This is a genomic window from Streptomyces sp. TP-A0356 (genome assembly GCF_001417775.1).
Taxonomy (GTDB): Bacteria; Actinomycetota; Actinomycetes; order Streptomycetales; family Streptomycetaceae; genus Streptomyces.
In genome coordinates this window covers 57,672-112,373 of sequence record NZ_BBZJ01000022.1, presented here as the reverse complement: position 1 = coordinate 112,373, position 54,702 = coordinate 57,672, and the positions used below count along the sequence as shown (strand labels likewise).

At 70.5% G+C, this 54,702-nt stretch carries 59 protein-coding genes, 3 pseudogenes and 1 riboswitch (2 of these 63 running past the window's edge); of the genes and pseudogenes, 30 read left to right on the top strand and 32 right to left on the bottom strand.

From position 1 onward, the window contains the following. From dprA to ASC56_RS23415, 3 genes are all read left to right on the top strand, one after another. Positions 1–496, top strand: the 3' portion of a protein-coding gene (gene dprA, locus ASC56_RS23425) for a DNA-processing protein DprA (protein WP_055493485.1). 665 nt of this gene lie to the left of the window's left edge; only the last 496 of its 1,161 coding nucleotides appear in the window; its start codon lies off the left edge, out of view; its stop codon occupies positions 494–496. A 271-nt stretch (positions 497–767) separates the two neighbouring features. After that, positions 768–1,610: an RNA polymerase sigma factor WhiG gene (whiG, locus tag ASC56_RS23420; protein ID WP_055493484.1), complete on the top strand. Its 843-nt coding sequence runs from the start codon at positions 768–770 to the stop codon at positions 1,608–1,610. A gap of 752 nt (positions 1,611–2,362) precedes the next feature. Further along, positions 2,363–2,920, top strand: coding sequence for a TetR/AcrR family transcriptional regulator (locus tag ASC56_RS23415; protein WP_055493483.1), 558 nt, complete (start codon positions 2,363–2,365; stop codon positions 2,918–2,920). A gap of 63 nt (positions 2,921–2,983) precedes the next feature. Here ASC56_RS23415 and ASC56_RS23410 read toward each other — a convergent pair whose 3' ends face one another. After that, positions 2,984–3,589: a M23 family metallopeptidase gene (locus ASC56_RS23410; protein WP_055493482.1), complete on the bottom strand. Its 606-nt coding sequence runs from the start codon at positions 3,587–3,589 to the stop codon at positions 2,984–2,986. A 272-nt stretch (positions 3,590–3,861) separates the two neighbouring features. Between ASC56_RS23410 and rpsB the strand changes: the two genes are divergently transcribed. From rpsB to ASC56_RS23385, 5 genes are all read left to right on the top strand, one after another. Next, positions 3,862–4,779 carry a 30S ribosomal protein S2 gene (gene rpsB / locus ASC56_RS23405; RefSeq protein WP_055493481.1) on the top strand — a complete coding sequence of 306 codons (918 nt, stop codon included), beginning with the start codon at positions 3,862–3,864 and terminating at the stop codon, positions 4,777–4,779. A gap of 169 nt (positions 4,780–4,948) precedes the next feature. After that, entirely contained in the window at positions 4,949–5,785 is an 837-nt protein-coding gene (tsf, locus tag ASC56_RS23400) for a translation elongation factor Ts (protein ID WP_055493480.1), read from the top strand. 185 nt (positions 5,786–5,970) lie between these two features. Continuing rightward, positions 5,971–6,729, top strand: coding sequence for a UMP kinase (gene pyrH, locus ASC56_RS23395; RefSeq protein ID WP_055493479.1), 759 nt, complete (start codon positions 5,971–5,973; stop codon positions 6,727–6,729). 167 nt (positions 6,730–6,896) lie between these two features. Next, complete coding sequence (frr, locus tag ASC56_RS23390; protein ID WP_014675285.1) at positions 6,897–7,454, top strand: ribosome recycling factor; 558 nt, start codon at positions 6,897–6,899, stop codon at positions 7,452–7,454. Further along, positions 7,454–8,578: a phosphatidate cytidylyltransferase gene (locus ASC56_RS23385; protein WP_055493478.1), complete on the top strand. Its 1,125-nt coding sequence runs from the start codon at positions 7,454–7,456 to the stop codon at positions 8,576–8,578. Before frr ends, ASC56_RS23385 begins: the two co-directional genes overlap by 1 nt. Before the next feature lie 381 nt (positions 8,579–8,959). On the opposite strand, the pseudogene ASC56_RS23380 reads toward ASC56_RS23385, so the two are convergent. The 12 genes and pseudogenes from ASC56_RS23380 to ASC56_RS23330 all read right to left on the bottom strand — a co-directional run bounded on the left by ASC56_RS23380 (position 8,960) and on the right by ASC56_RS23330 (position 16,373). Further along, positions 8,960–10,221 (bottom strand): annotated as a pseudogene (locus tag ASC56_RS23380) (tyrosine-type recombinase/integrase). Then, entirely contained in the window at positions 10,221–10,421 is a 201-nt protein-coding gene (locus ASC56_RS23375) for an AlpA family transcriptional regulator (protein ID WP_055493641.1), read from the bottom strand. Before ASC56_RS23375 ends, ASC56_RS23380 begins: the two are co-directional and overlap by 1 nt. A 2-nt stretch (positions 10,422–10,423) precedes the next feature. Further along, complete coding sequence (repSA, locus tag ASC56_RS23370) at positions 10,424–11,800, bottom strand: replication initiator protein RepSA (protein ID WP_055493477.1); 1,377 nt, start codon at positions 11,798–11,800, stop codon at positions 10,424–10,426. After that, positions 11,793–11,987 (bottom strand): hypothetical protein, encoded by a 195-nt coding sequence (locus tag ASC56_RS23365; RefSeq protein ID WP_055493476.1) that lies wholly within the window; start codon positions 11,985–11,987, stop codon positions 11,793–11,795. Before ASC56_RS23365 ends, repSA begins: the two co-directional genes overlap by 8 nt. A gap of 88 nt (positions 11,988–12,075) precedes the next feature. Then, positions 12,076–12,396 (bottom strand): hypothetical protein, encoded by a 321-nt coding sequence (locus tag ASC56_RS23360; RefSeq protein WP_055493475.1) that lies wholly within the window; start codon positions 12,394–12,396, stop codon positions 12,076–12,078. 25 nt (positions 12,397–12,421) lie between these two features. Then, complete coding sequence (locus ASC56_RS39895) at positions 12,422–12,577, bottom strand: hypothetical protein (RefSeq protein WP_107309331.1); 156 nt, start codon at positions 12,575–12,577, stop codon at positions 12,422–12,424. A 15-nt stretch (positions 12,578–12,592) separates the two neighbouring features. Further along, entirely contained in the window at positions 12,593–12,784 is a 192-nt protein-coding gene (locus ASC56_RS23355; protein ID WP_055493474.1) for a mobile element transfer protein, read from the bottom strand. Positions 12,785–12,786: 2 nt separating this feature from the next. Then, positions 12,787–12,978, bottom strand: a complete 192-nt coding sequence (locus ASC56_RS23350; RefSeq protein WP_055493473.1) for a hypothetical protein — start codon at positions 12,976–12,978, stop codon at positions 12,787–12,789. 17 nt (positions 12,979–12,995) lie between these two features. Continuing rightward, positions 12,996–13,649, bottom strand: coding sequence for a DUF2637 domain-containing protein (locus ASC56_RS23345; RefSeq protein ID WP_055493472.1), 654 nt, complete (start codon positions 13,647–13,649; stop codon positions 12,996–12,998). Between the two features lie 89 nt (positions 13,650–13,738). Beyond that, positions 13,739–15,094, bottom strand: a complete 1,356-nt coding sequence (locus ASC56_RS23340; RefSeq protein ID WP_055493471.1) for an FtsK/SpoIIIE domain-containing protein — start codon at positions 15,092–15,094, stop codon at positions 13,739–13,741. A gap of 3 nt (positions 15,095–15,097) precedes the next feature. Continuing rightward, positions 15,098–15,454: a hypothetical protein gene (locus ASC56_RS23335; protein WP_055493470.1), complete on the bottom strand. Its 357-nt coding sequence runs from the start codon at positions 15,452–15,454 to the stop codon at positions 15,098–15,100. A gap of 139 nt (positions 15,455–15,593) precedes the next feature. Beyond that, entirely contained in the window at positions 15,594–16,373 is a 780-nt protein-coding gene (locus tag ASC56_RS23330; protein ID WP_055493469.1) for a GntR family transcriptional regulator, read from the bottom strand. Between the two features lie 18 nt (positions 16,374–16,391). Between ASC56_RS23330 and ASC56_RS23325 the strand changes: the two genes are divergently transcribed. Beyond that, positions 16,392–16,859 carry an NUDIX hydrolase gene (locus ASC56_RS23325; protein ID WP_055493468.1) on the top strand — a complete coding sequence of 156 codons (468 nt, stop codon included), beginning with the start codon at positions 16,392–16,394 and terminating at the stop codon, positions 16,857–16,859. A 907-nt stretch (positions 16,860–17,766) separates the two neighbouring features. Continuing rightward, positions 17,767–18,072 (top strand): hypothetical protein, encoded by a 306-nt coding sequence (locus ASC56_RS23320; RefSeq protein ID WP_055493467.1) that lies wholly within the window; start codon positions 17,767–17,769, stop codon positions 18,070–18,072. Between the two features lie 30 nt (positions 18,073–18,102). Here the strand turns inward: ASC56_RS23320 and ASC56_RS40695 are convergent, their stop codons facing one another. From ASC56_RS40695 to ASC56_RS41270, 3 genes are all read right to left on the bottom strand, one after another. Then, positions 18,103–18,465 (bottom strand): hypothetical protein, encoded by a 363-nt coding sequence (locus ASC56_RS40695; protein WP_159039689.1) that lies wholly within the window; start codon positions 18,463–18,465, stop codon positions 18,103–18,105. A gap of 672 nt (positions 18,466–19,137) precedes the next feature. Then, the gene (locus ASC56_RS40690; protein ID WP_159039688.1) at positions 19,138–19,302 is read right to left on the bottom strand and encodes a hypothetical protein; all 165 of its coding nucleotides are present in this window, start codon (positions 19,300–19,302) and stop codon (positions 19,138–19,140) included. Between the two features lie 619 nt (positions 19,303–19,921). Then, the gene (locus tag ASC56_RS41270) at positions 19,922–20,095 is read right to left on the bottom strand and encodes a hypothetical protein (protein ID WP_199836054.1); all 174 of its coding nucleotides are present in this window, start codon (positions 20,093–20,095) and stop codon (positions 19,922–19,924) included. A 274-nt stretch (positions 20,096–20,369) separates the two neighbouring features. Here ASC56_RS41270 and rlmN point away from each other — a divergent pair, with 274 nt between their 5' ends. From rlmN to ASC56_RS23295, 4 genes are all read left to right on the top strand, one after another. After that, entirely contained in the window at positions 20,370–21,476 is a 1,107-nt protein-coding gene (gene rlmN, locus ASC56_RS23310; protein WP_055493465.1) for a 23S rRNA (adenine(2503)-C(2))-methyltransferase RlmN, read from the top strand. Positions 21,477–21,534: 58 nt separating this feature from the next. Next, a riboswitch (TPP riboswitch) is annotated at positions 21,535–21,640 on the top strand. 127 nt (positions 21,641–21,767) lie between these two features. Further along, the gene (locus ASC56_RS23305) at positions 21,768–22,805 is read left to right on the top strand and encodes a thiamine ABC transporter substrate binding subunit (RefSeq protein ID WP_371330266.1); all 1,038 of its coding nucleotides are present in this window, start codon (positions 21,768–21,770) and stop codon (positions 22,803–22,805) included. 38 nt (positions 22,806–22,843) lie between these two features. Further along, positions 22,844–24,445: an iron ABC transporter permease gene (locus ASC56_RS23300; protein ID WP_055493463.1), complete on the top strand. Its 1,602-nt coding sequence runs from the start codon at positions 22,844–22,846 to the stop codon at positions 24,443–24,445. 2 nt (positions 24,446–24,447) lie between these two features. Then, a complete protein-coding gene (locus ASC56_RS23295; protein ID WP_055493462.1) occupies positions 24,448–25,479 on the top strand; it encodes an ABC transporter ATP-binding protein in 1,032 nt (343 codons plus the stop codon). A gap of 72 nt (positions 25,480–25,551) precedes the next feature. On the opposite strand, the gene ASC56_RS23290 is transcribed toward ASC56_RS23295, so the two are convergent. The 6 genes from ASC56_RS23290 to ASC56_RS23265 form a co-directional block, all read right to left on the bottom strand. Then, a complete protein-coding gene (locus ASC56_RS23290) occupies positions 25,552–26,238 on the bottom strand; it encodes an LAETG motif-containing sortase-dependent surface protein (RefSeq protein ID WP_055493461.1) in 687 nt (228 codons plus the stop codon). Between the two features lie 237 nt (positions 26,239–26,475). Further along, complete coding sequence (locus tag ASC56_RS23285) at positions 26,476–26,883, bottom strand: VOC family protein (protein WP_055493460.1); 408 nt, start codon at positions 26,881–26,883, stop codon at positions 26,476–26,478. Between the two features lie 101 nt (positions 26,884–26,984). Further along, complete coding sequence (locus tag ASC56_RS23280; protein WP_055493459.1) at positions 26,985–28,232, bottom strand: hypothetical protein; 1,248 nt, start codon at positions 28,230–28,232, stop codon at positions 26,985–26,987. Then, positions 28,214–29,026 carry an ABC transporter ATP-binding protein gene (locus tag ASC56_RS23275; RefSeq protein ID WP_055493640.1) on the bottom strand — a complete coding sequence of 271 codons (813 nt, stop codon included), beginning with the start codon at positions 29,024–29,026 and terminating at the stop codon, positions 28,214–28,216. Before ASC56_RS23275 ends, ASC56_RS23280 begins: the two co-directional genes overlap by 19 nt. Positions 29,027–29,256: 230 nt before the next feature. After that, positions 29,257–30,639, bottom strand: coding sequence for an aspartate aminotransferase family protein (locus ASC56_RS23270; protein ID WP_371330245.1), 1,383 nt, complete (start codon positions 30,637–30,639; stop codon positions 29,257–29,259). Further along, on the bottom strand, positions 30,624–31,139 hold the full coding sequence (locus ASC56_RS23265) for an Lrp/AsnC family transcriptional regulator (RefSeq protein ID WP_055493457.1): 516 nt from the start codon (positions 31,137–31,139) through the stop codon (positions 30,624–30,626). The genes ASC56_RS23270 and ASC56_RS23265 overlap by 16 nt, the downstream gene beginning before the upstream one ends. A gap of 165 nt (positions 31,140–31,304) precedes the next feature. Between ASC56_RS23265 and ASC56_RS23260 the strand changes: the two genes are divergently transcribed. Together ASC56_RS23260 and ASC56_RS23255 are read left to right on the top strand one after the other, a co-directional pair. Further along, positions 31,305–32,744, top strand: a complete 1,440-nt coding sequence (locus ASC56_RS23260; RefSeq protein WP_055493456.1) for a gamma-aminobutyraldehyde dehydrogenase — start codon at positions 31,305–31,307, stop codon at positions 32,742–32,744. A gap of 194 nt (positions 32,745–32,938) precedes the next feature. Then, positions 32,939–34,123 (top strand): spermidine/putrescine ABC transporter substrate-binding protein, encoded by a 1,185-nt coding sequence (locus ASC56_RS23255; RefSeq protein ID WP_055493455.1) that lies wholly within the window; start codon positions 32,939–32,941, stop codon positions 34,121–34,123. A gap of 95 nt (positions 34,124–34,218) precedes the next feature. Here ASC56_RS23255 and ASC56_RS23250 read toward each other — a convergent pair whose 3' ends face one another. The 5 genes from ASC56_RS23250 to ASC56_RS23230 all read right to left on the bottom strand — a co-directional run bounded on the left by ASC56_RS23250 (position 34,219) and on the right by ASC56_RS23230 (position 38,972). Next, on the bottom strand, positions 34,219–35,502 hold the full coding sequence (locus ASC56_RS23250) for an FAD-dependent oxidoreductase (protein ID WP_055493454.1): 1,284 nt from the start codon (positions 35,500–35,502) through the stop codon (positions 34,219–34,221). Positions 35,503–35,823: 321 nt separating this feature from the next. Beyond that, the gene (locus tag ASC56_RS23245) at positions 35,824–36,651 is read right to left on the bottom strand and encodes a ZIP family metal transporter (RefSeq protein ID WP_055493453.1); all 828 of its coding nucleotides are present in this window, start codon (positions 36,649–36,651) and stop codon (positions 35,824–35,826) included. Between the two features lie 274 nt (positions 36,652–36,925). After that, positions 36,926–37,579: a DUF305 domain-containing protein gene (locus ASC56_RS23240; RefSeq protein ID WP_055493452.1), complete on the bottom strand. Its 654-nt coding sequence runs from the start codon at positions 37,577–37,579 to the stop codon at positions 36,926–36,928. 78 nt (positions 37,580–37,657) lie between these two features. Then, positions 37,658–38,050 carry a DUF6153 family protein gene (locus ASC56_RS23235; RefSeq protein WP_199836053.1) on the bottom strand — a complete coding sequence of 131 codons (393 nt, stop codon included), beginning with the start codon at positions 38,048–38,050 and terminating at the stop codon, positions 37,658–37,660. 532 nt (positions 38,051–38,582) lie between these two features. Further along, positions 38,583–38,972 (bottom strand): BlaI/MecI/CopY family transcriptional regulator, encoded by a 390-nt coding sequence (locus tag ASC56_RS23230; RefSeq protein ID WP_055493451.1) that lies wholly within the window; start codon positions 38,970–38,972, stop codon positions 38,583–38,585. 358 nt (positions 38,973–39,330) lie between these two features. Here ASC56_RS23230 and ASC56_RS23225 point away from each other — a divergent pair, with 358 nt between their 5' ends. The 5 genes from ASC56_RS23225 to ASC56_RS38320 all read left to right on the top strand — a co-directional run bounded on the left by ASC56_RS23225 (position 39,331) and on the right by ASC56_RS38320 (position 42,736). Beyond that, the gene (locus ASC56_RS23225; protein ID WP_055493450.1) at positions 39,331–40,275 is read left to right on the top strand and encodes an undecaprenyl-diphosphate phosphatase; all 945 of its coding nucleotides are present in this window, start codon (positions 39,331–39,333) and stop codon (positions 40,273–40,275) included. A 388-nt stretch (positions 40,276–40,663) separates the two neighbouring features. Beyond that, the gene (locus tag ASC56_RS23220) at positions 40,664–41,053 is read left to right on the top strand and encodes a hypothetical protein (RefSeq protein WP_055493449.1); all 390 of its coding nucleotides are present in this window, start codon (positions 40,664–40,666) and stop codon (positions 41,051–41,053) included. After that, complete coding sequence (locus ASC56_RS23215) at positions 41,050–41,664, top strand: class F sortase (protein WP_055493448.1); 615 nt, start codon at positions 41,050–41,052, stop codon at positions 41,662–41,664. Before ASC56_RS23220 ends, ASC56_RS23215 begins: the two co-directional genes overlap by 4 nt. A gap of 87 nt (positions 41,665–41,751) precedes the next feature. Further along, on the top strand, positions 41,752–42,243 hold the full coding sequence (locus tag ASC56_RS23210) for an RNA polymerase sigma factor (RefSeq protein ID WP_055493447.1): 492 nt from the start codon (positions 41,752–41,754) through the stop codon (positions 42,241–42,243). After that, positions 42,227–42,736: a hypothetical protein gene (locus ASC56_RS38320; protein WP_079102669.1), complete on the top strand. Its 510-nt coding sequence runs from the start codon at positions 42,227–42,229 to the stop codon at positions 42,734–42,736. Before ASC56_RS23210 ends, ASC56_RS38320 begins: the two co-directional genes overlap by 17 nt. A gap of 13 nt (positions 42,737–42,749) precedes the next feature. On the opposite strand, the gene ASC56_RS23200 is transcribed toward ASC56_RS38320, so the two are convergent. Together ASC56_RS23200 and ASC56_RS41265 are read right to left on the bottom strand one after the other, a co-directional pair. Beyond that, a complete protein-coding gene (locus tag ASC56_RS23200) occupies positions 42,750–43,508 on the bottom strand; it encodes a PP2C family serine/threonine-protein phosphatase (RefSeq protein WP_055493445.1) in 759 nt (252 codons plus the stop codon). A 296-nt stretch (positions 43,509–43,804) separates the two neighbouring features. Next, positions 43,805–43,969 carry a hypothetical protein gene (locus tag ASC56_RS41265; RefSeq protein WP_199836052.1) on the bottom strand — a complete coding sequence of 55 codons (165 nt, stop codon included), beginning with the start codon at positions 43,967–43,969 and terminating at the stop codon, positions 43,805–43,807. A 327-nt stretch (positions 43,970–44,296) separates the two neighbouring features. Between ASC56_RS41265 and ASC56_RS23195 the strand changes: the two genes are divergently transcribed. The 6 genes and pseudogenes from ASC56_RS23195 to ASC56_RS23170 form a co-directional block, all read left to right on the top strand. After that, positions 44,297–45,922, top strand: a complete 1,626-nt coding sequence (locus tag ASC56_RS23195; RefSeq protein WP_063784997.1) for an ATP-binding protein — start codon at positions 44,297–44,299, stop codon at positions 45,920–45,922. A gap of 82 nt (positions 45,923–46,004) precedes the next feature. Beyond that, positions 46,005–46,400: a roadblock/LC7 domain-containing protein gene (locus ASC56_RS23190; protein WP_079102668.1), complete on the top strand. Its 396-nt coding sequence runs from the start codon at positions 46,005–46,007 to the stop codon at positions 46,398–46,400. A 3-nt stretch (positions 46,401–46,403) separates the two neighbouring features. Beyond that, on the top strand, positions 46,404–46,796 hold the full coding sequence (locus tag ASC56_RS23185) for a DUF742 domain-containing protein (protein ID WP_055493444.1): 393 nt from the start codon (positions 46,404–46,406) through the stop codon (positions 46,794–46,796). Further along, on the top strand, positions 46,774–47,445 hold the full coding sequence (locus ASC56_RS23180) for an ATP/GTP-binding protein (protein ID WP_079102667.1): 672 nt from the start codon (positions 46,774–46,776) through the stop codon (positions 47,443–47,445). The genes ASC56_RS23185 and ASC56_RS23180 overlap by 23 nt, the downstream gene beginning before the upstream one ends. Then, positions 47,369–47,971, top strand: a complete 603-nt coding sequence (locus tag ASC56_RS23175; protein ID WP_055493443.1) for a GAF domain-containing protein — start codon at positions 47,369–47,371, stop codon at positions 47,969–47,971. Before ASC56_RS23180 ends, ASC56_RS23175 begins: the two co-directional genes overlap by 77 nt. Before the next feature lie 231 nt (positions 47,972–48,202). Further along, positions 48,203–48,871 (top strand): annotated as a pseudogene (locus ASC56_RS23170) (RNA polymerase sigma factor); the annotation flags it as partial. A gap of 97 nt (positions 48,872–48,968) precedes the next feature. On the opposite strand, the gene ASC56_RS23165 reads toward ASC56_RS23170, so the two are convergent. Both ASC56_RS23165 and ASC56_RS23160 read right to left on the bottom strand, forming a co-directional pair. Then, positions 48,969–49,652: a glycerophosphodiester phosphodiesterase gene (locus ASC56_RS23165; RefSeq protein ID WP_055493637.1), complete on the bottom strand. Its 684-nt coding sequence runs from the start codon at positions 49,650–49,652 to the stop codon at positions 48,969–48,971. Between the two features lie 20 nt (positions 49,653–49,672). Beyond that, a pseudogene (locus ASC56_RS23160) lies at positions 49,673–50,765 on the bottom strand (adenosine deaminase). 242 nt (positions 50,766–51,007) lie between these two features. Here ASC56_RS23160 and ASC56_RS23155 point away from each other — a divergent pair. After that, positions 51,008–51,763, top strand: a complete 756-nt coding sequence (locus ASC56_RS23155) for a DUF4190 domain-containing protein (protein ID WP_055493441.1) — start codon at positions 51,008–51,010, stop codon at positions 51,761–51,763. A 181-nt stretch (positions 51,764–51,944) separates the two neighbouring features. Here ASC56_RS23155 and ASC56_RS23150 read toward each other — a convergent pair whose 3' ends face one another. After that, positions 51,945–52,508, bottom strand: coding sequence for an NADAR family protein (locus ASC56_RS23150; RefSeq protein WP_199836051.1), 564 nt, complete (start codon positions 52,506–52,508; stop codon positions 51,945–51,947). Positions 52,509–52,718: 210 nt separating this feature from the next. Between ASC56_RS23150 and ASC56_RS23145 the strand changes: the two genes are divergently transcribed. Next, a complete protein-coding gene (locus ASC56_RS23145; protein WP_055493439.1) occupies positions 52,719–54,272 on the top strand; it encodes a gamma-aminobutyraldehyde dehydrogenase in 1,554 nt (517 codons plus the stop codon). A 55-nt stretch (positions 54,273–54,327) separates the two neighbouring features. Next, positions 54,328–54,702 carry the 5' portion of a spermidine/putrescine ABC transporter substrate-binding protein gene (locus ASC56_RS23140; RefSeq protein WP_055493438.1) on the top strand. 873 nt of this gene lie beyond the right edge of the window, so the window shows 375 of its 1,248 coding nt (coding positions 1–375); it begins with the start codon at positions 54,328–54,330; its stop codon lies beyond the right edge, outside the window.

The window sequence follows — 54,702 nt, the reverse complement described above, 5'->3', positions numbered from 1 at the left end:
CGTGCGGAACAGGGTCATCGCGGCGCTCACCCGAGGCACCGTGGTCGTCGAGGCCGCCTACCGCAGTGGCTCGCTGGTGACGGCACGTGCGGCGCAGCGGCTCGGCCGCTTCACCATGGGGGTGCCGGGACCGGCCACCAGCGGGCTGTCCGCAGGCGTGCACGAACTGCTGCGCGGGGAAGCCCTGCTGGTCACCGATGCCGCGGAAGTCGTCGAACTGGTCGGCGACATGGGCGAACTGGCACCGGACCGGCGGGGTCCCGTGCTCCCCCGCGATCTGCTGGAACCGGCCGCCCGGCGCGTTCTGGCGGCTCTGCCCGCCCGGGGAGCGGCGTCGGCGGGTGAGATCGCGCGCGGAGCGCAGACGAGCGAGGACGACGCCGTCGGGAGACTGTACGAACTCCGATCACTTGGATTCGTCGAACGACACGGCGATGGCTGGAAGTTGACACGCCAGGCAATGACCTCGGTCGGGCCGGTTCCCGGTCCATGTTGACCGAGCGTGTTCGGCCGTCCGGGCGACCCCCGACAGCCTTGGCAATTCCCGCAGTTGACCCTTTCCAGCGATCACACAGGGCTACGGTCGTGGCCCCGACAGGGGCCCCACCGGGCCCCTTCGCACACGGGTGATCCCTTGCCCTTCGCACACTGCGACACCACAGTCACGCTACGCTCACGAGGATTCCGACTCAGACAGGCATCTAGACATCAGACCGACAGCTCACTCAGGCATCCCCAGTTCACAGCAGAACGGCACAAGGCGACGAATGCCCCACCACACCTCCGGGTCCGACCGGGCGGCGCTTCCCCCCGCCGCCCGTGACGGCGGCACCGTGCGCCCGCCCGCTCCCTCGACGCTCGACGAGTTGTGGCGGTCGTACAAGGAGACGGGGGACGAGCGGTTGCGGGAGCAGCTGATCCTGCACTACTCGCCGCTGGTGAAGTACGTGGCGGGGCGGGTGAGCGTGGGACTGCCGGCCAATGTGGAGCAGGCGGACTTCGTGTCGTCGGGGGTCTTCGGGCTGATCGACGCGATCGAGAAGTTCGACATCGACCGGGAGACCAAGTTCGAGACGTACGCGATCACGCGGATCCGGGGCGCGATGATCGACGAGCTACGGGCACTGGACTGGATCCCGCGGTCGGTGCGGCAGAAGGCCCGCAGCGTGGAGCGGGCGTACGCGACCCTGGAGGCGCGGCTGCGGCGGACGCCGACCGAGGGCGAGGTGGCGGCGGAGATGGGGATCGGTGTGGAGGAGCTCCATGCCGTCTTCAGCCAGTTGTCCCTGGCGAACGTGGTGGCCCTGGAGGAGCTGCTGCACGTGGGGGGTGAGGGGGGCGATCGGCTCAGCCTCATGGACACCCTGGAGGACACCGCGGCCGACAATCCGGTGGAGGTGGCCGAGGACCGGGAGCTGCGGCGGTTCCTGGCGCGGGCGATCAACACGCTGCCCGATCGGGAGAAGACCGTGGTCACGCTCTACTACTACGAGGGGCTCACGCTCGCCGAGATCGGCAACGTCCTCGGGGTGACCGAGAGCCGGGTGAGCCAGATCCACACGAAGTCGGTGCTGCAGCTGCGCGCCAAGCTGGCCGGCTTCGGGCGCTGACGAGCGACACGGGCCCACGCTCCCCGTGCGCCGGCGCACGGGCACGGCGGTGGGAATGATCCGCGTCGCCCTGGCAGGGCCGCGTGTCCGCTGAGCCGCGACTCGCGGGCGCCTCGGGCAGAGATACGCGTCCGCCGAGCCCCGGCGTGCGAACCCTGGCGGGACGCGCGCCCGCCTGGCCCCGGCGCCGCGGCAGGGATATGCCTCCGCCCAGCCCCGGTCCGTGTACGCGCTGGGGGGAACGAGCCGCGTCGTCCTTCGCGGGGACGCGCGTCCGCCCTGGCCTGGCCGGTGGCTGGTTGCGGCGGGGGTGGGTGTCCGTCCTGGGCTGGTCGGTGGGGGTTGTGGCGGGGATGGGTGTCCGTCCTGGGCTGGTCGGTGGGGGTTGCGGCGGTGTGGGTGTCCGTCCTGGGCTGGTCGGTGGGGGTTGTGGCGGGGGTGGGTGTCCGTCCTGGGCTGGTCGGTGGGTTGCGGCAGGGGTGCGCGTCTGCCCTGGCCTGGTCGGTGGGCGGCCGTGTTCAGGGGTGCGTGTCCGCCCAGCCCCGGCCTGCGGGCGCCCCGCCCGGCTGGGGGGTGCCCAGCTCAGCCCCCGTCCGCGAGCGGCCGGTGTGTGGTGGTGTGTGGTGTCCGGTCAGGGGTGCGCCTGCCATGGCTGGACGGGGACCGGCACCGGCGTGTGTGGTGGGACTGGCTGCCGTCGGCGGCGGTCCGTCCGTACAGTGGTTGACGTGCCAAGGATTCGAGCGGCCTCCGTGGCCGAGCACCGGTCGATGCAGCGAGCCGCCCTGCTGGACGCGGCCCGGTCCCTCCTGTCCGAGGGCGGTACGGAGGCACTGACGTTCCCGGCGCTCGCCGAGCGGACAGGCCTCGCACGGTCCTCCGTGTACGAGTACTTCCGCTCCCGCGCGGCCGTCGTGGAGGAGCTGTGCGCGGTCGACTTCCCCCTCTGGGCGGCGGAGGTCGAGGCCGCGATGGCCGCGGCGGACGGGCCCGAGGCGAAGATCGAGGCGTACGTCCGGCAGCAGCTGGCGCTCGTGGGGGACCGGCGGCACCGGGCCGTGGTGGCCATCTCGGCGAGCGAACTGGACGCCGGGGCGCGCGAGAAGATCCGGGCGGCGCACGGCGGGCTCGTCGCGATGATCGCCGATGCCCTGGGCGGGATGGGACACCGCGAGCCCCGGCTGACGGCCATGCTGCTGCAGGGTGTGGTCGACGCGGCGGTGCGCCGTATCGAGCTGGGGGCCGCGGAGGATCCGGCCGCCATCACCGAGGCGGCGGTCGCCATGGCCCTGCGGGGCGTGCGGGGCTGAGCGCCCCGCCGCGAACGGCCCCCCGGCATCGTGCCGCATGGCAACGTCCCCGGACAGCACCACCTAGGGCAGCGGCACCCCGTCCACCGGCAGCAATCGGGACGGCCCCGCCCGCAGCAGCCACGGCGGCAGCAGGGACAACGGGTCCAGATAGGTCTCCCCGCTGCGCAGGCCCCAGTGCAGGCACGATCTCGCGCAGTGCGCACCCGCACCCGCCGCTTCCAGCACGCCCACCGGCTCGCCGGGTTCCACCTCGTCGCCCTGTCGCACCGTCGCGCGCACGGGCTCGTACGTCGTCCGCAGCGGCGGGTCGCCCGTCCCCGTCAGGTCGACCGAGACCACGCCCCGTCCCGCCACCGACCCCGCGAAGCTCACCCGGCCGGCGGCCACCGCCCGCACCGGGTCTCCCGCAGCCGCCGCCAGGTCCACACCGCGGTGGCCGGGACCGTACGGAGTCGGCGGAGGCTCCCAGCCCCGTACGACCATGGGGTGAACGCCCACCGGCCAGACGCGGGCCAGGGTCGGCACCGGTACGTCGGGGACCGGCGCGGGTGCCGTGGCCGCGTCCGCACGCGCCGGCGCGCCCGCCCACGCCACGGGCGCCAGCGTGCCGATCGCCATCATCAGCAGCACCGCGGACCAGGTCCGCACACATCGTTTCCCTCGCATGCGAGAACGGTCCCGCACCCCGGGCGATCATGGCCGGGACCTGTGGACGACTGACGGGTTGTGGACAGCGGCGTCACCCGCCACCCCGCGGGTCCCGTACACTTCTTGTGGCGATCCGGGTCACCGGGTCGACTTCGCACGCCCCGGCACAAGGCCATCACAAGGCCGGTGTCAGCGCTCCTCGGTCCTTCGCGGCACAGCGCATCGCGGGCGTCAGGCGCGAGTGCCATCCGGTACCCGCGGCACAACCGAGAACCTCAAGGAGAACGGCCATGGCCGTCGTCACGATGCGGGAGCTGCTGGAGAGCGGCGTCCACTTCGGTCACCAGACCCGTCGCTGGAACCCGAAGATGAAGCGCTTCATCTTCACCGAGCGCAACGGCATCTACATCATCGACCTGCTCCAGTCGCTGTCGTACATCGACCGTGCCTACGAGTTCGTCAAGGAGACCGTCGCCCACGGCGGCACGGTCATGTTCGTCGGCACGAAGAAGCAGGCGCAGGAGGCCATCGCCGAGCAGGCCACCCGCGTCGGCATGCCCTACGTCAACCAGCGCTGGCTGGGCGGCATGCTCACCAACTTCTCCACCGTCTACAAGCGTCTGCAGCGCCTGAAGGAGCTCGAGCAGATCGACTTCGAGGACGTCGCCTCCTCCGGTCTGACCAAGAAGGAGCTCCTGGTCCTCTCCCGCGAGAAGGCCAAGCTGGAGAAGACCCTCGGTGGTATCCGCGAGATGCAGAAGGTGCCGAGCGCCGTCTGGATCGTGGACACCAAGAAGGAGCACATCGCGGTCGGCGAGGCCCGGAAGCTCAACATCCCCGTCGTCGCCATCCTCGACACCAACTGCGACCCCGACGAGGTCGACTACAAGATCCCGGGCAACGACGACGCGATCCGCTCCGTCACCCTGCTCACCCGTGTGATCGCCGACGCCGTCGCCGAGGGCCTCATCGCCCGCTCCGGCGTCGCTGCCGAGGGCAAGGGTGAGAAGGCCGCGGGCGAGCCGCTCGCCGAGTGGGAGCGCGACCTGCTCGAGGGTGAGAAGAAGGCCGAGGAGGCCCCCGCCGCCAAGGCCCCTGCCGCCGAGGCTCCGGCTGCTGAGGCCGCCGAGGCCCCTGCCCCCGAGGCTCCGGCCGCCGAGGCCGCCGAGGCCGCCGAGACCCCGGCCGCCGAGGGCGAGCAGGCCTGACGCCTGGGCCGTTCGGCTGATGTGACGGCGGGCGGCGCCGACCGCGCCACCCGCCGTTCACCCGCAGCCCGTAGATCTTCGTAGCCCGTAGATCTTTGGCGGACGCCCGGCGGGGCCGCGGCGGCCGCCGACTTCGAGACTTCGAACTCCGAGAAGAGATTCACAGATCATGGCGAACTACACCGCCGCCGACGTCAAGAAGCTCCGTGAGCTCACCGGCGCCGGCATGATGGACTGCAAGAAGGCGCTGGACGAGGCCGAGGGCAACGTCGAGAAGGCCGTCGAGGCTCTGCGCATCAAGGGCCAGAAGGGCGTCGCCAAGCGCGAGGGCCGCTCCGCCGAGAACGGCGCCGTGGTCTCCATCATCGCCGACGACAACTCCTCCGGTGTCCTCGTCGAGCTGAAGTGCGAGACGGACTTCGTCGCCAAGGGCGACAAGTTCCAGGCCGTTGCCCGGGCGATCGCCGAGCACGTCGCCAAGACCTCCCCGGCCGACCTGGAGGCCCTGCTCGCCTCCGAGATCGAGCCCGGCAAGACCGTCCAGGCGTTCGTGGACGAGGCCAACGCCAACCTCGGCGAGAAGATCGTCCTGGACCGCTTCGCGCAGTTCTCCGACGGCTACGTGACGGCGTACATGCACCGCACCATGCCTGACCTGCCGCCGCAGATCGGTGTACTCGTCGAGCTCGACAAGCCGAACGCCGAGGTCGCCAAGGGCGTCGCCCAGCACATCGCCGCCTTCGCGCCGAAGTACCTCTCCAAGGAGGACGTCCCGGCCGAGGTCGTCGACTCCGAGCGCCGTATCGCCGAGGAGACCACCCGCGCCGAGGGCAAGCCCGAGGCCGCGATCGCCAAGATCGTCGAGGGTCGTCTGGGTGGCTTCTTCAAGGACGCCACGCTGCTGGGCCAGCCGTACGCGCTGGACAACAAGAAGTCCGTCCAGAAGGTCCTGGACGAGGCGGGTGTCACCCTGAAGCGCTTCACGCGCATCAAGGTTGGCATCTGAGTCCGTACCGCGATCGACGCGCGATCCCTATAGGGTCGTAAGCAGTCGTCCGCGTACGACGCCACGCACCTGCGCATGGCGGACGACAGCAGATCTGACGAGGAGGCCATTGCCGCGCACGGGATGTGAAACACGCCCCCCACCGGCAATGGCCTTCTTCGTATGTGCACCACGAGGAGATCTCCATGACCACCAAGGCCGAGAAGACCGACGACGGCAAAGTACGCGGCCGGTTTCTGCTGAAACTGTCCGGAGAGGCGTTCTCCGGCGGCACCGGACTCGGCGTCGACCCTGACGTGGTGCACGCCATCGCCCGTGAGATCGCGGCCGTGGTGCGCGACGGATCCCAGATCGCGGTCGTCATCGGCGGCGGCAACTTCTTCCGCGGCGCCGAACTCCAGCAGCGCGGCATGGACCGGGCCCGCTCCGACTACATGGGCATGCTTGGTACGGTCATGAACTGCCTCGCCCTCCAGGACTTCCTGGAGAAGGAGGGCATCGACTCGCGCGTGCAGACCGCCATCACCATGGGTCAGGTCGCCGAGCCGTACATCCCGCTGCGCGCCGTGCGCCATCTGGAGAAGGGCCGCGTGGTCATCTTCGGCGCAGGTATGGGCATGCCGTACTTCTCCACCGACACGACCGCCGCCCAGCGCGCCCTGGAGATCGACGCCGAGGCGTTGCTCATGGGCAAGAACGGCGTGGACGGGGTCTACGACTCCGACCCGAAGACCAACCCCGAAGCCGTCAAGTTCGACTCGCTCAGCTACGGCGAGGTCATCACCCGCGACCTCAAGGTCGCCGACATGACCGCGATCACGCTGTGCCGGGACAACAAGCTGCCCATCCTGGTCTTCGAGCTCCTGGCGGAGGGCAATATCGCACGGGCTGTCAAGGGTGAGAAGATCGGCACACTCGTGGGTGACCAGGGCAGCCGGGACTGACCGGAGACCGACCCGTCCGGCAAACCTCGACCGGGCGACGGGCCCTGACCGGGGGATGGACAATGTCCTGCCGGTCCGGAACCGTGCAGGAAGAAGACGCGACGCAGCCGGCCGCAGACCGACGAGTGACAGCTGCCGGGCCTACTCAAGACACGCAGGAGCAAGTGGTGATCGAAGAGACCCTCCTCGAGGCCGAGGAGAAGATGGAGAAGGCCGTCGTGGTCGCCAAGGAGGACTTCGCCGCGATCCGCACCGGTCGTGCGCACCCGGCGATGTTCAACAAGATCGTGGCCGACTACTACGGCGCACCGACGCCGATCAACCAGCTGGCCTCGTTCTCGGTGCCGGAACCGCGCATGGCCGTGGTGACGCCGTTCGACAAGAGCGCGCTGCGCAACATCGAGCAGGCGATCCGCGACTCCGACCTGGGCGTCAATCCGAGCAATGACGGCAACATCATCCGCGTGGTGTTCCCCGAGCTCACCGAGGAGCGCCGCCGTGAGTACATCAAGGTCGCCAAGGGCAAGGGCGAGGACGCCAAGGTCTCGATCCGCTCCGTCCGCCGCAAGGCCAAGGACGCCATCGACAAGCTGATCAAGGACGGCGAGGTCGGCGAGGACGAGGGCCGCCGTGCGGAGAAGGAGCTCGACGACACCACCGCGAAGTACGTGGCGCAGGTGGACGAGCTGCTCAAGCACAAGGAAGCGGAGCTCCTCGAGGTCTGATGAACGACTCTTCCTGGGCGGCGCCGCCACAGACCGGGTACTGGGGGCCCACCGAGCAGGGGCCGGTCCAGGGGACCGGCCCGGCGGGTCCCGCGTACGACGCGCAGGTCACCCACCAGACTCGCCCCATGCCCATCGTGCCCCACGTGCCCGAACATGGCGGAGACCAGGATGACGACCGGGGGGCCGCTCGGCTGGGCGGCTCCTTGTTCCGCGACGAGACGCCGCAGGCGCCGCCCCACTGGGCGGCGTCGCAGAATCCGGAGCCCATGCCCGACGCCCCGCAGCCGGCGCCCGCACCGCAGAAGAAGAGCGCGGGCCGTGACCTGGGCGCGGCCATAGGGGTCGGCATCGGGCTCGGCGTCGTGATCGTCGCGTCGCTGTTCATCGTCAAGGCCGTGTTCGTCGGCGTGATAGCGGTCGCCGTCGTGGTGGGCCTGTGGGAGCTGACGAAGCGGCTGGAGGAGCGCAAGGGCATCAGGGCGCCCCTGGTGCCGCTGGCGGTCGGCGGCGCGGCGATGGTCGTCAGCGGGTATGTGCGGGGCGCCGAGGGCGCCTGGGTGGCGATGGCGCTCACCGCGCTGGCGGTCCTGGCCTGGCGTATGACCGAGCCGCCCGAGGGCTATCTCCGGGACGTCACGGCGGGCGCCTTCGCGGCCTTCTACGTCCCGTTCCTGGCCACGTTCGTCTCGATGATGCTCACGGCGGAGGACGGCCCGCGCCGGGTCCTGACCTTCCTCCTGCTGACGGTCGTCAGCGACACGGGCGCCTACGCCGTCGGCTGGCGCTTCGGCAAGCACAAGCTGGCCCCGCGCATCAGCCCCGGCAAGACCCGCGAGGGCCTCATCGGGGCGGTCGCCTTCGCCATGGGGGCGGGGGCGCTGTGCATGCAGTTCCTGATCGAGGGCGGCTCGTGGTGGCAGGGACTCCTGCTGGGTCTGGCGGTCGCGGCCAGCGCCACGCTCGGCGACCTGGGCGAGTCGATGATCAAGCGCGACCTGGGCATCAAGGACATGGGCACGCTGCTGCCGGGGCACGGCGGCATCATGGACCGTCTGGACTCGCTCCTGCCGACGGCTCCCGTGGTATGGCTCCTGCTCGTGATCTTCGTCGGGAACGGGTGACGGTTCCTCCCGTACGCGACTGATCTGCACCTCCCGTCGAGGGGCTCGCTGTCCACAGGGCGGCGAGCCCCTCGACGCGACATCACCCCAGAGCCGCACGTGCCTCCTCCTGATCCGCCCGGAAGACCGGCGACGCCCGGCGACGACTGGCGCCGCCCGGCGACGACTGGCGACGCCCGGCGACGACTGGCGACGCCCGGCGACAACCGGTGACGACAGCGACGACAGGTGACGACGACCGCCCACGGCCGAGCCCCCAGGTCACCCGATTGGATCTGCGACACTGGTACGGCCATGCCTAAGCCCGGAGAACTGGCAGTGAGCGGGCAGCAACAAGCCCCCTACCAGCGCGTTTGGCGCGGATAGGGGGCCTGGTTCGGGTCACTGGGCCGTCTCTGGGCCGTCAGGCTCACGCGGGGCCGGTAGAAGCACTCGATCCACGGCCTTCCTCGTACGCTCCTGGCTCGACGGCATCAGGTGCGCGTACACCCGCAGCGTCAGCCCAGGGCCGGAGTGCCCGAGGTACTCGCTCACGGCCTTGATGCTCTCTCCGGCGTCGAGCAGCACCGAGGCGTAGAAGTGCCTCAGCGCGTGCATGCCGTGCTCACGAGCGGACGCATACTTGCCGTCCTCCCCGGCCTCCGGGATCAAGCCAGCCGCAGCAAGCGCGGGCTTCCACTCTTGGATGTTGAAGTTGCTTCGCCAAACGAGGCCGCTTGCGGTGTTCGTGAACAGGAGGCGGGCCGACACTTTCGGGCCGTCCGGGTTGCGCCAGGGCAGCGTGATCTCAACCGGCTTGAAGGCGTCCATGTGGGCCCGCAGGGCCTCAGCCACCGACGGCGGCAACGGTACGTCCCGCTCCTTGTTGCACTTCGGAGGAGCGAACACGGCCCTCCCCCGGATCAGCTTCACCTGCCTGACCACCCGAATGATGCTGCCGTCCAAGTCGAGCGCATCCTCAGCCAGCCCGACGATCTCGCCCTGACGTAGACCGCACCCAGCGCCCATGTCCACCATGGGCCGGTAGCGCTGGGGGAGTGCTGCACGGACCGCCTGAACCTGGGCAGGCAGCCAGGGCACAACGCGTCGTTGCTCGGCGGCCGGCGGGCGACCGACTTCGCGGAGCATGGGTTCCGAGGCAACAGCCCGTCGTCAACGGCGGCACTGAGCACGGCCCGCACGTCGCCGTAGATGTTTCGCGCGTAGCCGCCGCTCACGGCCGGGTCCTTCTCCAGCGCGCTCACCAGTCCACGGATGTGCTCCGGGCGGAACGAATCCAACGGCCGAGCGCCGATCAAGCGGAACGCATGCAGGCGCAACCGCTGTTCGACTACAACCTGACTGGCCGGGTCGATGCCGTGCGTCTTGAGCCACTTCTCGGCATAGCTCTTGAAGGTGATCCGAGCCGCGCGCGGGTCGATGTACTGACCGCGCGACATGTCCGACGCGATCTCGGTCAGCCACTGCTCAGCAAGGCGTTTCTGACGGTCGGGGAAGCTCTTGGACTTCTCCGTGCCGTCCGGACCGACGTATCGAGCGCGGTAACGCATGCCGGTGCTGTACCGCTCGGTCTTGACCTTGCGCGTCTTGCCATCCGGCGCGGTCTCGGTCCGGTACCAGCGGTCTTGGATGTGTCCGGCCATCAGGCGGCAGCCTCCCCGAGCTGGGAGTCGACCCAGGCCCGTACGTCCTCCGGGTCGAAGCGGAGATGCCGGCCGACGCGGAAGCCGCGGGGACCGGTGCGCTTGCGGCGCCACTGGTAGACGGTCTCGACGCTGGGCAGCTCGAACATCTCCACCAGGTCCTCAGGGGTCAGGAAGCGGTTCGGCAGTGCTGTCGCCATGGTCAGCACCCCCCTTCGTCTGCGAGCTGTTCACGTAGGGCTTCGCGGGCGGTTTCGCGGTTGAGCTGGAGGTCGCGCGCGATGGTCGCGGCAAGGGCGGATTCGCCCGGGGTGTGGCCATGTCCGGCGTACTGCCAGTCGGCGAGGACCAGGACGGTGTCCGGCTCGCGGTCCTCCAGGCCGAGGGAGGCCTGTTCCTGGGCGGCGCGGTAGTCGGCGCGGGCCTGGCGCAGGGCGCCGAGGGTGGTGGAGTAGTGGCGGGACTTGGAGGAGAAGTGGCCGCGGAAGCCGAGCATGTGTGCCCAGGCCCACAGGCGGCGGTCGGGGTAGAGCGGATCGAGGTCGCGGCATGCGGTGATCAGGCGGCGGGCGTGGTCAGGGACGCCGTAGCGGTCGAGTTCGGCGAGTTCGCCGATGCGCCGGTCCAGGGTGCCGGTGTTCTCCGCGGCTTTGGTGGCGTACTTGGCGACGTAGGAGGCGACGGCCTGTTCGGTGATGTCGGAGCCGTCGCCGAACGCCTTCACGTGGCGGATGTCGAGTTGCCGTCCCCACTGGAAGGTGCGGGCGGGCTGGTCCCCGGCGGCCAGGACGCTGACGCTGCTGTAGGCGTGCACGGCGGCGGCACGGATGGCGTCCTCGAGGAGGGGAACCGTGGCCCAGGGTGCCGGCGGGGAGTCGGGGCCGTCGGGTCCGTCGAGGCGGATCACGGCGTGGAAGTGGACGGCGCCGCGCTTCTGGAACTCAGCAACCTTGCCGTACGAGACGCGCAGGTGGTTGGAGAGTTCGCGGCGGGTGAGTCCGGCGCGGGCAGCGATCTCGCGCCGCAGGCGGGTGGTGAAACGCTGCCACAGTTCTCCCGCGTGATTGTTGAACAGCACGGCGCCCGCGTAGTCGTAGGTCTCCGGGTCCAGGGCGGTGCCGAGGGCCGGGTCGTCGGCAGTGTGGTGGGTGCCGCAGCGGCAAGCGCCGCGGTCGGGCCGGTTATGTACCGGGCCGAACGAGGGGGCGGTGAAGGTGGCGAAGACGCGCGGGTGGTCGCGGACGGTGGCCGGGATGTCCTTGTCGTCGTCTCCGGCCAGTCCCGCTCGGATGAGGGGGTAGGTGTCGCCCGCGTACAGCCAGGCGCAGGCCGGGCAGCGGGAGGCCCGGCGGTTGCCGCAGGCGACGCGGAGGCGTCCGCCGGGTTCGTTCTCGGTGCTGTAGTGGTGCAGGGTCTCGCCGGTGGTCTTGTCCTTGTGCAGGATCCAGCCGGTCAGGTGGATGGGGTCGGCGCAGCCGCCGGTGCGGCGGATCTGGTCTTCCCAGCGGTTGTAGTCGGGGGCCGAGGCCACCCTCAGCAGGTCGCCGAGGGTGGTCGGGTCGAGCAGCGTGTCAGGCACGGGCACCCTCCCGGACGCGGCGGGCGGGCAGGTTGCCCAGGCCCTGGCAGGCCGGGCAGTGGGCGGTGATGGTGCGCAGGCGACCGCGGGTGTTACGGCCGCCGATGGTGACGGCGACCGCGGCGAAGCCGTCGCAGTTGGGGCAGATGCGTGCCGTGTTGGTGGTGGCCGGGGTGGCGCCGGTCATGATGGAGGTCCTTCCGGATCGTTGGTTCGGACAGGGACGGCGCCCGGGCGGCGGATGCTTGGCGGTATCGAGGCCGCCCGGGGGCCGGTCAGCGGCGCTTGCCTTCGGAGGCGAGCAGGGAGCGCAGGACGACGGCGCACACGGCGACCGAGGCGCCGGTGACGGCGACCGCCAGGAGCAGCGAGACCAGGACGGCGCCGACGACCAGGACCACGGCGGTGCCGCCGCCGACCAGGGCGAGCACGGTGCCGGGGGTGAGCTGCACCACCGGCCGGGACGAAACCGGGGCCGAGGCCGCAACGGCCGGCGGGGTCTGGGCTGCCGGGACGATGGCGGTCGGCTCGACGACGGCGGGCGGGGTGACGTGCCCGGTCGGGGTGGGCATGGTCGGGATCTTCGGACGGAACATCAGCGGATCTCCCTACTGTGGCGGGCTACTTGAGGAAGCTGTCGATGACGGGGGCGAGGACGCTGTCGGCGAGGAGGAAGCCGCCGAGCAGCAGCACGGCGATGAGCCAGGCGGGCGGGCGGATCAGCTTGACGCCGAGGTAGCCGACGACGAGCAGGGCGAGCCAGAGCGGAACCTGCATGACGGTGGGCCTCCTTCAGCGGACCTTGCAGCGGTGGGTGCGGGCGGCGAGCTGGGCGGCCGAGGCGCTGGTGTAGTCGGCGGACCAGCCGCAGCCGTCGTTCGTGCACACGGCGGCGTGTTTGGTCTGGCCGTTGCGGTCGCGGTGGGTGCCGATCTGCACCGGGCCGATCCGCATCACGGAGTGGAAGGAGTCGCGGGCAGGCATGGTCAGTTCTCCTTTCGGCTGGTGGTGGGGTCGGGGAAGCGGACCCGGATGCGGTCGGCGGTGGCCGGGTCGGTGGTGCGCTGTGCGGCTTCCTCGGCGAGCAGGAAGGCGAGGTAGGGGCGACCGGCGTCGGCCATCTCGCGGGCGCCGTCGAGGTAGTCGGCGGCCGTCAGGTCGGCAGGGTCACGCGTCACGGCTTTCTCCCTCCGGGTCAGGCGAGCTGGGCGGCGATGGCGTCGGCGAGGTGAGGCGGGACGCCGAGGCGGGCGCGCAGGGTGTCGGTGTCGATCCGGGCGCCGGTACGGGCCTCGTGGTCGGCGGCGACCTTGCGGGCGTGGTCCACCAGCGCGGCCGGGACCGGCACGGCAGGAGCGGGAGCCGGGGCGGGGTCGGCGGCGGGCAGCTCGGGTACGGTCTCCGCCTCCAGGGCGGGAGCCGGGACGGGGTCTTCCTCGACCGCGGGGGCCGGGGGTGCCGGCGGAACCGGCGCCTGGTCGGCGGGCGGAGTGGTGGTGTGAGCGAGGAGGGTGCCGCCGAGGAAGGCGAGGGCGGGCCATCCGGCGACGAGGATGCGCAGCCAGGCCGGAACGTGATCCAGGTTGAGGAGTCCGGCGGTGGCGATGTTGGCGCCGAGCGAGGCAACCAGGGCCACGAGGAACCAGCACCAGGCCAGCCGGGACGGACCATCGGTGCGCAGCCGACGCCAGACGGCGACCAGGAGCAGGTCGACGGAGATGGGGTAGGCCCAGGCTTTCCAGCCGGACTGTCCGGCCGCGGCTGCCAAGTCGTGCAGGTGCGCGAAGGACAGGGCTCCGGCGATGACGGCCTGGATGAGGACGGCGTCCACGCGGATCGAGCGGGCCATGGTCTGTCCCTCCTTTCTGTGATCAGGCATGGAGGGGGTAGGGACCTGGCGCGAAGCGGTCGCGCCGACCGGTGATGCAGGGAAGGGGGTCAGGCAGCCGCCGGGGCGGACTCAACCGCCGGGGCGGGAATCGGCTTGGGTGCGTCGAAGGCGGGCCGGAAGGGAGCCAGGGCGGGCAGGTCCGGCGTCAGGTCAGCGTGCCGGTTGCAGGTGTTGACGGCCTGGCGCAGCGAGGTGTGCGGGGCGCGAATGCGGTGCCAACCGCCGGTGGAATCGCCCGCGATGGCCAGCCCTCGCGTCTCGGCGGGGATCTGGATCGCGGCCAGGACGGCGTCCGCGGAGATGTCCCCGAAGGCCATGTTGGCGCTTGTCTCGTCGTTGACGCGGTGGGCGGTGCGTGCGGTGAGCTGGGCACGCAGCATGGTGATGCCCTTGCCGAGTTCGGAGCCGAAGCGCTGCCCGCAGATCTCCAGGTAGATGCCGGCGGCTCGGCCCAGCTGGGCGAGACGGACCAGGGCGGTGATGATGCGGTCCCGCCGCTTCTCCTCCTCCTTGGTGGCGAACAGGGCGAGTTCGGCGACCTCGTCGACAAGGACCACGATCGGCACCGGCCGCAGGTCTGCGGGCAGGTCCCAGATGTCGGCGGCGATCTCCGCATCCGGCACGTCGGCGGTGATGCGCTGCTCGGCGCGGATGAGCTGATAGATGTCCTCCATATGCGCGACCAAGGCGTCGAGCAGCTCGGCGGCAGTGTCGGGGTTGTCGGCCAGCGCGGAGAACCGGCGGGCCAGCGGGAACAGCTCCACCCCTTGCTTGCAGTCGATCCCCACCAGCGCGACCCGTTGCGGGGCGAGCCCGGCCACGAGGTTGCGCTGATACACGGACTTGCCGGACTCCGTGGCGCCGAGCGTCAGGGCGTGGGGTACGGCCCGGTAGTCGCGGTAGTGCACGGCGCCGTCCTCGCGTAGAGCGACCGGGACGCGCATCAGGCGCGTGTCGGTCTTGGCGGGCATCTGCACCCGCTTGAGCACGTCGTAGCCGGTCATCCGCACCTCAACCACGCCGGAGCGCAGCTCACGCGAGGTGACGCCGTACATCGCGAACGAGTGGCGCAGCCGGTCCGAGGCGGCGGCCACATCGAAGGCGTCCTGACCGGGCCGGAGCCCGAGCCGCAGCACGAGGCCGGTGCGGGTGGGGCGTATCCGCAGGATGCGCGGCGGTCGGGACTCCGGCGCGGGCCGGTTGGTGACCCGGGCCAGAGTCAGACGCCAGCGGGACGGTGGAACGGTCAGCCCGCAGGCGTCCATCACGGAGCTGTAGCGGACCAGGACCCGCAGCGTGGCGAGGATGACGCCGAAGGTCAGCCAGTACCAGGCGGGACGCCGCCACCGCAGGAGACCCGCAGCAGCGACGACCAACACCAAGGCGACGGTCAGCCACGTCATGACTCAGGCCGCCTTCGACTTCGCAGCGGTGTCGACCAGCGAGGTCACGGCCACGGCGCGGAAGGCGATCCCGTGCCGCTTCTGGCCGTTGAACTCGTTCTCCCACGGCCGGGCCATCAGACCCGTCAGCGCCACCGGCGTGCCCATGGCCAGGTCACCGGAGATACCGGTCTCCGGAACGGTGATGGACAGGATCTCCACCTCCTCGTTGGCCGCGAACATCACGTCGACCGTCATCAGCTTCGCGCCGGTCTCGGTGTCGGTGGCGATCTCGCCGGTACGGCGGTCACGCAGCTTCGGCTGCGGGGTCTTGGCAACCATCACGGTCGCGGCGGAGGTGTCGACGGGAATCACACGCACAGAGATCACTCCTCTACACAGGCTGGACTTCACCACTCATGTATATGAGTGATTGGTTAGAAGAGTGCCTGACTCATGTATATGAGTCAACCCGCCGCGACGAAGAACTCGCGACGGGCTGCGGAGAGTTGAGCGTGCGTCAGTCTGCGGCCGGGATCCGGTACTCGAAAACGAACTGGTCAGCGGCCATGAGCGTGTCGCACACCTCGACGACACGGCCCCCGGTTGTACGGGCCTCACGGATTAAATGAACGACCGGCGCACCGGGGCTGAGTGCCAGCTCGGAGGCCTCCGCCTTGGAGGCCGTGCGCGCTTGCAGCGTCTCGACGAACTCGGCGAACTCGTGGCCGTGGTCTTCCAGCCGGGCGTAGATACCGCCGCCGCCGGGGTTCTCGGCGAACAGCTCAGGGATGTCTTTGGCGACGTCCCACGGGAGGTACGACGTCGCGGTCTCGACGGGCGTGCCGTTACGGAAGTAGAGGCGCCGCCGGGCGAGTACCTGAGTGCCGGCGGGAATGCCGAGTCGCTCGGCTGCATCCTCGGGAGCTTCCACCGGGCCGACGTAGAGAACACTGACCTTGGCCGTGGCGCCGGACTGCGCGGACTCCGCGAGATACGCGGCCTTTCCGTCTCGGCGGTGCGAACGTCGGAAACGGTCAGAGGAGCGAAGCCGTACCGGCGGGCGATCCTTCACCATGGAGCCCTTGCCGTGCCGAGTCTCGACGAGCCCGCTCGCACGCACCTCGACCATGGCCTTGCGAATCGTGCCACCGGAGACGCCGTACCGCTCCACTAGCTCGGACTCACTCGGCACCATGTCACCAGGCTTGAGGACACCAGCCCGGATCTGCTGCACGATCTCGTCAGCGATCTGCACGTACCGAGGTACGGACCTCTCACCTCCTACCGCAGTTCCCATAGTCCTTCTCTTCCTCCTATGCTCCTGCATATGAGTAACAGCGCTCAGGATGGCCAGTCAACGCCGCTGCACTCCGTGTCCGTGGCCGGGGTAGTGGTGCGCGACGACGGCCGCCTCCTGGCGATACGCCGCGCCGACAACGGCACTTGGGAGCTCCCGGGCGGCGTGCTCGAGCTCGACGAAACGCCGGAGGCCGGTGTCGTGCGCGAGGTCTGGGAGGAGACAGGCATCCAGGTCGAAGTGGCCGAGCTCACCGGGGTCTACAAGAACACGACGCGCGGTGTCGTCGCCCTCGTCTTCCGCTGCAAGCCCTCAGGCGGCGCCGAGCGCACGTCCAGTGAGTCCACCGAGGTTGAGTGGCTCACGCCCGAAGAGGTCAGCGAGCGCATGTCAGAAGTCTTCGCGATCCGTCTCCTAGACGCACTGGACGGCAACGGTCCCCATGTGCGGAGCCACGACGGACGGCGACTCATCCCAGCGGGATAAGACTTTCCCTACTTCATCAAGGCTCGCTTCGCTCGCTCGTCCGGCGGCCAACGAAGCTTGCCGATCATCGCCAACCCGACCGCCGCACACTCCGCTCAAGCGCATCAACGGCCGCTCCCGGCCCACATACCACCGCCACCACGATCCGGCCTCAGGAGGGGGAAGGAACGCGACAGCAGCTCTACCCCCAACGCCCCGCATCCGGGGCCACCGCGCACCCCTTTCCACCCGGTTGCCTACTTCCGGTAGGTCGGATCAAGACCCGAGGGCCGCGCCAAGCGCGGCGGCGCCGGTCGGTCGCCGCCGCGCCGCCTCACTTGTCTTCGCCACCGGCCGCACGGCGCCGCCCGCCCGTCGCCGCACGCAGCGGCCACATTCCAACACGGGCACGGCGGCGAACGGTGATCCCCAACAGTGCAGGTCACAGACGCTTTGTGTTACCGCAAGAGGCCGGATCGTGGTGGCGGTGGCATGCGGGCCGACGCTGCCAGATGCGCGGGCGTTCGTACGGCCCGCTGATCCCGCACCAGGCCACCGGCCGGACGGCGGACGCGGCCATGAGAGGGATAACCCCGCCATGGCTGCGCCGCATAGGGCGGCCTCCGGTTCAAGCAGTGCCTCCGGCGGGGGATCGGCCGGCACCGGGATGGAGGGGGCGCCGCCGCCGACTGCGGGTCCGTAGGGGCGTGCACGGGGAGCTCCCATCCCGTCCACCGTCGACCCAGGCAGAGCCGAGCAGACGCGGCCCATGGCGTCCAGGTCGTTCGTACAGTGGCGCGCTCCACCTGGACGCCATGGACCACGCCCGCTCCACGGTGTGTGGGTCGACGGCGGACGGGATGGGAGCTGGGGAGAGTGGTGGATGCTGTGAGCGAGCGTCATTCAGTTGACTGCGCCCTCCAACGAGATGAAGATCATCGGCATGACGCTTTCGGCGGGACAAGACGCTGGCTTGGGTCCGTTCCTGCTCATCTGGAGCCTGCTTGCTCTCGTGATAGGCAGTGGGCTGGCAACCAAGACGTGGTCGAGCCGCTTTAAGGACTTCGTAGTGACGGGCCTTGCAAGCCAGCAGCCCCTATCGCCGAGGCAGGCCGAGAGGATCCGCAGAGCCAAGCGGATGCCGGCGGGGTTCGCGCGGTTCATCGGTGGAACCTTTGCCGTCGCTGGAGCAGTCGCCCTGCCGGTCTCGGTGATGATGCTCATGCGCCACTGACCAAGCGGGAAGGTGAAGCCAGGAGCGGGGTTAGCGACCTCGGCTCAAGTCGGAGATCCCTTGGATGAGCGCACCGATGGCGAAGAACGTGCCTTGGACCAGGAACCACCAACCCACGATCTTCTGGATGACCCGTTTGACTCGGTTGTTGAACTCGCGTCGCTGTCCCTTGCGCCCCTCGGACAGGCGCCGCAGCCACAACGGCACACTCGCGTCAGCTCGTCGGCGGTGCCAAGTCGCGAAGCCCCGATAGTCGCGAACGATGACCAGTCCCACAGCCGCGAGAAGCACGCCCATGAAAAACGGCCCAAGTAGGCCCCACCCAGTGACCGGTGTACCACGGCCAACAAACACTGCGGCCTTGATCACAAGACCGCCACGAGGTGTCATCACCTGGTGATCGTATGTACTCCAAGCCGGAGCGGGCAGCCCCTGTCAAGACCGCGTGCAGCGGCTGACACCAGCCGCTGACGCCAACAAGCGCGAACAGCGGCGGTCGGCGCCGAACCTCAGTGGACGATCGACCGAGGCGGAGCGCCAGTTGCCCGACGTCGTCGCATCCCCGTGATCGACCTGATAGGGATGAGGCCAGACCTCAAAGCGTGCATCGGGCACGGTGCGCCGTCCTCACTGATGGGCGGCGCACGGCCCCGAGGCACCACGCGGCGCATGTGAGGCATAGGCTTCGATCTTGAGCGAGGGGAATCTTATGGGTGGGGGCGTCGCAATCTGTTTGCTGTTGATGCTCGCTGCTGTCTTGGCGGTCGTAGCCACGGTGCTCGCAGTGTCCAAGGGGACACAACCCCGTAAGGCTCTTCCCTTCGGGTGCCTCATTAGTCTGCTGGCCGTCTTCTGGCCAACACTGCTCTTCACGGTCCTGATCGTTGCCCCGCACTTGTAGTTCGAGCCCGGACCGTGCCCGTTGCGTGCCCGTTCCGACGGGACGCAGCGGGGACTCACGGGGAACAGCGGCGCCGACCACGCTCCGGCCCAGGTCAGCGACTTCGCAAGTCAGCCGCCACCCGCATACGGCGCCTTCCGAACTGGGGCTCCAGGCGTCGGCAATCAGCCGGGCTGGAGTTTTCCCGTCGCGGTGAGAGTGACCGACGCTGTCCACCAGTCGCGTGGTCCACACGGATCGTGGGTGGTGTGGTGCACGAGCCGCACCAAGGTGTTGGCCCGGAGCACCTGCTGTCCGGCCTGGTCCGCGGTGAGGGTGATTGTCACCATGCGGCGTGGGTCGATGCCGGGTGAAGTCGGGACGTGCAGGTGTGCTCCGACACCTCCGGGTGGGTACGACACACAGTGGGTGTCGGCACAGGCTCGCACTGTCGCCTGTGGGTGCGATCGCGTCCAAGCCGAGACGTTTAGTTGGACGGAGGGGAACGCATATACCGCCGAGGCCGCGCACACTGTCGGCTGGGTCGTGCACCCAGCAAGCGCACCGATCATGACCGTGCTGGCCCCAAGCAGGCGGACCATCTTGAAGCGTCTCGCATCCGGCACCGTGAAACGAGGGCTCATATCCATGAGACCTTGCTGCACTGATTTTGGTTGCCGCGGACCGCACAGCCTGCATCAGGCGGCTTGTGTGCGCTGGGCCGTCTGTGGGCCGTCCGGGGGCGGCCGACGACGACAGGTGACGACAACCGGCGACAGCCCTTCCCCTGCTCAGCGAGGGTGGTCTGGGTACCGGCGCAGGCGCCCATCTGCGAAGCAGTGTTGTTGTTCCCCTCTCTATGGGCCGTCAGTCGTTCCTGGGGCCGTTCAATCGTGAGTAATGCGCCGCGCCGTACTCGGACGGATGGCCACTGCCACACGGCCACGGTGCACGAGTGTCAAGACCTTGTCAGTGCTTGAAAGAGCCCTTGGCCTGCTCTTTCGTGCCCCGCATCTTGCCCCGTGCTTCAAGAGCGGCGCCTTTCGCCGCGAGGGTTTCTTTGTGCATCGCGTCGGCCGCCTTCCGTACCGTCTTTCCGACGACCTGTTCGGCCTTGGCCTTGGCCCGTTCTCCGACACTCATCTCGGTACCTCCGCAGAGTCTCACCAGCCGTGTGCCCCTTGAGGCAGGGAGAAAACCCACCCTGCGGAATGCGCCGATCATGGACGGCCAAGGTCCCGCGGGCCTGGAGGGGTCCCGAGATAGTGGCAGCTCGGCCAGGGCCGCGGCCCCATCGGCTGGGCCGTCCCTGGGCCGTCCGAGGCCGCTCAGTGTCGACCAGCGACGACTACTAACGACAGTCGTAGCGACCGCCAGCCCCAGGTCACACAAATGGATCTGCGACACTGGTAACGCCATGCCTAAGCCCGGAGAACTCACTTTCGTCGCGCCGCGCGGAGCCCAGAAGCCGCCGCGGCACCTTGCCGATCTCACGCCCGCCGAGCGCAAGGAGGCGGTCGCCGCGATCGGCGAGAAGCCGTTTCGTGCCAAGCAGCTCTCGCAGCACTACTTCGCTCGGTACGCGCACGACCCGGAGCAGTGGACCGACATCCCCGCGGGATCGCGCGCCAGGCTCCAGGAGGCGCTGCTCCCGGAGCTGATGACGGTCGTACGGCATCTGTCGACCGACCAGGACACGACCCGCAAGACGCTGTGGCGGCTGTTCGACGGGACGCTCGTGGAGTCCGTGCTCATGCGCTATCCCGACCGGGTCACCATGTGCATCAGCTCGCAGGCGGGCTGCGGTATGAACTGCCCCTTCTGCGCCACCGGTCAGGCCGGCCTCGACCGCAACCTGTCGACCGCCGAGATCGTGCACCAGATCGTGGACGGCATGCGGGCGCTGCGGGACGGGGAGATTCCGGGCGGTGCCGCGCGGCTGTCCAACATCGTCTTCATGGGCATGGGCGAGCCCCTCGCCAACTACAAGCGGGTCGTCGGCGCGATCCGGGCCCTCACCGATCCCGAGCCGGACGGGCTCGGGCTCTCCCAGCGCGGGATCACCGTGTCCACCGTCGGACTGGTGCCCGCCATCCACCGGTTCGCCGACGAGGGCTTCAAGTGCCGCCTCGCCATCTCCCTGCACGCGCCCGACGACGAGCTGCGCGACACCCTCGTCCCGGTCAACACGCGGTGGAAGGTGCGCGAGGTGCTCGACGCGGGCTTCGAGTACGTCGCCAGGTCCGGGCGGCGGCTGTCCATCGAGTACGCCCTCATCCGGGACATCAACGACCAGGCCTGGCGCGGCGACCTGCTCGGCCGGCTGCTCAGGGGCAAGCCCGTGCACGTCAATCTGATCCCGCTGAACCCGACGCCCGGCTCCAAGTGGACCGCCTCCCGCCCCGAGGATGAGAAGGCGTTCGTGCAGGCCATCGCCGCTCATGGTGTGCCGGTCACCGTCCGGGACACCCGCGGTCAGGAGATCGACGGGGCATGCGGTCAGCTGGCGGCCACCGAGCGGTAGTCTGAGGCCTGCACACCTTCATATCCGTACACCTTCATATCCATTCATACACACCTTCATATTCCGACAGGGGAGCGCCACAGCGCTGAGAGTGCGGTAGTGACCGCAGACCCTCTGAACCTCGCCCAGGTCATTCTGGGTAGGAAGTTCGGTCTTCACTCAAGCTGTTGCGCCCTGCCCGGGAACCCTCCGAGGATCCCGGGCAGGGCCGCGTCTCTTCCTGGTCACCCCAGGAGGAATTCAGTGAGCATCACCGGCAGGCAGTTCGCGGCCGTGGCCGTCGGGCTGGGCATGGTCACGCTGTCCGCGTGCGGGTCGCCCGGCTCCACGAGCGGGAGCGGCGGCGACTCAAGGACCGTGACCCTCGTCAGCCACGACTCGTGGGCCGCCTCGAAGAGCGTCATATCCGCGTTCGAGAAGCAGTCCGGCTACACCGTCAAGGTCCTCAAGGACGGCGACGCCGGCCAGGCCGTCAACAAGGCGATCCTCACCAAGGACAACCCGCAGGGCGACGTCTTCTTCGGTGTCGACAACACGCTGCTGTCACGGGCGCTCGACAACGGGCTCTTCCAGCCGTACGACGCGAAGGGCTCCGACCTGATCGTGCCGGAGTACCGCGCCGACCAGGCGGGGCACCGGGTCACGCCCATCGACTCCGGCGACATCTGCGTCAACTACGACAAGGCCTACTTCAGCGCGCACAAGCTGACACCGCCCCAGTCCTTCGACGATCTCGTCAAGCCCGAGTACAAGAACCTCCTCGTCACGGAGAACGCGTCCACGTCCTCGCCCGGCCTCGGCTTCCTCCTCGGCACCGCCGCGAAGTACGGCAAGACCGGCTGGCCGGACTACTGGAAGAAGCTCAAGGCCAACGGCGTGAAGGTGGTCGACGGCTGGGAGCAGGCGTACAACCAGGAGTTCTCCGGCTCCGCGAGCGGCAGGAAGGCCAAGGGCGACCGGCCGCTCGTCGTCTCCTACGCCTCCTCGCCGCCGGCCGAGGTCATCTACGCCGACCCCCGGCCCGAGACCGCGCCGACCGGTGTCGCGAGCGGTACCTGCTTCCGGCAGATCGAGTACGCGGGGCTGCTGAGCAACGCGCACAACGCCAAGGGCGGCAAGGCGTTCCTCGACTTCCTGATCACCAAGCGGTTCCAGGACGACATGCCGCTCAACATGTACGTCTACCCCGTGGTGGAAGGCGCCCAGGTGCCCAAGGAGTTCACGGAGTACGGCCCGCAGGCCAAGAACCCCGAGACGATGGCCCCCGCCACCATCGCCGCCAACCGTGACCAGTGGGTCAAGTCGTGGACTTCGCTCGTACTGAAGTAGCCCCGCGGGCGCGGGGAAGTGCGGCGCGGCTCGGGCTCATGGCCCTGCCCGTCGTCTTCTTCGCGCTCTTCTTCGCCTACCCCGTCGCCGCGATCGTCGCGCGCGGTCTGCGGGTCGACGGCGGCTGGCGCTTCGGGCGCCTGGTGGACGTGCTCGCGCAGCCCGGCATCCGGCACGTGCTGTGGTTCACGACCTGGCAGGCGCTTGCCTCGACCGCGCTGACGCTGCTGGTCGCGCTCCCCGGCGCGTATGTCTTCGCCCGCCTGGACTTCCCGGGCAAGCAGGTGCTGCGCGCGGTCGTCACCGTCCCGTTCGTGCTGCCCACGGTGGTCGTCGGTACGGCGTTCCTGGCGCTCGTCGGCCGCGGCGGACTCCTCGACGGCCTGTGGGGCGTACGGCTGGACACCACCGTGTGGGCCATCCTGCTCGCGCATGTCTTCTTCAACTACGCGGTCGTCGTCCGCACGGTCGGCGGCCTGTGGGCGCAGCTCGATCCGCGTCAGGAGGAGGCGGCGCGGGTCCTCGGCGCCTCCCGCGTCGCGGCCTGGCGGAAGGTGACGCTGCCCGCGCTGGGCCCGGCCGTGGCCGCCGCCGCGCTGATGGTGTTCCTGTTCACCTTCACCTCGTTCGGTGTGGTGCAGATCCTGGGCGGCCCCACGTTCTCCACGCTGGAGGTGGAGATCTACCGTCAGACCTCGGAGATCTTCGATCTGTCCACCGCCGCCGTGCTGACCGTCGTCCAGTTCGTCGCCGTGGGCGCGATCCTCGTCGTGCACGCCTGGACCGTGCGCCGCCGGGAGAGCGCGCTGCGGCTGGTCGACGCGTCGCGCACGGCGCGCCGGCCGCGCGGGGCGGGCCAGTGGGCGCTGTTCGGCGTGGTCCTCGCCACCGTCGCCGTCCTGCTCGTGCTGCCGCTCGCCGTCCTCGCCCAACGGTCTCTCGACGCGCCCGGGTTCGCCTACTACAAGGCGCTGACGCACGCGGACGGCGGGACCTTCCTCGTCGCGCCGGTCGCCGCCATCGGCAACTCGCTGCAGTACGCCGTCGCCGCCACGCTCGTCGCCGTGCTGATCGGAGGGCTCGCCGCCGCGGCCCTCGCCCGGAGGGACGCCGGCCGTGTCCTCCGGGGCTTCGACGCGCTGCTGATGCTGCCGCTGGGCGTGTCCGCCGTGACCGTCGGCTTCGGGTTCCTGATCGCCCTCGACAAGCCGCCGCTGAACCTGCGCGGTTCCTGGATCCTGGTGCCGCTCGCGCAGGCCCTGGTGGGCGCCCCCTTCGTCGTACGCACCATGCTGCCCGTGCTGCGGGCCGTGGACGAGCGGCTGCGGGAGGCCGCCGCCGTGCTCGGGGCGCCGCCGTGGCGGGTGTGGCGGGAGGTCGACCTGCCGATGGTGCGGCGGGCGCTGCTGATCGCGGCCGGGTTCGCGTTCGCCGTGTCGCTGGGCGAGTTCGGGGCAACCGTGTTCATCGCCCGGCCCGACAACCCGACGTTGCCCGTCGCGGTGGCGCGGCTGCTCGGCCGCGCGGGTGACCTCAACTACGGCCAGGCGATGGCCCTTTCGACGATTCTGATGGTGGTGTGCGCGGTGGCGCTGCTGGCCCTGGAGAGACTGCGTACGGATCGGACGGGGGAGTTCTGACGATGCTCAGGCTTGAGGGAGCGACCGTGCGCTTCGCCGGGCGGTCCGCGCTCGACGCCGTCGACCTCGCTGTCGCCGAGCACGAGATCGTGTGCGTGCTGGGTCCCAGCGGCAGCGGCAAGTCGACGCTGCTGCGGACCGTGGCCGGGCTGCAGGGCCTGGACTGCGGGCGGGTGTTCCTCGACGGCCGGGACCTGGACGGGGTGCCCACCCACCGGCGCGGCGTCGGGCTGATGTTCCAGGACCACCAGCTGTTCCCGCAGCGGGACGTGGGCGGGAACGTCGCCTTCGGGCTCCGTATGCACGGGGCGGCCCGCGCCGAACAGGACGCCCGGGTACGGGAGTTGCTGGACCTCGTCGGGCTGCCCGGGGCGGCGCGCCGGGCCGTGGGCGCGCTCTCCGGCGGCGAACAGCAGCGGGTCGCGCTCGTCCGTGCCCTCGCGCCCCGGCCGCGGCTGCTGATGCTGGACGAACCGCTGGGTCAGCTCGACCGGTCGCTGCGCGAGCGCCTGGTCGTCGAACTGCGCGATCTGTTCGGGCGGTTGGGTACCACCGTACTCGCGGTCACCCATGACCAGGGTGAGGCCTTCGCGCTCGCCCACCGGGTCGTCGTGATGCGCGACGGACGCATCGCCCAGTCCGGTACGCCCCTGGAGGTGTGGCAGCGGCCCGCCGACGAGTTCGTGGCGCGCTTCCTCGGCTTCGACAACGTCGTGGCGGCGACCGTCGCAGGCGAGGCCGCGGACACCCCATGGGGCAAGCTGCCCGTCCCGGAGGGCTCACCGCAGGGGCCGGGCACGCTGCTCGTGCGGCCCGCCGGTGTAGGGCTCGTCGGCCCGTCCGAAGGGCTGCGCTGCACCGTGTCGGCACGCACCTTCCGCGGCACCCATGTCGCCGTCCACCTGATGCCCGAGCAGGCACCCCCGCTGGAGGCGGCATGCCCGCTGCGGGCGGCACCGGAGCCCGGGGACCAGGTCGGGGTCGTGTTCGACGCGGCCGAGGTCGTCGTCCTCGGCGGGCCGTGCGCCGCGTAGGCGTACGGGACGCACGACGGCCCGCCCCTGGCTGGGGCGGGCCGTCGTGTCCGTACGGTCGTGGTGGAGGCGTCAGCCGGACTTCGACGCGCTGCGACGGCGCATGCCGAAGAAGACCGCGCCACCGCCGATGACGACCAGGCCGCCGGCGATACCGGCGATCATGGGCGTGCTGGAGCTGGCGCCGGTCTCCGCCAGGTTCGAGCTGCCGGCCGCCGGCGAGGGCGAGTTGTCCCCCGTGGTGGCGGGGGCCGTGCTGCTCGACACCGACGGCGAGGCCGACGGGGCGGTGGACGAGGTCGGGGTCGGGGACGCCGACGGCTTCGGGGCCTGAGAGGCCGGCGGAGTGGTCTCCGAGGTCTTGCAGGCCGTGGACGGCGTGGTCAGCGGCGGCTTGACGTCGGTGTCGAGGATGCCCTTGACGGTGACGTGGACGCGGTAGTCGGTCTTGGGCGCCCAGTTCTCGGAGAACGTGACGGTCGCGCCCTGGGCGGTGCCGGCGACGGTCTGCTCGCCCACCTTCTTGGCGTCCGCGCCGTTCAACTCCGCGTAGACGGTGACGGTCGCCTTCTGGCCCGAGGCGTCGATGTCGGTGACGGTGATGATGCCCTTCCCGTTTGCGTCGCAGGACGCGGCGGCCGAGAAGTCACCGATGTTGCAGGCTAGCGCGTTGCCGGCGACGCCGAGCGCGAGCGCGGCGGAGGCGGAGGCGACGCCGAGGATGCGCACCGTACGTGCGGTGCGGGAGGATTTGGACACGATTGCCCTTCACGGGATGCGCAACTGCGGGGGGTTTCAAAGGGGTTGCTGCGAAACAGCACCCCCGAGAGGCTCAGATTTATAAGCGGCGACTCAGCGCTGTCAACGCCGATGTCCGGCATGACGGTCGTCTTTGCCCGGTCATTAACCATCCGCGCGTTTGAACGCCGCCCGAGCCTGCTCAACCCCCCGCCGCTGCGCCCTCGTTCACCCGGGCGGCCTCAGGGGACGTTGCACTCAGCCCTGGACGGCGGCCGGGTCCATCCACATGACCTCCCAGGTGTGGCCGTCCAGGTCGTCGAAGGCGCGGCCGTACATGTAGCCGTGGTCGATCGCCTCCCGGCTGCCCGTGCCGCCCGCCTCGAGCGCCTTGTCGACCAACTCGTCGACCTTCTCGCGGCTCTCGGCGCTCAGACAGATCAGCACCTCGCTCGTCTTCGTGGCGTCCGCGATCTCCTTGGTGGTGAAGTCGGCGTAGCGCTGCTTGCTCAGCAGCATCGCGATGATCGTGTCGCTGATGACGACGCAGGCGCAGTCGTCCGTCGTGAACTGCGGGTTGATGGTGTAGCCCAGCTCCGTGAAGAACTTCTTCGACGCGTCGACGTCGACGACGGGCAGGTTCACGAAGATCATCTGCTGGTACATGAGCGGTCTCTCCCGGTGGTGGGGTGGTGCGTACGGAGAGATGGACCGCGCTCCGGCACGAAACTCATCGGTGGGGGGCGAAGCATGTCACCGGAGTCCTCTCAGCCCGCCGCGGGCATCGCGGCCAGCTCCGCGACCGCCCAGGTCAGCGGCGCGAAGACCACGGCCAGCGCGCCGGCGCGCAGCAGCGCCGCGGTGCGCAGCATCGTGGTCGGCGCACCCAGCCGTCCCAGGGCTGCGACCGTGTCGGCGCGCGCCTGCCTCGCCTCCACCGCGGCCGTCGCTAGCGTCGCCAGCGTGCAGCCCGCCACGAGGACCACGCCCAGCGTGCTGAGCGGCCCGAAGGACGGGCGCGCGTCGCCGTACTGCGTCGCCAGGACGTACGCCCCGGAGGCCACCGCGCACACCACCCCGAGCGGCCGACCGATCCGCCGGGCCTCCTCCTGCAGGCCGCGCCCGGCGAGCAGCCGCACGGCACCGGGGCGAACCGCCTGCAGCAACTGGCCGCACACATAGGCGATCGCGGGCCCGGCCAGCGCCAGTCCCAGCGCGGTCAGCGCCCAGCCCGCCAGCACTCCGGCGGGCCCGCCCACGAGGCCGCCGGGCAGCGGCAGGCCCGGCGTCCGGCCCGAGCGGCTCGCGTGTGTCTCCACCGCGAGCCCCGCGGCGAGCGCGGCCACGCCCCAGGGCAGGCCGCCCGGGGCGGGGCGCGGAGCGACGGGCGGACCGGGGGCCGGGGCCTCGGCCGTGGGGCCGACCGGCTGCCCGTCCGGAGCGTCGTCGTCACCGGAGGCGGTCCGCGGGTGGCCGCCGCGCCCCCCGGCGCGCGGGGGCCGTACGCGCCCCGGGCGCAGGGCCAGCGCGCTCGCCACGGACGCCGCGAGCGGTACCAGTGTGAGCAGGGTGAGTGCCGCGGGCACCGGCAGGGGCTGGTCCGCGGCGAGGAATCCCGCCGCCGCGCCGTCGAACGGCATCCCCGTCGCATCCCCCCGCAGATGCAGGAAGACCAGCAGCGCGAGCAGCGAGCCCAGCACGGTCGACAGGGCCGTGGTCATGGCCGAGAGGGCCATCAGCCGGGCCGGTCCGAGGCCGATCGCCGCGAGACCGGTCCGTGGGCGGGTGCCCGGGTCCGTGCGGGCGACGGCGACCGCGAGGTAGACGGTGGCGGCGACAGGCGCGCCGCACCAGGCCAGGCGCAGCGCCGAGCCGGCCGACGCCTGCGGGTGCCCCAGCGCGTATCCCAGCGTGCACAGCAGCAGGAAGCCCGTGCCCGCCGAGGCCGTGGTCACCAGGAGCCGGCGAAGCTGGACCAGGGGGCGGGCCCCGCGGGCTAGACGGAGAGCGAGCACTCTGCCCGGCCTTCCGGTTCGGGGGACGCCGGGCCTTCCGAGTCGGACGAGGCCGGGCCTTCCGAGTCGGGGCGGTCCTGGTCCTCGGTGTCGGCGGAGAGCGGAGGGAGGTGGACGGTGTTCACTCGCCGTCCGTCCAGCAGGCACACCGTGCGGTCCGCGACGCCCGCGGCATCCGCGTGGTGCGCGGCCAGGACGACCGTGATGCCGTGCGAGCGGGCCGCCGTGGTCAGCGTGCGCAGCACCTGAGCGCCGTCGGCGCGGTGCAGCGAGGCGGTCGGCTCGTCCGCGAAGAGCACGGTCGGGCACGCGGCCAGCGCACGCGCCACGGCGATCCGCTGCCGTTCGGCCCGGGACAGCTCATCCGGGCGCCTGCGGGCGCAGCCGCCGACGTCGAGCCGCTCCAGCCACTCCAGGGCGGTGGTCTTGGCCTGGCGGCGGCTGGTGCCGCGCAGCATCAGCGGAAGGGCGGTGTTCTCCCAGGCGTTCAGCTCGTCGACGAGGAGGGGCACCGGATCGATCCAGCCGAAGCGGTCGCGGCGCAGCCGTTCGCGGGTGAGGGCGCCCATGGTGTGCACCGGGGTGCTGTTGAACCAGACCTCGCCCCGCTGGGCGGGAAGCAGCCCCGCCAGACACTGCAGCAGGGTCGTCTTGCCGCTGCCGCGCGGGCCGGTGACGGCCAGGATCTCGCGCTCGCGCACGCCCAGCGAGACCCCGCACAGCGCGGGCGAGCCGTTGTGCTGGAAGTGCAGGGAGCGTGCCCAGAGCACGTCGTTGTCCGGCGGGGCCACCATCGCGTACACCTCGGTTCAGATCCGTTTTCCCGTACCGGTCCCAGGCTGGGGGACCCGTTCGGGGGAACGAAGGCAGGGCCGATCGGTCACTTCGCACGCTAGGCAGACGGCGGCGTGGAGGCCGCACAGCAACGGCCCCGGACCGCCGTTTCTCACTCGAACGGGCGGTACGGGGCCGTCTGTTGATCATCCAGAAGGATGATCGGGGCGTCGACGGGGGCCTTGGGGGCTCAGAGCTTGGTCCACGCCTCCGTCAGCGTCGCGCGCAGGATCTGCTCGATCTCGTCGAACGTCTCCTGGTTGGAGATCAGCGGCGGGGCGAGCTGGACGACCGGGTCGCCGCGGTCGTCGGCGCGGCAGTACAGGCCGTTCTCGAACAGCGCCTTCGACAGGAAGCCGTACAGGACGCGCTCGGTCTCCTCCTCGTCGAAGGACTCCTTGGTCGCCTTGTCCTTGACCAGCTCGATGCCGTAGAAGAAGCCGTTGCCGCGCACGTCGCCGACGATCGGCAGGTCGTGCAGCTTCTGCAGCGTGGAGAGGAACGCGGGCTCGTTGTCGAGGACGTGCTGGTTGAGGCCCTCACGCTCGAACAGGTCCAGGTTCGCGAGGCCCACCGCGGCCGACACCGGGTGGCCGCCGAAGGTGTAGCCGTGCAGGAAGGTGTTGTCACCCTTGTAGAACGGCTCGGCGAGGCGGTCGGAGATGATGCAGGCGCCGATCGGGGAGTAGCCCGAGGTCATGCCCTTGGCGCAGGTGATCATGTCCGGGACGTAGTCGAACTTGTCGCAGGCGAACATCGTGCCGAGGCGGCCGAAGGCGCAGATGACCTCGTCCGAGACGAGCAGTACGTCGTACTCGTCGCAGATCTCGCGCACCCGCTGGAAGTAGCCGGGCGGCGGCGGGAAGCAGCCACCGGCGTTCTGCACCGGCTCCAGGAACACGGCCGCGACCGTCTCCGGGCCCTCGAAGAGGATCTGCTGCTCGATCTGGTCGGCGGCCCAGCGGCCGAAGGCCTCGGGGTCGTCGCCGAAGAGCGGCGCGCGGTAGATGTTGGTGTTCGGCACCTTGTGCGCGCCGGGGACCAGCGGCTCGAACGGGGCCTTGAGCCCCGGCAGGCCGGTGATGGACAGAGCGCCCTGAGGGGTGCCGTGGTAGGCGACCGCGCGGGATATGACCTTGTGCTTGGTGGGCTTGCCGACCAGCTTGAAGTACTGCTTGGCGAGCTTCCAGGCGGTCTCGACGGCCTCGCCGCCGCCCGTGGTGAAGAAGACCTTGTTCAGGTCGCCCGGCGCGTAGTCGGCGAGACGTTCCGCCAGCTCGACGGCCTTGGGGTGGGCGTACGACCACACCGGGAAGAACGCCAGCTCCTGCGCCTGCTTGAACGCCGTCTCCGCCAGTTCGGTGCGGCCGTGGCCCGCCTGGACCACGAACAGACCGGCCAGACCGTCGAGGTAGCGCTTGCCCTTGTCGTCGTAGATGTAGGTGCCCTCGCCCCGGACGATGGTGGGAACGGGCGCGTTCTCGTACGAGGACATGCGGGTGAAGTGCATCCACAGGTGGTCGTACGCGGTCTTGCTGAGGTCCTTGGTACTCACGGCTATCGGGTTCCCCACATGTAGGTCTGCTTCTTGAGCTTGAGGTAGACGAAGCTCTCGGTGGAGCGCACTCCGGGGATGGCCCGGATGCGTTTGTTGATGACGTCCAGCAGGTGGTCGTCGTCCTCACAGACGATCTCCACCACCAGGTCGAACGAGCCTGCGGTCATCACCACGTACTCGCATTCGGACATGGCCGTCAGCGCGTCGGCGGCGGACTCCACGTCGCCCTCGACGTTGATCCCGACCATCGCCTGTCGGCGGAAGCCCACGGTGAGCGGGTCCGTGACGGCGACGATCTGCATCACGCCCTGGTCGAGCAGCTTCTGGACGCGCTGGCGCACGGCCGCCTCGGAGAGGCCGACGGCCTTGCCGATCGCGGCGTACGGCCGGCGGCCGTCCTCCTGGAGCTGCTCGATGATGGCGAGGGACACGGCGTCCAGCTGGGGGTTGCCGTTCCTGGACTCGCGAGAGTCCCTCTGGTCTGCGCTTCGACTGGCCACGAGCTCACAATGCACGACGTCTCGACAGTTCCGCAAGGCACGATCGATGAAATTCGTTGTTTACGTGAGGGAAGCCTGCGGATTTCGCAGTTCCGGCGCGATCGGGGCTGTTGAAAACGTGGGGGCACACACTAGGGTGGGTGTCTCAGCGATTGGACACCCGAACTTGGAGGGCCCGCAGTGAGCACCGAGCTGCGTCGTCTGCGCAACTACATCGACGGCGAATTCCGCGACGCCGCCGACGGACGGACCACCGAGGTGGTCAACCCCGCGACCGGTGAGGCGTACGCGACCGCCCCGCTGTCCGGGCAGGCGGACGTCGACGCCGCTATGACGGCCGCCGCCGCTGCCTTCCCGGCCTGGCGCGACACCACGCCCGCCGAACGCCAGAAGGCCCTCCTGAAGATCGCCGACGCGTTCGAGGAGCGCGCCGAGGAACTGATCGCGGCCGAGGTCGAGAACACGGGCAAGCCGATCGGGCTGACCCGGTCGGAGGAGATCCCGCCGATGGTCGACCAGATCCGCTTCTTCGCGGGCGCGGCCCGTATGCTCGAAGGCCGCTCGGCCGGTGAGTACATGGAGGGGATGACCTCGATCATCCGCCGCGAGCCGGTCGGCGTGTGCGCGCAGGTCGCGCCGTGGAACTACCCGATGATGATGGCCGTGTGGAAGTTCGCCCCGGCGATCGCGGCGGGCAACACGGTCGTCCTGAAGCCGTCGGACACCACCCCGGCGTCCACGGTCCTGATCGCCGACATCATCGGCTCGATCCTGCCCAAGGGCGTCTTCAACGTCATCACCGGCGACCGTGACACCGGCCGCATGATGGTCGAGCACCCGACCCCGGCGATGGCGTCCATCACCGGTTCGGTCCGCGCCGGCATGTCGGTCGCCGAGTCCGCGTCCAAGGACCTCAAGCGCGTCCACCTGGAGCTGGGCGGCAAGGCGCCGGTCGTCGTCTTCGAGGACACCGACATCCCCAAGGCCGTCGAGGACATCTCGGTGGCGGGCTTCTTCAACGCCGGCCAGGACTGTACGGCCGCCACCCGCGTCCTCGTCCACGAGTCCATCCACGACGAGTTCGTGGCCGCGCTCGCGAAGGCCGCCGCCGAGACGAAGACGGGCCAGCCGGACGACGAGGACGTGCTCTACGGGCCCCTCAACAACCCGAACCAGCTCAAGCAGGTCTCCGGCTTCATCGAGCGCCTGCCCGCGCACGCGAAGGTCGAGGCCGGCGGTCACCAGGTCGGCGACAAGGGCTACTTCTACGCGCCGACCGTGGTCTCGGGCCTCAAGCAGGACGACGAGATCATCCAGAACGAGGTCTTCGGCCCGGTCATCACCGTCCAGTCCTTCACGGACGAGGAGCAGGCCGTCGAGTACGCGAACGGTGTCGAGTACGCCCTCGCGTCCTCGGTGTGGACGAAGGACCACGCACGCGCGATGCGCATGTCCAAGGTCCTCGACTTCGGCTGTGTGTGGATCAACACGCACATCCCGCTGGTCGCGGAGATGCCGCACGGCGGCTTCAAGAAGTCCGGCTACGGCAAGGACCTGTCGGCGTACGGCTTCGACGACTACACGCGGATCAAGCACGTGATGACGTCGCTGGACGCGTAGGCGCCGGTCAGCGGTCGCGCGGCCCCGGACGGGACATCTCCCGTCCGGGGCCCGCGCTGTTGCCGGGAAGCTGCGGTCCGGCGATGGCTCTCGTGCCTCTCAGTTCCGGCAGATCGACAAGGTGTCGCGTCTCCACCGGCCCGCTCGACGGGGCGTCCATTGTCCGGCCCGGTATCCGACGGCATGCTGCGGGGATGCCCCGGACACCCAGGACGCCCCCTCCCTCCCGCCGGTCCCTGCTGCGCGCCCTCGGTGGAGGTGCGCTGATCGGCGCGCTCGCCGGCTGTGGTGTGCCCGCCGCCTACGTCGCACCCGGGGAGCGGACCGCCGCCGATCTGTCCGCCCGGGACAAGCGGCTGACCTGGGCGAATTGGCCCCTGTACATCGACACGGACGACAAGAGCCCGAACCGGCGGCCGACGCTGGAGGCGTTCGAGAAGCGGACGGGTATCGCGGTCGACTATGTCGAGGAGATCAACGACAACGACGAGTTCTTCGGGAAGATCAGTCCAGCGCTGATGAACCATCAGCAGCCCGGCCGCGATCTGATCGTCATCAGTGACTGGATGTGCGCGCGGTACGTACGCCTCGGCTGGGTCCAGGAGATGGACCGGGCCCGCCAGCCGCACGTGGCGCGCGGGCTCGACCCGCTGCTGCGTTCACCCGCCTTCGACCCGGGACGGAAGTTCACGGTGCCCTGGCAGTCCGGCATCACCGGCATCGCCTACAACCGCCGCAGGCTCGGCCGGGAGATCCAGCACGTCTCCGATCTGTGGGCGAGCGACCTCGACGGACGCGTCACCCTGCTGTCCGGGCTGGACGAGGCGTTCGCGCTGCTGATGCAGGGCAATGGCGTGGACATCACCCGCTGGACCGCGGACGACTTCCACAGGGTGTGCGACCAGGTCGAACGGCACGTCCGCCGCGGCCGGATACGCCGGTTCACCGGGAACGACTACACCAAGGACCTGGTCAGCGGCGATGTGCTGGCGTGCCAGGCGTACTCGGGCGATGTGATCCAGCTCCAGGCGGACAACCCCGACATCCGCTTCGTCGTGCCCGAGGAGGGCGCCGAACTGTGGGCGGACTCGCTGATGATCCCCAACCGAGCCCGCCACAAGGCGAACGCCGAGCGGCTCATGGACTACTACTACGAGCCCGAGGTCGCCGCGGGCCTCGCCGCCTGGGTGAACTACGTCTGCCCCGTCCCGGCGGCCAAGGAGGTCCTGGCCGCGTCCAAGGACACCGCCGCCCTCGCCGAGAACCCCCTGATCTTCCCGGACACGACGATGCGACAGCGCCTGGCGGTCGCACGGGACATCACGTCCACGGAGCGGGTGGAGTTCGCCCAGCGGTGGAACAGGATCGTGGGGTTGTAGCGGGCAGGCGCCCGCGGTGCTCCGGCGCTGCTCTCGATCTCACACCGGTGACCGGTCGCGGCAAGCCTTCCCTTCGGTGGCAGACACCACCTTGGTCAGGGCGCGGTAACCCTTCGGGTGGCGTGGCGGGCGATGCGGGTGGCGGCGTATTCGGTGCCGGCGACGAACCGCATCATCGGACCGAACATCGGTGCGGCGAGCGATCCGGTGAAGTACAGGCCTGGCACAGACGATTCGAACGTCGCGGTCAGACGCGGAGCCTTCGAGCCCGGCACGCACGCCACCGCACTGCGCACGGCGGGCGACAGGAAGGGCACGGCGTCCAGGTCGAGCCGGTAGCCCGTGGCTGCGAGAACATGGTCGACGGTGAGGGTCTCCGACGCGCCGCCGGCCCCGGTGAGCCCCAGTCGCACGGTGGACTCCGCAGCCTCGGCACGGGTGACGCGAACCGACGTGCGCACCGGCACGATGCCCTCGACCCGGTTGCGCAGCCACCAGCCGCCCGACGGTCCCAACGCCCGCCGGAACAGCAGCAGTCGGGCCGACGGGGGCAGCCGCCTCACCCCGCCCGGCGCCTTGCAGACCGCGGCCAGGGTCCAGCCCGGGCCCAGGGGCGAGGCGGGCTTGGCGAGGCGCTGCGGCCAGGGCCGGGCCAGGCTGGGCCTCCTGCCCCACAGCACGCGGTCCTCGCGGACCAGTACCTGCACCGCCGCGCCGGCCTCGTGCAGCAGGGCGGCGCTCTCCAGCGCGGACTGGCCGCCGCCGACCACGGCAACGCGCCGGCCCGCGTACGGGGACAGATCGGTGTGATGGCTGGTGTGCGACACCAGGGCCCGGGGCCCCGGCCGTTCGAGGCACAGGCGGCTCAACTCGTCCGGGATGTGGGCCAGTCCGTGCAGGCCGGTGGCCACCACGACGGCCGCGGCGGCCAGTTCCCGCCCGTCGTCCAGCTGGACCACGAACGCCGAGTCGGACGCGGCCCGGCTGACTTCCAGCACGCGCGCGGGGTCGACCTCGCCGACGTGCTGCTTCTGGAACCACTGCCCGTAGCGCACGAAGACGTCGCAGGGGATCGGTGTCAGTTCGGTCAGTTCCGGCTCACCGTGCATCCGGCGGAAGTCCGCCAGGCGTGCGCCGGGCACGGGTGCGGACAGGTCGGTGGCGGCCGGGGTCGACTTCAGGAACATCCCGGTCGCCATGGCGTGCCGCCAACTGCCCATCACCTCACCGAAGATGCGGACCGGTACCCCCGCGGCCCGCAGATGCGCGGCCACGGACAGTCCGTACGGGCCGGCGCCGACCACGACGACAGGAAGTCCCCCGCGACCCGTGGACGCCTGCTCGTGAGCAGGGCGTTGTCCCGGAAGCGACTGTGTCATGCGTCCCCCATGGTCCCCTCGCCGCCGTCCCCACGGCAGCGCGATGTTCCGGGATGGCGCGCCGGCGGAACGCCGGAGCGCCTGTCCCCCCTCCGCCGGTCAGTGTTACCCGTCGACCGGTCTCGGGACACGACATCGGCGTACGTTGCCCAAAACCTGGTCGAACCGTAAACATGCGACGCCTCGCAGCTCTCCGAGGCCCCAGCGGGAACGGGAGGCTTGGGCTGATGCTCGGCCGCGGGGAGGCCGGCGCCGAGGGTCAGGCGGCCGGCGCCGCCGGGGCACTCGCTTGCCCGTTCGGGTTCCGGGCAGGTGGTCGATTCAGGCGCCCGCGGCCGTGACGACGGCGTCCGTGGCGAAGCCGAGCAGGAGGCCGAGGAGGACGCACCAGGTGGTGAGCGTCTTGGGTCCTGTCCTGCGGGCAACGGCCAGCAGTTCGATGACCACGTAGAGGATGGAGCCCGCGGCGAGGCCGAGGAAGGCGATCGAGAGGGTGTCGTCGACGAGGTACCGGCCGACGATCGTGCCGAGGAAGGTGGGGCCGCCGCCGATCAGGCCGAGCCACAGCAGCGTGAACCAGGACGGCCGTTCCCCTTCGGCGGCCAAGGGGGCGACGATGCCGAAGCCCTCGGTGGCGTTGTGCAGGCCGAACCCGATGATCAGCAGGACGGCGAGGGAGAGCTCGCCCTGGGCGGCGGAGTTGCCGATGGCCAGGCCCTCGGCGAAGTTGTGCAGGCCGATGCCGGTGGCGATCATCAGCGCGAGTGAGGCCGCCTGGCTACGGGCCTTGCGGGCCGGCTCCGCGGTGACGGCGGCACCGGGCCCCGCGGACCGTTCGGCGGCGGCCCGGCGGCGCGCGATCCAGCCGTCGTAGTGCACGAGCCCGGCCAGTCCGATCGTCAGGCCCGCGGCCAGGGTGCCGCCCCCGGAAGCGACCGTTGCCCACTCGTGCTTGCTCAGTGCCGCGTCGACCGGCTCCCAGGCGTGGGTCAGTACGTCCCAGACGAGGAAGATCAGGATGCCGATGGCCACGGCGTTCAGTCCGGCCCTCAGGCGCGGTGTGGGCGTGCGAAGGCGGCCGATGGGGAGGCCGAGGTAGATGGTGAAGCCTGCGATGGCGCCGAGCAGGGCTATGTTCGCGCTGGACATGGGGACTCCGGTCTGACGTGCACGGGAAGCCCACCGAAGCTAAGACAGGGAAGGCTTACCTAACAACCTGCGGAGTCCGACTTCAAGGAAGCTTGGCGAAGTCATTACGCGGCGGCGTTCGTGGTGTGCGAATGGCTTGCCGCCTGCGAGCCCCTGCGGGACGACGGCCGTGACGTCGTCACGTGACGGCGAGGCCTGTGTGCCTCCCGCTGACGCTTCCGCCGCGCGGTGGAGCGGGGAGGCCGGTGCCGGCACCGGCCTCCCCGTGGTCGTGTCAGCTCTTGCCGAGCAGCTTGTTCATCTCGGTGATCTCGGCGTTCTGTGCCGTGACGATGTCATCGGCCATGGCGGTGGCAGGTTCGTACCTGCCCTTGTTCCTCTCGGTGGTGGCCATCTCGACCGCGCCCTTGTGGTGCTCGACCATCATGGCCAGGAACATGGTGTCGAAGCCCTTGCCAGAGGCCTTCTTCAACCGGTCCATGTCCTTGGTGGCCATCATCCCGGGCATGGCGGAGTGGCTGGAGTGATCCATACCGGGCATGGATCCCATGGAACCGCCGGACGTCGGCACGTCCTCGCCCCAGGACTTCAGCCAGCCGGTCATGGTCGTGATCTCCGGATCCTGCGCCTTCTCGATGCGTGAGGCGAGGTCCTTGACCTGGGCGGAGGAGGCCCGGCCGGCGGCGAGCCCCGCCATCTCCAGGGCCTGCTGGTGGTGCGGGATCATGCCCTGCGCGAAGGAGACGTCCTGGGCGTTGTGCGCTCCGGCAGTCGCTGCGGCGGTCGCGGACGACGAGGCCGAGTCATGGCCCGAGTGGCCGCTGTTGTCACCGCCGTTGCCACTGCCGCAGGCGGCGAGGACGACGGCGGCGGTGGCGGTGGCCGCGACGAGGGCAGCGCGGCGCGTCGGGTTACGGGGGATGGTCATGCCTGAACTCCTGCGGTGCGAAAGAAGGGATCTGGGCGTGCGCGGGCGCCGCGTCAGGACGTGACGCGGTGAAGGGCCCTAGATCCGCAGGAGTTGGAGTTCGGCCAGAGACGGTGGCGCGCGTGCGCCGTCCGGATCCGTGACCGTGTACGAGCACCCGGCGTCGGCGTGCGCGGCAACGGCCACCGGATCGGGTGTGAGCGCGGGCAGTTCGGGTCCCCCGCTGACGGCGCCCGACGCGCAGGTCGAATCGGCGTGCTGAACGTGGCTTCCGCCGCAGTGACCGTCGGCGCAGTGACCTTCCATGGCCATGGCGACGGACGCATGGCGCGCGTGGGGGTGCCCCGGAGCAAGGCCGCCGGGTGCCAGGGCGTGCATGCCCAGCAGCCCCGCCAGCAGACCGAGCACGAGCAGCGCCCGCCACCGCCCCTTGGGCGGTCGCGGAGCGTGGTACTGCTCGCGGCTCTTCATCGGGATCATCCTAGGGGCAGGGCCTGGGGCGGGCTCAGCGGTGGTGCCCGTTGTGCATGCGGGCGTGTCGTGCTCGTGTTCGGGGTGATCGGGCGATTCGCCCGTCATGGGCAGCATGGCCGATCCGCTCGTCATGGGCAGCATGGCCGATCCGCCCGTCATGGGTGACATGGCAAGGCACCGGTGCGCGGGAAGCGTACGACCGGGGCGATGACCGGCAGCAGGAACGCGAGCGGGAACGACCCCGGACGGGCACTCGGATGACCGAGGTCGCTACCGGAGGGCGGCGACGCGGCGGGGCACTGGGCCTGCCGTGGCGAGCGGGCCGAGGCGGCCGAGGATGCCGAGGGCGGCGCCCGCCGCTCGGGCTAGTGCTGTGGCCGGAAAGGTTTGCCGGGAAGCTCGCGGCGTCCGGTTCGGTGCATCGCAAGGCGGAGCGTCGCCCGCGTACTGGATGTACTCGGGCGATGCGACAACGCGGCGAGGTGCCGTGCCGGGCGTCGCGAGCCGGTGAGCCTATCCGGTCGCAGCACTAGCGGTCGGTGTCCGGTTCGGAGCCGAGCAGGTGCCGCAGCAGGTCGGCGTCCGCGTCGGACAACTCGTCGGCGAAGCGGGCCAGTACGGCGGCTCGGTCGGGGCGCTCCTCCAGGACGGTGCGCATACGGCGGGCGGCGAAACCGGCGTCGTCCGTGACGGGGGCGTAGGCGTAGGCCCTCCCGTGGGGAGTCCGGGTGAGCAGTCCCTTGGTGTACATCCGGGTGAGGATCGTGACGACGCTGTTGTAGGTCAGCTCGCCTCCGAGACGTTCCGTCACCTCGCCCGGGGTCAGCGCGGTCTCGGCCCGCTGGAGTTGGTCAAGGATCTCGGCCTCGCGGACGCCGTTGGCCCGCCTGTGCTTCCGGCCCCGTGCGGTGTCGCCCATGGCGTTTGTCGTCCCCCTCCCGTCGCCCCGGTCGTGCAGAACCTTTACGGCCGTGTAAAAGATCGGCCACCTCCTGAGTGTGTCATGCCTTCGTCCTCCTCCGGCAGCCCACGATCGGGGCGTGGGTCGGAGGTGCCGGCGAACGCATGGGCGGTGGCGGCGCGGCTCCGTCGGCGCAGGACGCCCTCGCCGTATCGCCGCAGGACGCCCTCGCCGTACTCACCTGCACGGCTTGCGGTCCCTTCCGTCGTCTTCTACATTCGCCCATGACTTTTACGCGCGTGTAAAAGTTACCCGCTACCGGGTGCGCTCTGCCGTGGCCCGTCAGCGTCCCCTCGATGCCCGACGAGGAGTCCCCGTGACCGAACTGTCCTATCTCCAGGCCGTCGTCATCGGCGCCCTGCAAGGCGTGACCGAGCTCTTTCCGGTCTCCAGCCTCGGCCATTCCGTGCTGGTGCCCGCCTGGATCGGTGGCTCCTGGCACCATCTGGTCACCGAGAACGCCAGCGGCAACTCGGAAGGCTCCCCATACCTGGCCTTCATCGTCGCCCTGCACGTGGCGACCGCCGCGTCCCTGCTGTTCTTCTACCGCAAGGACTGGGTCGGCATCATCCGCGCCTTCGTCACCACCGTGCGCACCCGCCAGGTCACCACTTCCACGGAGCGCCTCGCGTGGCTGCTGATCGTGGCCACCATCCCGGTCGGTATCACCGGACTGGCTCTGGAGCACACGTTCCGCACTCTGTTCGCCAAGCCGCTGGCGGCCGCGGTGTTCCTCACGATCAACGGCCTGATCCTGCTGCTCGGCGAGCGACTGCGCCGCGGCTCCGAAGCCCGGCAGACCGCGGCGCGCGCCGCAGCGGTGAGCGCGGGCCCCGGCGCCGCCCTCGAAGCCGACATCACCACGGAATCCGGAGAGCGGCGGCTGGAGACCTTGAGCTACCGCGAGGCGGGCGTCATCGGCCTCTTCCAGACCCTGGCCCTGCTGGCCGGGATCAGCCGGTCGGGCATCACCATGGTCGGCGGGCTGCTGCGTGGCCTGGACCACGAGGACGCCGCCAAGTTCTCCTTCCTCCTGGCGACCCCCGTGATCCTCGCGGCGGGTCTGCTCAAGCTGCCCAGCCTGGCCGGGCCCGCGGGCGCACACATCCACGGTCAGTTGGTCGTCGGCTTCTTCACCGCCGTCATCGCCTCGTACACCGCCGTGCGTTTCCTGTCGCGGTACTTCACCACCCGCACCCTCACCCCGTTCGCCGTGTACTGCCTGCTGGCCGGCGGCGCCAGCATCATCTGGTTCGCCTGACGGCCGGATCGCCTGACGGCCGGTTCGCCCGACGGCCGGATCGCCCGACGGGCGCCGCAACGACGGCGACGTCCCTGACGGTTCATCGGCAAGGCGGAGCAGGAAGATCCCCGCCGGATCCCGGCGGGGATCTTCCTGTGCCGGTCGTCGCCCGGCCCGGTCCGGGTCCCGACCCGTGACCGGAACGCCACTGAATCCATCACTGCGCGCGAGGACTTCTCGAATCGCTCGGGCGTCATGCGCCGGCCGAGTGGTCCGCACGACGGTCGCCGACCTCCCGCGGCTTTGCCATCTCTTTACAACCTGCCCCGCCGTTGCCTCGTCTCTCCGCTCGATCCGTAACTCAGCCCGGCGGGTACCGGGCGGACCGATGAAAGAGAGCGATCCGATGCGCCGAACTGTCCTCAGTGCCATGGCACTCACGTGCACCGCCGTGCTGGCGAGCACCGTGCCCGCGTTCGCCCACGGGGCGAGCCCGGTCCCGACCGTCGCCAGGACCACCGCCCCGGCTCCCAGCGCCGAACCCACCCGGGCGCCGAGCGCCGAACCCACCCGGGTGCCGAGCGCCACACCCACCCGAGCGCGGAGTGCCGAACCGAGCCAGGGCCGGAGCCAGGTCTCCGTCGTGCCGACGGGCGCGCCCGACACAGGAGTGACGGCCGCGTCCTCGGGGTCGGGGTCCGAGGGCGCGCTGATCGGCGGGGGAGCTGCCGCGGTGCTTGTCGCGGGCGGGGCGGCGGTCTTCGTCGTACGTCGCCGGCGGGCGACCGGGGCATGATCCCGCTCTCCAGGCGCGCGTTCGCCACCGCGGCGGTGGCCTCGCTGCTCGTGGGCTGCGCCGGCCACGGGCCCCGGCAGACCACGACGACCGCACACTCCGGGAGTACGCCACCGCCTTCGTCGGCCTCCGTGAACGCGACGCACGCTCTGGGGCGTTCGGTGCCGGTCAGGCTGCAGATCCCGGCCGTCGGGGTCGACACCCCGGTCATCCGGCTGGGGTTGGCGCCGGACGGCACTGTGCAGGTGCCCCCGGTGACGGCACACGACCCGGCGGGCTGGTACGGGCATTCGCCCACACCGGGTCAGGTCGGCCCGTCGGTCATCCTCGGTCACGCCACGGTCGGCGCCTACGGGGACGGGGTCTTCCGTCACCTCGCGCGGCTGCACCGGGGCGACCGGATCGTGGCGCGCCTGGAGAACGGCACGGCGGCCGTGTTCGCCGTCAGGGCCGTACGGACGGTCGCCAAGGCGAACTTCCCGGTGGACGACGTCTACGGGGACGTAAACCGTCCCGAACTGCGGCTCATCACGTGCGGCGGGCCCCGTACCGGCCACGGGTACCTCGACAACGTGATCGTCTTCGCCGCACTGAGCTCCACCAACCCCTGAGCCGAGCTCATGGATCCCGGGCCCACGGAACGTACGCCGACGGTCCGGGATCCTTCCCCACAGGTGCCCTCACGACCATGGAGAGCGTTGAAACGGTCCCGCGACACGGCAGCGTCCGAGCTGTTCGCCGCCCTCTACCCGCGCCTCGCCGGCTGGTGCCGCCGTCTCGTCGACGACGACGAGACGGCGCACGAGGTCGCCTCGGAGGCGTTCACCCGGCTATGGGCCCGCTGGACGTCCGTGGACGAGCCCCGCGGCTTCCTCTACGTCACCGCGGCCAACCTCGTCCGGGACCACTGGCGCAAGTTGGAGCGCGAGCGCAGGGCCGTGCGCCGTGCCACCTCGGAAGCCGCCGTCCGGCCCCCCACCGAACAGGCCGACCCGACGGTACGCCTGCTCGTACAGTCGCTGCCGGAACGACTGCGCGTCCCGATCCTGCTGCACTACTACGCTGACATGCCGATCCGGGAGGTGTCCGTGCTGACCGGGCGCAAGGAAGGAACCGTCAAGGCCGACCTCCACGCGGCCCGGGAACTGCTCCGCGTCCACCTGAGGAGAAGCCTTGACCACACGCCTTGACGACGGTCCGGAGTACCAACCCGACGACCCCCTCGCGGTGATCCTGCGGCCCCCCTCCGACCACCTCGGGCCGCCCCCCGGCCGATACGAGGCGATCCGCCGCGCCGCGGCCCGCCGCCGGGCGCTCCGCGCCGCGGCCGGGGTCGGCCTGTCCTGCGCCGTCGCCGTCCTCGTCGCGCTGCCGCTCCACCCGGCGACACCCGAGGCACCCGCGCGCCCGGTGGTCCCTCTCGCACCGCCGCCCACGAGCGGTCATACGGTGCCCCCCACGCCGTCGGTGTCGCCCACCCCGTCGGCGTCCCCCACCCCGGCTCCGTCCGGGCCCGCCAGCCGGCGCCCCACCGGGCGGCCCGGGACCGACACCACCGGCGTCCCGGGCGTCCGGGCGACCCCCACCCCCCGGCCGACGGCGACACCCACCTCCGCACGCGTCGAGCCGTCGGCGGGGCGCAGCAGCGCCGTCCGCACACCCTCGAGCCCCACCCCGCCGTAGGCGGCTGCGCTGCTCAGGTCTCGGCGACGCGTACGAGGGCGAGAGTGATGTTGTCGGGGCCGCCCTCGGCGATGGCCGCCCTCCACAGCTCGAACGCGGCCCGGCCGTCGTCGTGGTCCCGCAGCACACCGGCTACGGCGTCGTCCGGTACGGGATCGGTGAGGCCGTCGGTGCAGACGAGGTAGCGGTCGCCGGGCGACAACGGCTCGGTCGTCACATGAGGGACGACGGCGCGGTACTGCGGGGTGCCGCCGAGAGACTGCGTCACCAGCGAGGTGGTGCGCTGCCCCGGCTCCAGCGGCGGGCTGTCGTCCACGCTCAGCTGCCGGGGCCCCTCCCGGGGCACGGCGAAGACCCGGCTGTCGCCCACGTTGAACACCAGCAGCGACTCGGGCAGTACGACGACTCCCGCGAGCGTGGTGCCCATCATCATGACCGCGCCACCGTCGTCGTCGCCCTTGGCCTCGGCGGCGGCGTACACGGCGCGGTTGCAGGACTCGACAGCCTCCCGGACGGCGCCCTCACTGCTCAGCGCGGGCCCGACGGACGCGAGCCGCCGCACGACCAGCGCACTGGCCACCTCACCGCCGGGGTGCCCGCCGAGCCCGTCGGCCACGGCCACGACCAGCGGCGTGCCCAGCGGGAACACCAGTGTCTGCGGATTCTCGGTGACGGTCGCGCACAGCGTCCAGGGCCCCACCGCGAGGCTGTCCTCGTTCTTGTCCCGCAGCAGCCCGGGATGGCTCAGCGCACTCACAGCGACATACGACACCCAAGGCCACCGCCCTCCGGCCGGCCGGCCCGGACCCGGGCCGGGCCACGTCTTCGAGTCTAGGCCCGCACCTCGGCCCCGCGTCGTCCGCCGGGGCTCGCCGCTCCAGCCGGACCCCCGTACGGGAACCCCGCCCTTCCAGCCGGACCCCCGTACGGGAACCCCGCCGTTCCAGCCGGACCTGCGATCGGCCAGGCGGACCGGGCAGGCCCGGGAAGCAGCCGGACGCCGCGGCGCCGGGCGTCACAAGGAGCCGGTCCTCGTTGCCGGGCCCGGCTCCGTACTCCTCTGCAGGTCTACAGGTCGTCGCTCCGCTCGCCCTCCGCCTGGGACGGCTCGGTCCTGGGGACGTCGGGGTGCTGTTCCATCGCCGTGCACTCGCTCGCCTCGTCGCGCTCTCCTTCGGCCTGCGACGGCGTACCCGAGTACCACGTGTCGTAATCCGAGGCTCCGGATTTCATGGGGGCCTCCTTCGTCGGTCATCTCCATGCTCCACCTCCACGGGCGTTGCGGCGAGAGGAGTCTTCGAGGCGACGGACGTGCAGTACGGGGAGGGGCCCGCTGAGATGAACACGGGGCCCGGCCGGCCGTCCGTTCCTGCACGGAACCGGCACGGAACCGGCACGTGGGTCAGGGCTCCTGGGGCGGCCCGGGATCGCGCCATCTGATAAATCATTACCCACTAGGTAACTGGTCGTGACGCGGCGGGCAGTTACCTGTAACGTGCACCGCACACTTTTGGCCCGCTGGCCGATTTGCAACCAGGGACTGTGATGCAGGAACCTTCCATGCTGCCCGCTCATACCCCCCAGGAGACGATGGCGATCGACGCTCCGGCGTGGCATGTCCCGGACGCCGATCCGTTCGGGCGCGGCAGGGCGATCGAGCGCCACATGGTGCTTGTGGCGGTGCTGCCTGCCGGGCTGGTGGCCGTCACCGGAGCCGCTGCCTGCGCCCTCCTGTCCACCGCGGGCGGGAGTCACGCCGACAAGGGCGCCTTCTGGGGACTGCTCACGGGCACGCTGCTCGTCGTCGGCGGGATCCTCACGGGCGCGGGGCTCTTCGCCGCCAGGAAGGCGCGGGCCCTTGGACGCCGCTATACCGAGGTGAGCAGCTTCGCGGTCCGCGGCCAGGCCGAACTGGCGCAGCTGCGGCTGCAGCTCGAACGCAGCCAGGAGCTGATGGAGCGTCGGCGCGGTCGGGGCAGCCCGCTGCCGGACCAGGCGGGCGACGCGCTCGACCGGCTGGGGGATGAGATCGCGTCCGCCTGGCACACCGCCCAGGAGACAGCTCAGGGGCCGGCGGAACAGCCGCGCGGCGGCGAGCACTTCGAGGTCTTCGCCAACATGGCCCGGAGGCTCGAATCGCTGGTGCACCGCGAGATCGGGCTGCTGGACGACCTGGAGAACGAGGTCGAGAACCCGGACCTGCTCAAGGGCCTGTTCCGGGTGGACCACCTGGCCACCCGTATCCGGCGATACGCCGAGAACCTCGCCGTACTCGGTGGCGCGGTCTCGCACCGCCTGTGGACCCAACCGGTCAGCATGAGCGACGTGATGCGCTCCGCGGCCGCCGAGATCGAGCAGTATGCGCGGGTCAAGATGGTTCCCCCGGTGGAGGGGACGGTCAGCGGGCACGCGGTCGTCGATGTGGTCCACCTGCTGGCGGAGCTGGTCGAGAACGCCACGGTGTTCTCGCCCCCCCACACGGAGGTGCTGCTGCGTGCCGAACACGTCACCGCTGGGCTGGCGATCGAGGTCGAGGACCGCGGCCTGGGTATGACGTCCGCCGAGCGGAACCAGATGAACTCCCTGCTCGGCTCGCCGGACGGGGTCGTTCTGGGTGAGCTGCTCAAGGACGGCCGGATCGGCCTGTACGTGGTCTCCGCGCTCGCGCGGCGGCACGGCATCGCCGTACGGCTCCAGAACAACGTGTACGGCGGTACCCAGGCGGTCGTCGTGCTGCCGCACGAACTGCTGGGCCGCCAGCAGGAAGTGACGGAGCAGCAGCAACCGTCGGACATCGCATCCCCAGCTCCTCGAACACCACCACCCACTCATGGACATGCGGAGGACTCGGCAGAGCGGGCACGGGCCCGGGAGATCCCCGTCGCCAGCACCTCGGCACCCGCGCCGGTGGCCGAACCGCCGCTGGCCCCCACCGCGCCCTCCACGCCGGGAGACGGCCGCCCGTCGCTGCCCAAGCGGCGCCGTCAGGAACACCTGGCCCCCGAATTGCGAGAGGCCGACCAGACGGACGTGGTGGTGGAGGAAGCCGAGCACGATCCAGGCCTGATGGCCGCCTTCCAGACCGGCGTCCGCCGGGCCGAGAGGTCCGAGGAAGCCGAGGATTCCAGGGAAACCGACACCACCACGTCCGTCGGCGGGCATACCCGACCGGACCCGGCCCCCTAGGGCCCTTCCGGCGGTCTCCGTGGGACGGAGATCCGTCGGAAACGCCGTAGCAGTTCACGTCATTGAGGAGAAGTGCACGATCGTGGTGAGCGAAGATCTTTCTTGGCTGTTGAGCGGTCTTGTGCAGCGCGTACCGCATACGCGCAGCGGACTGCTGTTGTCGTCGGACGGTCTGGTGATGGCCTCGGACGGCCTGGAGCGAGACGCGGCGGATCATCTGGCGGCCCTGTCCAGCGGGCTGTACTCGCTGGCCCGCAGTGCCGGCAAGCGATTCGACGACGGCGGTGAAGTGCAGCAGATCGTGACCGAACTCAGCAACTCGCTGCTCTTCGTCTCCGCTGCCGGGCAGGGTGCCCTGCTGGCGGTACTCGCCGGGCGCGACGCGGATGTGGCGGTGCTGGGCTACGAGATGACCATGATGGTCAAGAGCGTCCGCCGTCATCTCGGGGCCGCTCCACGTCAGTCGGTGGGGCAGTGACGGATGCCGGACGACCCGGGTGACCCGGACAGGCCGCTGCTCGACGACGCCGTCGGACGGATGGTCCGGCCGTACACCGTCAGCGAGGGACGCACCAAACCCACGTGCCACTTCGACCTGATGACCATGGTGGTGGCCACCGGTACCAGGCTTCCGGGCAACCTCGGACTGGATCACAGCCATGTGCTGCAGCTGTGCCGGACGCCGGTCACGGTGGCCGAGATCGCGGGGCTCACCCGCATGCCCGCAACGGTGATCAAGGTGTTGCTGTCCGACCTGGTCGAGCGTGGCGCCGTCGTCACACGGCCCTTCAACCTGGCAGTGCAGGGGTCATGTGCTGCCCCTGATCTGGATCTATTGGAGGCGTTGCGGGATGGGCTCCTCAAGCGACTCTGAGGCACCCGGCGCCGACTCCCTTCCGATGGGGATCAAAATTCTGGTCGCCGGCGGTTTCGGGGTGGGCAAGACCACCTTCGTGGGAGCGGTCAGCGAGATCGAGCCGCTGAGCACGGAGGAACTGCTGACCGAGGTCAGTGCTGCCACGGACCGGCTGGACGGGGTGGAGAGCAAGGTCACCACCACGGTGGCCATGGACTTCGGCCGGATCACCATCGACCCCCACCACGTGCTCTATCTGTTCGGCACGCCCGGTCAGGAGCGCTTCTGGTTCATGTGGGACGAGCTGTCAGCCGGTGCGCTCGGTGCCGTCGTACTCGCCGACACCCGTCGGCTTGACCACTGTTTCGCGGCGGTCGACTTCTTCGAAGCACGGGGCATCAGCTTCATCGTCGCGGTCAACGAGTTCGACGGGGCGCACCACTACGAGCCGGACGAGGTGCGGGCGGCGCTGGACCTCAAGCCCGAGGTGCCGGTGGCCCTGTGTGACGCCCGCCTCTCCAGCTCGGGCATCCGGGTTCTACTTTCACTCGTGCAGCATCTGATCACTTCAAGGAGTTCCCATGGCAGGGATGGTGTCCAAGACTCCCTTCGGAGCGGAGACCGGGATCGCCGTGCGTCATCTTCTTCTCCCGCCGCAGGACCCTGAGGCACCGGCGCGGGCGCGGCGGCTCCGGGAACTGGGGATCGAGGACAAGCCGGTTCCGGAGTTCGACGACTTCGCACGCGAACTGGCGCAGCGCACCGGTGGGTGCTACGCGGGGGTCAACTTCTTCATCGACGAGAACCGCCAGTACTTCGCGGGCCTGTACAGCGCGGCCTCGGACGTGACCGTGGAACTGGAGTCCCCGCTGCTGGCTGACCCCGTGCCTGGCCGGGTGATGCCCCGCGACCTCGACATCGGCTTCTGCCCCCACGTGGTGAGGCGGCGCAAGGCCCTGGTGCTGGACGACGTCCGCGACTTTCCGCGCTTCGCCGGGAACCACGTCGTCGACGCCATCGGGATCCACTCCTACCTGGGGGCCCCGCTGATCGACCACACGGGCATGGTGCTGGGCACGATCTGTGTCGTGGACCAGGATCCGCATCCCTGGGGTCACCAAGGACTTGAGACCATCAAGTCGATGGCGGCCGCGCTGGTGGAACGCATCGAACGCCCCGAGCGGGGCCGGTGAGCGCAGACCCCTGGTCCAGCACCATGGCGTGACAGGGCCGTGAGCCCGTCCCGGCCCAGATCACCTCGTCCCGTGGCGGGCGGGAGGCGGGGGGCGGGGGACGGACGCCTGCCCGCAAAACTGTTATCCCGCCATCCGGGTCTCCGTCTCCCTCAGTGCCGCCCCGTACGTCACAGCCACGGCTGAGACGCTACGTCGCAGGGCGGTACGACGAGGGTGGAGAGGACGCACGTGGACACCCGGCAGTGGCGCTCGACCGTCGCGGCGGCGCAGGCGGGCGACCGGCAGGCGCTGGACGAGCTGGTCGCGGGCTGGCTGCCGCTGGTCTACAACATCGTCGGCCGTGCGCTGGGCGGCCACGCGGACGTCGACGACGTCGTACAGGAGACGATGCTGCGGGCCGTGGACAACCTGGGCACGCTGCGCGATCCGGACAGCTTCCGCTCCTGGCTGGTCGCCATCGCCATGCGGCAGATACGGGACCGTGCGCGCCGCCGCAGGCCCGAGCCGCTACCCGCTGACGCGGGCGACCGGGCCGCCGACTTCGTCGAACTCACCGTGCTGAGGCTCCAGTTGGAGGGACAGCGGCGTGAGGTCGCGAAGGCGGTGCGGTGGCTCGACGACGAGGACCGGCAACTGCTGTCGCTGTGGTGGCTCGAGGTCGCCGGAGAGCTGACCCGCCGTGAACTCGCGGCCGCGCTCGGCGTCACCCGGCAGCACGCCGCCGTCCGGGTGCAGCGGATGAAGGCGCGGCTGGAGGTGGCGCGCGGCATCGTACGGGCGCTGGAGGGCTCCTGCCCCGAGCTGGAGCCGGTCACCGCCCGCTGGGACGGACGGCCCGGTTCCGTGTGGCGCAAGCGGCCGGCCCGGCACATCCGTGGCTGGGCGTACTGCTCCGGGGTGGACGACGTACCGCTGGTCAACGTGGCTTGACCGCCGTGCCCGCGAAGGAGCGGGTCCACCGCGGACTCGGGGCCCACCGGGACCGTCCGCCGTTTCACTGCCCGCGCATCGCGCACAGCGCGTCTATGCGGTTCGTGGTGATCGAGTCCACACCCATGCCGAGGAGGCGCCGCATCGAGCGGCGAGTGTCGGGGGTCCACACCGACAGCAGATGACCGCCTCGGTGCACCCGGGCCGCGAGGTCCCGGTCGACCAGGCCGAAGCGGTAGTTGAGCCAGCGCGGACGCACCGCGTCGAGCAGAGCGGGCCGCGGTGGGGCCAGGGTCGTCCAGGTCAGGGCGATCTCCGCGGAGGGGGCGGCGGCCCGGACCGCCAGCATGGTCTGCGCGCCCGCGCAGTAGTACACCCGCTCCTCGGCCCCGCACGCCCGGACGACGTCCACGATCCTGCGCACGGCGCGCGCCGGGGGCCCGCCCGGCAGGTCGATCAGCACCCGGCTCCCGTCGGTCGCCGCCAGGGCCTCCGCCAGCGTCGGCACCCCGCCCGCCGTCAGCCCTTGCACCTCGGCCGAGGAGAGCGAGGTGAGGGGCCGGTCCCGCTCCCACAGCCGTTTCAGTGTCTCGTCGTGCAGCAGCACGGGAACGCCGTCCCGGGTCAGCCGTACGTCGATCTCGACCGCGTCCGCGCCGAGTTGGAGCGCGGAACGCAGTGAGTCGATCGTGTTCTCGCGGTGGCGGTAGGGGTCGCCGCGATGGGCCACGGCAGTCACGGTACGCATGGGCCCATTGTGGTGGGCGGTCAGGACGCCGACCATGCCGAGGTGTAGGCGTCGATCTCGGCGGCCAGCCTCGCCTTGCCCGCGTCGTCGAGGAAGGACGCCTCGACCGCGTTCTTGGCCAGGTCCGCGAGGCCCCGCTCGTCGAGGTCCAGCAGCCGTGCGGCGACCGCGTACTCGTTGTTGAGGTCGGTGCCGAACATCGGCGGGTCGTCCGAGTTGATCGTGACGAGGACACCGGCGCGCACGAACTCCTTGATGGGGTGCTCGTCCAGTGTGCGCACCGCGCGGGTGGCGATGTTGGAGGTCGGGCAGACCTCCAGGGGGATGCGGCGCTCGGCGAGGTGCGCGAGCAGCTTCGGGTCCCGGGCGGAACTGGTGCCGTGCCCGATGCGCTCGGCCCGCAGCTCGTTGAGGGCGTCCCAGACCGTCTCGGGTCCGGTCGTCTCACCGGCGTGCGGCACGGACCTGAGGCCGGCCGCTATGGCCCGGTCGAAGTAGGGCTTGAACTGCGGTCGCGGTACGCCGATCTCGGGCCCGCCGAGCCCGAACGAGACGAGCCCCTCGGGGCGCAGCCGGTCGTCGGTGGCGAGCCGCGCCGTCTCCTCCGCGGATTCGAGGCCCGCTTCTCCGGGGATGTCGAAGCACCAGCGCAGCACGGTCCCGAACTCGGCCTCCGCCGCCTTGCGGGCGTCCTCGATCGCGTCCATGAACGCGCGCTCGTCGATGCCGCGGCGGGTGGACGAGAAGGGAGTGATGGTCAACTCGGCGTAGCGGACCTGCTGCCGGGCCATGTCGCGGGCGATCTCGTACGTCAGCAGCCGTACGTCCTCGGGGGTCCGGATGAGGTCGACGACGGACAGATACACCTCGACGAAGTGGGCGAAGTCCGTGAACGTGAAGTAGTCGACCAGGGCCTCGGGGTCGGTGGGCACCTTGGAGTCGGGGTGACGGGCGGCCAGTTCCGAGACGATACGGGGGGAGGCCGAGCCGACGTGGTGCACATGCAGTTCGGCCTTGGGCAGTCCGGCTATGAAGGCATGCAGATCGCGCACGGCAGGGGTCTCGCGGTGGTCGGTCAAGGGTTGCTCCCCGGGAACGGCGTCCCGGCGCCAGGCCCGGGCGGGACGCGGTGATCGGCTGATCGGTGACTCGGGGATGATCCTAGTGCCGCCGCCCGGCGTCGGCGGTGGGGATGGCCGGAGACTGATGCGCTCCTCGGCCGGGGACATACCCTGGCCGCCGGACCGGCCGCTCCGCGCTCGGCGGCGGCCAGGCTGCTTCGGTGACGGGGCGGCCGGAGTGCCGCCGATGGGCCGGTCGTAGCATGGCGGGGCGAAGCAACTAGGGGGGCGGTCGTGAGCGACGAAGCACATCCGGGACAGGGCGCGGCGGCGGGTGGGGACAACCCGTGGGCGCCGCCGGAGCAGAAGGTGCCGATGGACAAGCCCGGGACGGGCCAGCCGCCGGCGTCGTTGCACGACCAACTCACGATGGGCGGCACGATGCCGGTGGCGGGCGCGTCGTTCCCTCCGCCGGCGTCGGGACCGGCGGGCGGGTCCTACCCCGTGTCCGGGCCCGGCCAGGCGGCCGCCGGACCCGCGCAGGCGGGCGCACCGGTGGGCACACCGCTCCCGAGCTATCAGGGCTTCCCCCTGCCGCCACCGCCGGCCGCGCCCGCGGACCCCGGGGCGTCCGCGTACGCTGCACCGGGCGGCTACGGCTACCCCGTGCCACCCGGCTACGCCGGTTACGGCTGGCCCGGTATGCCGATGCCCCCGCGCAACGGGCTGGGGGTCGCCGCCTTGGTGCTCGGCATCCTCTCGGTCTGCCTGTTCTGTCTGTACGGCGTCTTCTCCCTGGTTCTGGGCATCCTCGCGGTGATCTTCGGGATCAAGGGCCGCAAGCGGGCCGACCAGGGGGAGGCGGACAACCGCGGGCAGGCCCAGGCGGGGTTCGTCCTCGGCATCATCGGGATCGTCCTCGGTATCGCCGTGATCGCCCTGCTGATCATCGTGATCACGGCCGCGATCAACGAGGACAAGTCGCACTCCTCGTCGCCCTACGTCGGCAACGCGCTGGGGGCCTCGGCACCCGTGCTGTTCCACGACTGACGCGACAGCCCTCGGCGCCCGGCGCCGAGGGCACCACCACCCGACCGCCGCGGCTCCGCGACGACGTCGTCCCCGTCATGCGCTCGTCCCCGTCACGCGTTCGTCCCCGTCACGCGGTCAACCCCGGATGTGCTCGTCTCGGCTCTCGGTCATCCCGGCTCTCGGTCGTCCCCGCACGCGCTCACCCCCGCAACGCGCCCAAGCGCTCGCGCGCCTCCATCAGCGCGAACCCCAGTAGATTCGGGCCCCGCCACCGCTCGGGATCCGCCGCCCGCTCGTCGTCCGCCGCGAGGCCTATGCCCCACACCCGGTCCACCGGGCTCGCCTCGACGAGCACACGGTCCCCCGTGGCCAGCAGGAACGCACGCAGATCGGCGTGCGCGGCGAATTTGTGGACGCTGCCCTCGACCACGATCCCGAAGCGCTCGCGCTCCCATGTGCCCTCGTCGAAGTCCCGCACCAGCCGCCCCGCCTTCTTGGCGAGAGCCGGGCTCGATGCCTCGACGGCCCTGCGCTCCGCCTGCGCGTCGCCGAAGAGCCGCGCCTTCGACGCCATCATCCAGTGCTCCGCCGTCGCGTACTCCACGCCGTCCACGGTGAACGGCGACGGCCACCACTGGCTCAGACAGCTCGCCCCGATCTGTCCGTCCGGGCGCGGACGATGGCCCCAGAAGTGCAGGTACTTGATCCTCGTCCCCGCGTGGACCTCCCTGACCAGGGCTTCCCAAGAACCGATCTTCCCCATGCAGGCGAGTCTGGCACGCGCCACTGACACTCCGTCCGCCCCTGGGCAGGAGGACTCGACACCTGGTCCGACAGATTCCGTCGCGTAACCAAAAGGCAACAACGGAATCACTTGTTGGAGTCCATTGGCTCTGTCAGGATCGGCACTCAAATCGAGCTGGAGCTACGCCAGACCCGCGGCGGACGTGGCCCGGCGGCGGAGGAGAGCGACATGCAGAATCCGGGCAACGCCGACGACGCCGGCACCCGCATCCGGACGCAGTACGACGTACGGGAACGCCTCGCGGACGGTGCGCAGTACATAGGGGGAAGAGCGGCCAAGGGCACGTCGGGCCGTATCCACGCGGTCGTCGACCCCTCTACCGGCGCGGAGGTGTACACGTACGAACTGGCCGGTGCCGAGGACGTGGACCGCGCCGTGGCCGCCGCCCGTGCCGCCTTCCCCGGCTGGTCCGCCGCCACGCCGGGCGAGCGCTCCGACGCGCTGCACCGCTTCGCCGCCGTCCTCGCCGACCAGGCCGAGGAACTCGCCCGCTTCGAATCCCTCCAGTGCGGCAAGCCCCTCAAGCTGACGCGGGAGTTCGACGTGCCCGGCACGATCGACAACACCGCCTTCTTCGCCGGTGCCGCCCGGCATCTGCAGGGGCAGTCCGCGGGCGAGTACTCCGGCGACCACACCTCCTACGTCCGCCGCGAACCCATCGGTGTCGTCGGCTCCGTCGCGCCCTGGAACTACCCACTCCAGATGGCCGCCTGGAAGATCCTCCCGGCGATCGCCGCGGGCAACACCGTCGTCCTCAAGCCCGCCGAGCTCACCCCGCTGACCTCGCTCCTGTTCGCCCGGGCCGCCACCGAGGCGGGCATCCCGGACGGCGTGATCAACATCGTCACCGGGACCGGCAAGGAGGCGGGCGAGCACCTCGTCGGCCATCCCGACGTGGCCATGACCTCGTTCACCGGTTCCACCGGCGTCGGCAAGCGGGTCGCGGAGATCGCCACCGCCACCGTGAAGCGTCTTCACCTGGAGCTCGGCGGCAAGGCACCCTTCGTCGTCTTCGACGACGCCGATCTGGAGGCCGCCGTCCACGGCGCGGTCGCGGGCGCGCTCATCAACACCGGACAGGACTGCACGGCCGCCACGCGCGCGTACGTGCAGCGGCCGCTCTACGAGGAGTTCGTCGCGCGGACCGCCGCCCTGATGGAGACCGTCCGGCTGGGCGACCCCTTCGCCCCCGGCACCGATCTGGGCCCGCTGATCTCGCACGTCCAACGCGACCGCGTGGCCGGCTTCGTCGACCGGGCGCGTGCCTACGCGCGCGTGGTCACCGGAGGCGAGGCTCCGGAGGGGGATCTCAAGCCCGGCGCGTACTATCGGCCCACCCTTGTCGCCGACGCGCCCCAGGACAGCGAGATCGTCCAGTCCGAGATCTTCGGGCCCGTGCTCGTCGTCCTGCCCTTCGACGGCGACGACGAGGGGATCCGGCTGGCCAACGACACCCCCTACGGCCTCGCCGCCTCCGCCTGGAGCCGCGACGTCTACCGGGCGAACCGTGCGACCCGTGAGATCAAGGCGGGCTGTGTATGGGTCAACGACCACATCCCGATCATCAGCGAGATGCCCCACGGCGGCTACCGGGCCTCCGGCTTCGGTAAGGACATGTCAGCGTACTCGTTCGAGGAGTACACACAGATCAAACATGTCATGTTCGATAACACTGCGGTGGCCCGTAAGGACTGGCACCGCACGATCTTCGGGGACCGCTAGCAGACAGGCCGCCCCACCCCCGGCCGCACCCCCCTCCCGAAAGGGCACCACGCGCATGGAGCAGTACGAGCCCGACCGCCTGACCCCGGCCCAAGTGGCCGCCATGCGGCGCAGCTTCCGCAACGGCAGCGCCTCCCTCAGCCGCCGGTCGCTGCTGCGCGCCTCCGCGGGCGGCGTGCTCGCGGCGGGCGGACTCGGGGCGCTGAGCGCCTGCGGGATCCCCGCGGCGGGCAAGACACAGGGCGGCACGTCCAGCCAGGACCACTCGGCGCAGGAGAAGGTCGTCAACTTCTCCAACTGGCCCCAGTACATCGACGCCGACAAGAGCGGCAAGCGTCACCCGACGCTCGACGAGTTCGCCCGGCAGACGGGTATCCAGGTCAAGTACACCGAGGACATCAACGACAACAACGAGTTCTTCGGCAAGGTC

Coding starts and splice junctions, on each gene's coding strand:
- whiG (WP_055493484.1), top strand. CDS start 768: ATGCCCCACCACACCTCCGGGTCCGACCGGGCGGCGCTTCCCCCCGCC.
- ASC56_RS23410 (WP_055493482.1), bottom strand. CDS start 3,589: ATGCGAGGGAAACGATGTGTGCGGACCTGGTCCGCGGTGCTGCTGATG.
- rpsB (WP_055493481.1), top strand. CDS start 3,862: ATGGCCGTCGTCACGATGCGGGAGCTGCTGGAGAGCGGCGTCCACTTC.
- tsf (WP_055493480.1), top strand. CDS start 4,949: ATGGCGAACTACACCGCCGCCGACGTCAAGAAGCTCCGTGAGCTCACC.
- pyrH (WP_055493479.1), top strand. CDS start 5,971: ATGACCACCAAGGCCGAGAAGACCGACGACGGCAAAGTACGCGGCCGG.
- ASC56_RS23385 (WP_055493478.1), top strand. CDS start 7,454: ATGAACGACTCTTCCTGGGCGGCGCCGCCACAGACCGGGTACTGGGGG.
- ASC56_RS23375 (WP_055493641.1), bottom strand. CDS start 10,421: ATGGCGACAGCACTGCCGAACCGCTTCCTGACCCCTGAGGACCTGGTG.
- ASC56_RS23365 (WP_055493476.1), bottom strand. CDS start 11,987: ATGACCGGCGCCACCCCGGCCACCACCAACACGGCACGCATCTGCCCC.
- ASC56_RS23360 (WP_055493475.1), bottom strand. CDS start 12,396: ATGTTCCGTCCGAAGATCCCGACCATGCCCACCCCGACCGGGCACGTC.
- ASC56_RS39895 (WP_107309331.1), bottom strand. CDS start 12,577: ATGCAGGTTCCGCTCTGGCTCGCCCTGCTCGTCGTCGGCTACCTCGGC.
- ASC56_RS23355 (WP_055493474.1), bottom strand. CDS start 12,784: ATGCCTGCCCGCGACTCCTTCCACTCCGTGATGCGGATCGGCCCGGTG.
- ASC56_RS23345 (WP_055493472.1), bottom strand. CDS start 13,649: ATGGCCCGCTCGATCCGCGTGGACGCCGTCCTCATCCAGGCCGTCATC.
- ASC56_RS23340 (WP_055493471.1), bottom strand. CDS start 15,094: ATGACGTGGCTGACCGTCGCCTTGGTGTTGGTCGTCGCTGCTGCGGGT.
- ASC56_RS23330 (WP_055493469.1), bottom strand. CDS start 16,373: ATGGGAACTGCGGTAGGAGGTGAGAGGTCCGTACCTCGGTACGTGCAG.
- ASC56_RS23325 (WP_055493468.1), top strand. CDS start 16,392: ATGCTCCTGCATATGAGTAACAGCGCTCAGGATGGCCAGTCAACGCCG.
- ASC56_RS23320 (WP_055493467.1), top strand. CDS start 17,767: ATGAAGATCATCGGCATGACGCTTTCGGCGGGACAAGACGCTGGCTTG.
- ASC56_RS40690 (WP_159039688.1), bottom strand. CDS start 19,302: ATGGTGACAATCACCCTCACCGCGGACCAGGCCGGACAGCAGGTGCTC.
- ASC56_RS41270 (WP_199836054.1), bottom strand. CDS start 20,095: ATGAGTGTCGGAGAACGGGCCAAGGCCAAGGCCGAACAGGTCGTCGGA.
- rlmN (WP_055493465.1), top strand. CDS start 20,370: ATGCCTAAGCCCGGAGAACTCACTTTCGTCGCGCCGCGCGGAGCCCAG.
- ASC56_RS23305 (WP_371330266.1), top strand. CDS start 21,768: ATGGTCACGCTGTCCGCGTGCGGGTCGCCCGGCTCCACGAGCGGGAGC.
- ASC56_RS23300 (WP_055493463.1), top strand. CDS start 22,844: ATGGCCCTGCCCGTCGTCTTCTTCGCGCTCTTCTTCGCCTACCCCGTC.
- ASC56_RS23295 (WP_055493462.1), top strand. CDS start 24,448: ATGCTCAGGCTTGAGGGAGCGACCGTGCGCTTCGCCGGGCGGTCCGCG.
- ASC56_RS23285 (WP_055493460.1), bottom strand. CDS start 26,883: ATGTACCAGCAGATGATCTTCGTGAACCTGCCCGTCGTCGACGTCGAC.
- ASC56_RS23275 (WP_055493640.1), bottom strand. CDS start 29,026: ATGGTGGCCCCGCCGGACAACGACGTGCTCTGGGCACGCTCCCTGCAC.
- ASC56_RS23255 (WP_055493455.1), top strand. CDS start 32,939: ATGCCCCGGACACCCAGGACGCCCCCTCCCTCCCGCCGGTCCCTGCTG.
- ASC56_RS23250 (WP_055493454.1), bottom strand. CDS start 35,502: ATGACACAGTCGCTTCCGGGACAACGCCCTGCTCACGAGCAGGCGTCC.
- ASC56_RS23245 (WP_055493453.1), bottom strand. CDS start 36,651: ATGTCCAGCGCGAACATAGCCCTGCTCGGCGCCATCGCAGGCTTCACC.
- ASC56_RS23240 (WP_055493452.1), bottom strand. CDS start 37,579: ATGACCATCCCCCGTAACCCGACGCGCCGCGCTGCCCTCGTCGCGGCC.
- ASC56_RS23235 (WP_199836053.1), bottom strand. CDS start 38,050: ATGAAGAGCCGCGAGCAGTACCACGCTCCGCGACCGCCCAAGGGGCGG.
- ASC56_RS23230 (WP_055493451.1), bottom strand. CDS start 38,972: ATGGGCGACACCGCACGGGGCCGGAAGCACAGGCGGGCCAACGGCGTC.
- ASC56_RS23220 (WP_055493449.1), top strand. CDS start 40,664: ATGCGCCGAACTGTCCTCAGTGCCATGGCACTCACGTGCACCGCCGTG.
- ASC56_RS23215 (WP_055493448.1), top strand. CDS start 41,050: ATGATCCCGCTCTCCAGGCGCGCGTTCGCCACCGCGGCGGTGGCCTCG.
- ASC56_RS41265 (WP_199836052.1), bottom strand. CDS start 43,969: ATGAAATCCGGAGCCTCGGATTACGACACGTGGTACTCGGGTACGCCG.
- ASC56_RS23195 (WP_063784997.1), top strand. CDS start 44,297: ATGCTGCCCGCTCATACCCCCCAGGAGACGATGGCGATCGACGCTCCG.
- ASC56_RS23185 (WP_055493444.1), top strand. CDS start 46,404: ATGCCGGACGACCCGGGTGACCCGGACAGGCCGCTGCTCGACGACGCC.
- ASC56_RS23180 (WP_079102667.1), top strand. CDS start 46,774: ATGGGCTCCTCAAGCGACTCTGAGGCACCCGGCGCCGACTCCCTTCCG.
- ASC56_RS23175 (WP_055493443.1), top strand. CDS start 47,369: ATGGTGTCCAAGACTCCCTTCGGAGCGGAGACCGGGATCGCCGTGCGT.
- ASC56_RS23165 (WP_055493637.1), bottom strand. CDS start 49,652: ATGCGTACCGTGACTGCCGTGGCCCATCGCGGCGACCCCTACCGCCAC.
- ASC56_RS23150 (WP_199836051.1), bottom strand. CDS start 52,508: ATGGGGAAGATCGGTTCTTGGGAAGCCCTGGTCAGGGAGGTCCACGCG.
- ASC56_RS23145 (WP_055493439.1), top strand. CDS start 52,719: ATGCAGAATCCGGGCAACGCCGACGACGCCGGCACCCGCATCCGGACG.